Below are 56462 nucleotides of genomic sequence, written 5' to 3'. Positions count from 1 at the left end.
GAGTGCACCGAGCGAGGAAATGGTGATGGTCGAGCCGGTGAGTTCGTCGCGCGTTGCGGTGCCGGTGCGGGCCGCTTCCGCCAACCGGTTGAGCTCGACGGCGCAATCCCAGATGCCGCGCGCTTCGGCATGGCGCACGACGGGGACGGTCAGGCCCGCCGGCGTCTGCGTGGCGATGCCGATATGGACGGCGTGGTGACGGCTGATGATGCCGGCGCCGTCGTCGAATGTGGCGTTGACGCCCGGCAGGTCGGCGATCGCCTTGACCAGCGCGCGCATGAGATAGGGCAGGATCGTCAGCTTCGGCTGATCCGGCTTGCGATCGCGGTTCATCGTCGTGCGCAGGTCTTCAAGTGCTGTCATGTCGACCTCCTCCACATAGGTGATGTGGGGGATGCGCGAGGTCGACAGCGTCATCTTCTCGGCAATACGGCGGCGAAGGCCGGTCACCTTGATCTCGTCAATCGCGGTCTTGCGCACAAGCCCGGCAGGGACTGCGGCCGGTTGCGCGCCGCGGGCAAGAAACTGATCGAGGTCGTCATGGGTGATGCGCCCGGCAGGCCCTGTGCCGGTCACCTGGCGCAGGTCGACGCCGCTTTCCCGGGCGCGCAAGCGCACCGCGGGCGAGGCCAGTGCCTTCTCCAGGCGCTCGGGAGCCACATGCACTCCACTTTTGGCCGGTGCCGCTGCCTTTGCGTCGACCTTTGCCGGTTGGCTCGGCGCTACGGCCGGGGCCCCGGCTTTCGGCGCCGGTTTCTCCTCCGCCTTGGCCGTTGGTTTCTCTTCGGCTGCCGGCGTCTCGGCGCCTTCGCCTGCGATTTCGATGCGCACGAGCGGCGCCTTGACCGCGACCGTGTCGCCGATCTCGGCGCCGAGCCAGAGCACCGTGCCATTGACCGGCGAGGGGATTTCCACCGTCGCCTTATCGGTCATGACGGCTGCCAGGATCATGTCCTCGCGCACGGGGTCGCCGGGTTTGACATGCCATTCGACAAGCTCGGCCTCGGCCACGCCTTCGCCGACATCCGGCATCTTGATTACGAATTCGCCCATGCTCAGGCCTCCATCACTTCGACGAGCGCGCGTCCGACGCGCGCCGGGCCGGGGAAATAGTCCCACTCCTGGGCATGCGGGTAGGGCGTGTCCCAACCGGCGACGCGCACGACGGGGGCTTCGAGGTGATAGAAGCAATGCTCCTGGACGAGGGAGGCGATTTCGCCACCGAAGCCCGACGTCAGCGTCGCCTCATGCACGACGACGCAGCGGCCGGTCTTTTCAATCGACTGAACGATGGCGTCGAGATCGAGCGGCAGCAGGCTGCGCAGGTCGATCACCTCGGCGTCGATGCCGGTTTCTTCGGCCGCGGCGAGTGCCACATGCACCATGGTGCCATAGGCGACGACGGTGACGGCTGAACCCTTGCGGCGCACTTCCGCCTTGCCGATCGGGATCGTGTAGTGGCCCTCCGGCACTTCGCCGAGATCGTGCTTCGACCAGGGAATGACGGGCCGGTCGTGATGGCCGTCGAACGGGCCGTTGTAAAGCCGCTTCGGCTCCAGAAACATCACCGGATCGGGGTCTTCGATCGAGGCGATCAGCAAGCCCTTGGCGTCATAGGGGTTGGAAGGCACGACGACCTTGAGGCCGCAGACGTGGGTGAACAATGCTTCCGGGCTCTGGCTGTGCGTCTGGCCACCGAAGATGCCGCCGCCGGTCGGCATGCGCAACACGATCGGGCAGGTGAAGTCGCCGTTGGAGCGATAGCGGATGCGGGCGGCTTCCTGGGTGATCTGGTCGTAGGCGGGATACATGTAGTCGGCGAACTGGATCTCGACGCAGGGTTTCAGGCCGTAGGCCGCCATGCCGATCGCCGTGCCGACGATGCCGCTTTCGCTGATCGGCGCGTCGAAGCAGCGGGTCTTGCCGTATTTCGCCTGAAGCCCTTGCGTGCAGCGGAAGACGCCGCCGAAATAGCCCACGTCCTCGCCGAAGACGACGACATTGTCGTCGCGCCCCATGGAAACATCCATGGCGCTGCGCACGGCCTCGATCATTGTCATTCTGGCCATATCAGTATCCTGCCTTCTGGCGCTGGCGGCGAATATGCGGCGGCATCTCGGCATAGACGCCTTCGAAGATGTCGCGCACCGACGGCTTGCCGCCGGCATGCAAGGTGCCGTGGCCCTCGGCCTGTTTCTGCGCCTGGATCACAGCGTCAACGATCTCGGCTTCTGCCTGGGTGTGGCGCTCTTCCGACCAGGCGCCACGCAGGATCAGGTGTTTCTTCAGCCTGAGGACCGGGTCGCCGAGCGGCCAGGCTTCCGATTCCGTCTTCGGTCTGTAGGCGCTCGGATCGTCGGAGGTGGAATGGGCGCCGACCCGGTAGGTGACGTATTCGATCAGCGTCGGACCGAGGTTGCGACGGGCGCGCTCGGCCGCCCATTTGGCAACGGCGTAAACGGCGAGATAGTCGTTGCCGTCGACGCGCAGCGCCGGAATGCCGAAGCCGAGGCCGCGGGCGGCAAAGGTACCGGAGCCGCCTCGGGCGATGCCCTGGAAGGTCGAGATCGCCCACTGATTGTTGACGATGTTGAGAATGACCGGCGCCTTGTAGGTGGAGGCGAAGACGAGCGCGGAGTGGAAATCCGATTCCGCGGTCGAGCCGTCGCCGATCCAGGCGGCCGCGATCTTGGTGTCGTTCTTGATCGCCGAGGCCATGGCCCAGCCGACGGCCTGGACATATTGGGTGGCGAGGTTGCCGGAGATGGTGAAGAAGCCATGCTCCTTGGAAGAGTACATGATCGGCAGTTGCCGGCCGCGCAAGGGGTCGCTCTCGTTCGAGAAGATCTGGTTCATCATCTCGACCATCGGGTATTCGTCGGCAATCAGCAGGCCTGCCTGACGGTAGGTCGGGAAGTTCATGTCGCCCTTGTTCAGCGCCTTGCGGAAGGCGCAACTGACCGCCTCTTCACCCAGATGCTGCATGTAGAACGAGGTCTTGCCCTGGCGCTGCGTCATGACCATGCGCGCGTCGAAGGCGCGCAGCATCATCATGTGCCTGAGGCCGGCGAGCAGCTCGTCGTCCGACAACAGGCCGGCCCAGGGGCCGACCGCCTCGCCGTCGCGGTTGAGCACGCGGATGATCGAATAGGCGAGATCGCGGATCGCTTCCGGGGCGACATCGATCTCGGGGCGCGGAACGGAGCCGGCCTTCGGGATCTTGACGTTGGAAAAATCCGGCTCGCCACCCGGCCGAACGGCCGGTTCTGGGACATGCAGGCTAAGTCGATCGGGATCGCTCATGCGGTTTCCGGCCTCCCTCCGGAGTGCGCAGCGCGCACCAGTCAGCATCGGGGAAAACGGAATGTCGCCTCACGGCAAAAAGTGGGCGCTCTAACCCGCAGGCTCCTCCGCCCCGGATCGTCACGCCTTCCTCCTCAGCCCCGTTCTCCCGACGGGAATGTTCACAGACTGCCACGAGTTCAGGGGCTTATGAAGGCCTTTCGGTGGCTCGGCATGCTCGCACTCGAAGAAAGACAGATTCCTGCAACGGGCATGGCAGCGGCTGGCGTCGCTGCGATTTCGGATCATCCGCCGCGTAATTTTCTTGCGCTCGCCCTTCCGGTCCGGATGCTCAAACCGGTGGGGCGATAGTGATCGGCGTGCCATCGGAGAAGCGAGACAGGCGAAAGGGCGTGGGATCGACGATCGGCCTTTGGCCGTTTACGAGGTCGGCGACCAGGTGCCCTGCACCCGGACCGATACCGAAGCCATGGCCGGAAAATCCTGTTGCCACCACCAGCCCGGGCAGGCCTTCGACCGTCGAAATCACCGGGACTGCGTCGGGCGTGACGTCGATCAGGCCCGCCCAGACCTGTTGCACCCGAGCGTCGCGAAGGGATGGCAGCGCCTTCCTGGCGTCATCGAATGCGCGCAGTGCCGAGTGCTGATCGGGTTGCGGATCCAGCACCCGGTGCCGCTCGAAGGCTCCCGGGCGATCGAGCGGGACAGTGCCGATCTCGAAGAGTTCGCGCCAGCTCTGGGCGCTGAGGCCGACCCGGACCGATTCGCCTTCGGCTTTTCTCGCCGGCTGGAAATCGCGGAAGAAGGCGAAACTGTCCGGCACCACCGGGTGCAGGTTGGCGCCGCCATCGGCAATCGTGTAGCCGCCGTCGAGCCGTTTGCGATAGGCGTAGGTGCCGGTTGCGCCCGCGCCTTCGGGGCCACCCGAAACCGCACTGGTCCTGAGCACCGTGTTGCGCACTTTCAGTTGCGGCAGCCGGATGCCGAGCCCCTTGAGGAACAACCGCGACCAGGCGCCACCGGCGACGACCACGGTCGACGTCTCGATCCGGCCCCTCTCTGTTACCACGGCGCTGATGCGCCCGGCTTTCTTCTCGATGCCGCGCACGGCACAGCCGGATAGAATGCGGGCACCTGCGCGCCTGGCACCGGCGACGATGGCCGGTACCGCCTTTTGCGGTTCGGCCCTGCCGTCGCTCGGCGTGTGCAACGCTCCCCTGTAGCGGATGCTGGCGCCTGCCATCAGCGCCCCGGTTTCGTCGGGTCCGATTTGCCGGCTGTCGACACCATAGGGTCTTGCCATTGCCAACCAGGCATCCCGGTTGGCGATATCGTTGTCGTTTTCCGAAATGTAGAGGATGCCGCTGCGGCGAAAGCCGGTCTCGCCCGCGACACGGGCATCGAGCGTGTCCCAGATCTTCAGCGCCTCGATTGCCAGTGGGATCTCGCGCTCGTCACGCCCCATGACGCGTACCCAGCCCCAGTTCCGGCTCGACTGCTCCGCGCCCGGAATGCCCTTCTCGCAGAGCACGACGTCAATGCCGCGCTCTGCGAGAAACAGCGCAGTGCTGACACCGATGATCCCGCCGCCGACGATGACGACATCGGCTTTAACAGGCTGGATCTGATCGGTTTCGACGGCATCGAGAAGGGGACCGGGCATTGAGGATAGGCTCTCAGGCTGATTTTTGCGGACGTGCCATCGGTACATGCCGGCATTGCCAGATCAAGGCCCGGATTCTAGCTTTTCTGCACCCTTGATGGTTGGCTGGCATCCGCCGATGTGAAATCGGCGCGGTTTGACTGCCGGCCGACTTTCGATTTACCGCACAAGCTTCTATGTTTCCCGCATGGATGACCGTTCTGACGACCTTCGCCCTGTTCTGCGCATCGACTTCCCGCCGGAGGACAGGCTTGGGCGCGGCAAGATCATGCTTCTGGAACACATCCGCGAGACCGGGTCGATTTCGGCTGCCGGCCGGGCCATGGACATGTCCTATCGCCGGGCCTGGCTGTTGGTCGACGCGCTGAACCGGATGTTTCGGGAACCGTCGGTCGAAAGCCAGCGTGGCGGCAAGCAGGGCGGCGGTGCGATGCTGACGCCTTTCGGCGAAACGCTGATCCGCCGCTATCGCGAGATGGAGGCGAAGGCGAAGGCGGCCATCGCCGACGATCTTGCCTGGCTGGAAGCGGTCCGCGATCCGTACCAGGCGAATGCGCCAGTTAGTGATCGATCGCCACGGACTTGATGATCGCGTGAACCGGCTTTCCCTGAGATAACTGAAGGGCGTCGCGCGAAAAGGTGGTGATGCGGGCGGCGATCGTCGCGCCGCCGCAATCCACCCGCACCTCGACGCTGCCATCTTCGCCCGCTGTCAGGTTGACGATCGTTCCCTCCAGCACGTTGAGAGCGCTGATACCTTCCGGGCGAACCGTCGCCAGCATGACGTCGCGTGCAGCAATATGCAGGCGCAAGGCGTGCCCCTGCGGCGCCTCGATCTTCGGTACCCGGATGAGCCGTTCGCCGACGCGGACCGTCGTCAGGTCATGGGTGGCGTCGTGTGTCTCTACCACGCCTTCGAGCAACACACCGGCTTCGCGCCGACCGGTTGCCAGTGCCGCCGCCGGCGTGCTCAAGACCTCGGCCGCGGCGCCAGATGCCTTTACCCGGCCGTCCTCAAGCACGACAACCCTTTGCGCCAGACGTGCGACCTCGCTCACGGAATGGCTGACATAGACGATCGGGATACCCGCATCGTCACGCAACCGTTCGAGATAGGGCAGGATCTCGGCCTTGCGCGCGTCGTCGAGTGCGGCGAGCGGCTCGTCCATCAAGAGCAGGCGCGGGGCGGCAAGCAGGGCACGGCCGATGGCGACACGTTGCCGCTCGCCGCCCGATAGCGCCGATGGATTGCGCTCGAGCAGATGGCCGATGCCGAGCATCTCGACGACGCGTTCCATGTCGGCGGCCTTTCCTGACCTGCCGGCAAACCAGCGGCCATAGGCAAGATTGCTGCTGACGCTCAAATGCGGGAAAAGACGAGCTTCCTGGAAGACATAACCGAAGCGGCGGCGATGGACAGGCGTGAAGATCCGGCGTTGGCTGTCGGCGATGATGTCGCCATCGAGCACCACGCGGCCGCCGTCCGGTCTCATCAGACCGGCGATGATGTTGATCAGCGAGGTTTTGCCCGAGCCCGAGCGGCCGAACAGCGCGGTGATGCCGCCGTTCGAAGTGAAGGCGGCGTCGATGGAAAAGCCTCCGAGCCGATGGTGGGCTTCGACGACAAGGCTCATGCTGCAACCGTCCGCTTGGCGGCAAGCGAGGCAAGGAATTCCGACAGCATCAGTGCTGCCATGGAAATGACGATCGAAATGATCGTCAGGCGCATGGCGCCGGCATCGCCGCCTGGCACCTGGGTAAAGGTGTAGATCGCAGACGACAGCGTCTGTGTCTCGCCGGGAATGTTGGAGACGAAGGTGATGGTCGCGCCGAATTCGCCCATCGCCTTGGCAAAGGCGAGGATCATGCCGGCGATGATGCCAGGCAGGATCAGGGGAAGGGTGATGGTGAAGAACACCCAGATCGGCCCGGCGCCGAGCGTGGTTGCGGCATCCTCGAGCTTGCGATCGACAACCTCGATCGACAGCCGGATGCTGCGCACCATCAGGGGGAAGGCCATGACGGCAGAGGCGAGGGCAGCACCTGTCCAGCGGAAGGAAAAGACCAGGCCGAAATTGTCGGCGAGGAAGGCGCCGATCGGCCCTCGACGCCCGAACAACAACAGCAGCAGAAAGCCGGTAACGACGGGCGGCAGGATCAGGGGCATGTGAATGATGCCGTTCAGCACGGTCTTGCCCCAGAAGCGTCCGCGCGCGAGCAGCATGGCGACCCCAAGCGCAAAGGGCAGGCTGCAGACCATCGCCACCGTGGCCACGCGCAGGCTCAGCCGGATCGCCGTCCATTCCGCGTCGCTCAACTCCAGCCAATCCAAAGTCGTCCCACTCCCGGTCGAATTGTCCCGCGCCGCGTGTCGTCCGCATGGCGCGGGAGAACGATAGATGCTTCGCCCGTCTCTGGACAGGCGGCCGCTGTTATTTCAGGATGATGAAACCCTGCTTTTCGAAGAGCGGTGCTGCCTTGTCGGACTTGATGAAGTCGACATAGGCGGCAGCATCGGCGCTCTTGCTGTCCGCGGTGATTGCGATCGGATAGATGATCGGCGGATGGCTGTCCTCGGGGAAGGTTCCGACGACCTTGACGCCCGGATCGGCTGCAGCGTCGGTCTGGTAGACGATGCCGTAGGGCGCTTCGCCGCGCGAAACGAGCAGCAGCGCGGCACGCACGCTTTCGACGCCTGCAATCTTCTGTTCGACGCTCGACCAGACGCCGAGCTTTTCAAGGGCTGCCTTGCCGTATTTGCCGGCCGGCACGGAATCGACGGCGCCCATCGCCAGGCGGCCGTCGCCGACAAGTGCCGCGAGATCGAAGCCCTGCTTGATCTCGACCGGCTGCGCGTCTGCCTTGCCCGAGACGAGAACGATGCGGTTGCCGAGCAGGTCCGAGCGGGTGTCGTCCTTGATCAGTTTCTTCTCCGCCAGGTAGTCCATCCAGGCGAGGTCGGCGGAGATGAAGACGTCGGCCGGAGCGCCCTGTTCCACCTGCTTGGCGAGCGCGGAGCTGGCCGCATAGGAAACGGTGGTTTCCTTGCCGCTTTCCTTCTGCCACTCGGCGTTGATCGCATCGAGCGCGTTCTTCAGGCTCGCGGCGGCAAACACCGTTACCTTGTCCTCGGCCATGGCGGCGCTCGGCGCGAAGGTCGCGCCGGCCCAGGCGACGCCAAGGGCGAGCACCAGCCCCTTCAGCCATTGTCTGCGTTGTTTCATCATTCTTGCCTCCACCAAGTTCGTGATATTTCTTAGGATATAACGATATCTCCTCCTGATTAGCGTTGTATCCATTGAAATACAATGCTGTTGGAAAGCGCTAGTAAAAGCCGTGAAGCAAGCGGCTGGCCGCGCGGTTAGCGCTTGCGGCTGCGGGCTATCGCTCTAAATTCCGGGGCGGCAAGCGGATGAAACGGACCGGAGGCGTGATGGAAACGGCAGTAAAGCTCGAAGAGACGTGGAAGGCGGCATTGGAGCCGGAATTTTCCAGCCCGTATATGGGCGAACTCAAGCAGTTCCTGCTCAGTGCCCGCAACGAAGGACGGCAGATCTTTCCGCGAGGGCCCGAGTATTTTCGGGCGCTCGACCTGACGCCGCTCGACAAGGTGCGCGTCGTCATCCTCGGACAGGATCCCTATCACGGCGACGGCCAGGCGCACGGGCTCTGCTTCAGCGTGCGTCCGGGTGTGCGGACGCCGCCCTCGCTCGTCAATATCTACAAGGAGCTGAACACCGACCTCGGCATTGCGCCGGCCCGTCACGGCTTTCTCGAAAGCTGGGCGAAGCAGGGCGTGCTGCTGCTCAACAGCGTGCTGACGGTCGAGCGCGGGCAGGCGGCGTCACATCAGGGGCGGGGCTGGGAGCGCTTCACCGATGCGATCATCCGCGCCGTCAACGAGGCCGATCATCCGGTGGTGTTTCTGCTGTGGGGCTCCTACGCGCAGAAGAAGGCCGCCTTCGTCGACCGCTCGCGCCATCTCGTGCTGCGGGCGCCGCATCCCTCGCCGCTCTCGGCGCATTCCGGCTTTCTCGGCTGCCGGCATTTTTCCCAGGCGAACGCCTTCCTCGCCTCGAAAGGCTTCGCGCCGATCGACTGGACATTACCCGAAAATCCGGAGGCGTCTTGAGCGTCTCGGCAAGCAATGGCGCTGGCGGCTGCGTCGCTGTCGCCGGCGGGTCTTGCGTCTCAATCGGCGATCCGCCAAAGACACGACAGCGTCGCGCGCCTGTTCAGGCGCACAAAGGTCGCTGTAACACTTTGATCTACCGGCAAGGGCGCGCGCATGCGGAAACTTCTGATCATCGGCATCGGCTCCGGCAATCCCGAGCACATGACCGTACAGGCGATCAACGCGCTCAACCGCGCCGACGTGCTGTTCATCCCGACCAAGGGCGAGAAGAAGACCGAGCTTGCGGAGGTGCGCCGCGAAATCTGCGCACGCTACGTCACGCGCGCCGACAGCCGTACCGTCGAGTTTGCCGTGCCCGTCCGGCGCACCGAGGGCGTCAGCTATGACGGCAGCGTTGACGACTGGCACGGCTGCATCGCCGAAATCTACGAGCGCCTGATCGACGGGGAACTGGGCGAAGACGGAATCGGCGCCTTTCTCGTCTGGGGCGATCCGATGCTCTACGACAGCACCATCCGCATCGTCGAGCGGGTGAAGGCGCGCGGCAAGGTCGCGTTCGACTATGACGTTCTTCCGGGGATCACCAGCCTGCAGGCGCTCTGCGCCAGCCATCGTATTCCGCTGAACCTCGTCGGCAAGCCGGTCGAGATCACCACCGGTCGCCGGCTTGCGGAAAGTTTTCCCGAGCGCAGCCAGACCTCGGTCGTCATGCTCGACGGCGAGCAGGCATTCCAGCGGATCGACGATCCCGATGCCGAGATCTACTGGGGCGCCTATCTCGGAACGGCTGACGAAATCGTCATCTCCGGCCGCCTTGCCGACGTCAAGGACGAGATCCTGGCAACGCGTGCTCGGGAGCGGGAGCGCATGGGGTGGATCATGGATATCTACCTCCTGCGCAAGGGTGCCGATTTCGAGGAATAGGCGCCGTTGCGCTTGCTTTCGCCAGGCTTTTTCCCGTCGTCTTTGATCTCTCTCAACGTCGGTGGCTGTGCTATAGCGTCTGGTGAAAAATGCCCCGCTGAGAGAGCGAGCGCCAGAAGCGACCGAGACAAGCCTATGACCAGTTGCGCCGTGCCGACACCGGAAACAACTGATGCCGCCGCATCGATGCGTCGGGGTGCCTGCCCGTCGCTTGTCGCACCGATGCCGACCGGCGATGGCCTGCTGGTGCGTCTGCGGCCGCTCGACGGCAGCCTGACGCTTGCTCAGTTCTCGGCCGTTGCGGCGGCCGCCCGGCGTTTCGGCAACGGCGTCCTGGAAATTACCGCGCGCGGCAACCTGCAGGTCCGCGGGCTGACGGCACTGAGCGTTCCGGGGCTTGCCGAGGCGATCGGCGAAGCGGCAATCACAGTTCCCGATGGCGTCGCGATCGAGACGCCGCCGCTTGCCGGCATCGACCCAGAAGAAATCACCGACCCTCGGATTGTCGCCGCTGCGCTACGCGCGGAGATCGCCGCACAGGGCGCTGCTTTTCGGCTGGCGCCGAAGCTTGCCATCGTCGTCGATGGCGGCGGTCGGTTCCACCTTGGCGAAATGATTGCCGATCTTCGCCTGCAAGCTTTTGGGCGCGGCGAGGAAATCTGGTGGAATCTCTCCCTTGCCGGAACGGCGGCGACGGCGAAGCCCATTTATGCGCTTCGAACCGCGGCGGTCGTGCCGGTCGTTATCCGGATTCTGGAAGCGTTGACCAACACCGGGCCGGCCGCGCGCGGCCGGGATCTCGACATCGATGCAGTGCAAGCGCTCTGTCCGCCGGCTGCCGTGGGTATCGACATCCCTGCAGCTTTTGCCCCGCCGTCTCCGGTTGTCGGCATCCATGATCTCGGTTCGGCTGGCACCGTCCTTGGCCTCGGGCTCGCCTTTGCCCAGATCGATGCCGTCAGCCTCATCGCCTTTCTCCAGCAGGCAAGCGCGCTTGGGGCGCGCGAAATTCGGCTCACGCCCGGTCACGGTTTTTTCGTGCTGGGCCTTGAGCGGGAAGCGGCCGCAATGGTCCAGCGTCTGGCCGTAGCGCAGGGCCTTCGCATCGCAGCGGATGACCCGCGAAACCACATCGCCACCTGCGCCGGCAGCACCGGCTGCGCTTCCGCATGGATGGACACGAAGGCGATGGCGCGGCTATGGGTGGAGACGGTGCCGGATCTGCTCGACGGCTCGCTGACGGTGCATCTCTCCGGTTGCGTCAAGGGTTGCGCCCGCCCCAGGGCGTCGGCATTGACGCTGGTGGGTGCGCCATCAGGATATGCGCTTGTCGTAAATGGGGCGGCCAAGGATGGCGCGAATGCCTACACCGATGAAAATGGAATGAAATCCGCGCTGGAACGGCTGGCCGGCCTGGTGCGGGAAAACAAAGACGCTGGCGAATCGGCGCGGTCCTGTCTTACACGGCTGGGTGCCGCGCGCGTCTCGGCTGCGTTCGAACAGGGATAGAAATGCCTGAGTATGACTACATCCGGGATGGCAACGCCATCTATGAGCGTTCCTTCGCCATCATTCGGGCAGAAGCCGACCTTTCCGCCTTCTCCGAGGAAGAAGCCGATCTCGCGGTGCGCATGGTGCATGCCTGCGGCCTCGTCGAGGCGTCGAAGCAGTTCGTGTTCTCTCCCGATTTCGTCGCCGCTGCCCGTGGCGCCCTGAAGAACGGCGCACCGATCCTGTGCGACGCCGAGATGGTGGCGCGGGGGGTCACGCGCGCGCGCCTGCCGGCCGGCAATGAGGTGATCTGCACGCTTCGCGATCCGCGCACGGCGGAACTGGCGGCCGAGATCGGCAATACGCGATCGGCCGCGGCGCTGAAGCTCTGGGGCGAGCATATGGCAGGCTCCGTCGTTGCGATCGGCAATGCGCCGACAGCGCTTTTCTATCTGCTCGAAATGCTGCGCGATGGCGCACCGAAGCCGGCAGCGATCATCGGCATGCCGGTCGGCTTCGTCGGCGCGGCGGAATCGAAGGATGCCCTGGCCGAGAACTCCTATGGTGTGCCCTTCGCCATCGTGCGCGGCCGCCTCGGCGGCAGCGCCATGACGGCCGCCGCGCTCAATTCGCTCGCGAGGCCGGGCCTGTGAGCGGGGCGGCCAAGGGCCGGTTGATCGGCGTCGGCACAGGCCCCGGCGATCCGGAGCTGCTGACGGTCAAGGCCGTCAGGGCCTTGGGCGAGGCGGATGTGCTCGCCTATTTTGCCAAGGCGGGCCGCAGCGGCAATGGCCGCGCCGTCGTCGAGGGGCTGTTGAAGCCGGGTCTCGTCGAGCTGCCGCTCTACTATCCCGTCACCACCGAGATCGACAAAGACGATGGCGCCTACAAGAGCCAGATCACCGACTTCTATAACGCGTCCGCCGATGCGGTCGCCAGCCATCTCGAAGCCGGTCGGACCGTCGCGGTGCTGAGCGAGGGCGATCCGCTGTTCTACGGCTCCTACATGCACCTGCATGTGCGGCTTGCCGGCCGCTTCCCGGTCGAGGTCATCCCCGGCATCACCGCCATGTCTGGCTGCTGGTCGCTCGCAGGCCTGCCGCTGGTCCAGGGCGACGATGTCCTGTCGGTGCTGCCGGGCACCATGGCGGAAGGCGAACTTGGACGACGTCTTGCCGATACCGAGGCCGCCGTCATCATGAAGGTCGGGCGCAACCTGCCGAAGATCCGCCGGGCGCTTGCCGCCTCCGGCCGGCTCGACCAGGCCGTCTATGTGGAGCGCGGCACGATGAGGAACGCGGCGATGACAGCACTTGCGGAAAAGCCCGATGACGAGGCGCCTTACTTCTCGCTCGTGCTCGTTCCTGGATGGAGGGACAGGCCATGAGCGGCACGCTCTATGTCGTCGGTACCGGCCCCGGCAATGCCGCGCAGATGACGCCGGAGACCGCTGAGGCGGTCTCGCAGGCGCAGGAATTCTTCGGCTACATTCCTTATCTCGATCGCCTGAACCTCAGGCCTGACCAGATCCGCATCGCTTCGGACAATCGCGAGGAACTTGACCGCGCGCAGGCGGCGCTGACGCGCGCTGCGGCCGGTGCCAAGGTCTGCATGGTCTCGGGCGGCGACCCCGGTGTCTTTGCCATGGCGGCTGCCGTCTGCGAGGCGATCGACAAGGGACCGGCGGAATGGAAAGCGGTCGATCTCGTCGTGACGCCCGGCGTGACCGCGATGTTGGCTGTTGCCGCGCGTATCGGCGCGCCGCTTGGCCACGATTTCTGCGCGATCTCGCTGTCCGACAACCTGAAGCCCTGGGATATCATCACCAAGCGGCTGAAGCTGGTGGCGGAAGCCGGGTTGGTGATCGCGCTCTACAATCCGATCAGCAAGGCGCGGCCCTGGCAGCTTGGCGAGGCATTCGAGATCCTGCGGGGGGTGCTGCCGGCATCGGTGCCCGTGATCTTCGGCCGCGCCGCTGGCCGGCCGGACGAGCGCATCGCCGTCATGCCGCTCGGCGAGGCCGATGCCAACCGCGCCGACATGGCGACCTGCGTCATCATCGGCTCGCCGGAGACGCGCATCGTTGCGCGCGAAGGCCAGCCGGATCTGGTCTATACGCCGCGCTTCTATGCGGGAGACAGCCATTGATCGATGCGTTCGAGCGCGGCATCGCAGTCTCCGACCGATGGCACGTCGGCGGGCTTGCGGCGCTCGACCATGATCACCGCGATCCCCAGCTTGCGGGCCGCCGCAATCTTTCCATAGGTGGCGCTGCCGCCGCTGTTCTTGGCGACGATGACGTCGATGCGATGGGACCTCAGCAGCTCGATCTCGTCCGTTTCGGCAAACGGGCCGGTGGCAAGAATCGCCGTCGCATCCGGCAGCTTGAGGGGCGGCGTCACCGGGTCAACGCTGCGGATGACGTAGCTGTGCTGCTGTGCTGCCTCGAAATGAAAGGCTTCCTGCCGGCCGATGGCGAGAAAGACGCGGCGCGGGACGTCGCCAAGTGCGATGACGGCTTCCGCGACGCTGCCGACGCCAGTCCAGTTGTCGCCGGCTTCCGCCTGCCACTGCGGGCGGCGCAGGGCAAGCAGGCGCACCTGCGCAGCCTTTGCCGCCGTGGCGGCGTTATGGGAAATCCGGGCGGCGAAGGGATGCGTCGCGTCGACGACCAGCGTGACCTGTTCGGCGCTGAGGAAGGCCGCAAGCCCTTCGGCGCCGCCGAAACCGCCGATGCGGGTCTTGACCGGTTGCGGGCGCGGATCGGCCGTGCGGCCGGCAAGCGAGATCGCGGTTTCGTAACGGGTGTCGTCGGCGAGGCGAGACGCCAGCTCCCGCGCCTCGGTCGTCCCGCCGAGAATCAATATGCGAGGTTTTTCCATGGCTGAGGTATCGAACAGCGATCCGGCCATCGTCTCCCCCTGGTTGACCATCATCGGCATAGGCGAGGATGGTGTAGCCGGTCTCGGCGACGAGGCCAAGCGGCTGATTGCTGCCGCGCCCGTCGTCTACGGCGGTGCCCGCCACATGGAGCTGACGCACTCGCTGATAAAGGGCGAGGGCCGCGTCTGGCAAAGCCCGTTCGGCCGCTCTGTCGAGGAGATCGTCGCACGTCGCGGCAGCCCGGTCGTCGTGCTCGCCTCGGGCGATCCCTTCTTCTTCGGCGTCGGCGCCACGCTTGCGCGCCGTGTTGTGGCGACTGAAATCCGCACGCTTCCGGCTCCCTCCTCCTTCAGCCTTGCCGCCTCGCGTCTGGGCTGGGCGCTGCAGGAGGCAACGCTCGTGTCGCTGCACGGCCGGCCGATAGACCTGGTGCGGCCACACCTGCAGCCGGGCAACCGGGTGCTTGCGCTGACCTCGGATGGAGCGGGGCCGAAGGCGCTCGCCGAGCTGCTCGCGGCAAGTGGTTTCGGTCAGTCGCGACTTACGGTTCTGGAGGCGCTGGGCGGTGCCGGCGAACGCGTGACCACGCAGATTGCCTCGCGTTTCATGCTCGGTCTGGTCCATCCGCTGAACGTCTGCGCCATCGAAGTGGCCGCCGATCAGGGCGGGCGGGTGCTACCGCTTTCCGCCGGGCGCGATGATACGCTGTTCGAACATGACGGCCAGATCACCAAGCGGGAGGTGCGGGCACTGACCCTGTCGGCGCTGGCGCCACGCAAGGGTGAGCTGCTCTGGGATATCGGTGCCGGCTCGGGCTCGATCGGCATCGAATGGATGCTGGCCGATCCGGCCATGCGGGCGATCGCCATCGAGGCCTCGCCGGAGCGGGCGGCCCGTGTCGGCCGCAATGCCGAGGCGTTCGGCGTACCCGGTCTTACCGTCGTCGAGGGCAGGGCGCCGGCGGCGCTTTCGGGCTTGGCGCGTCCCGATGCGATCTTCATCGGTGGCGGCGGCAGCGAGCCTGGCGTCATGGACGCGGCCATCGCTGCGCTCGACAGCGGCGGCCGGCTCGTTGCCAACGCCGTGACGACCGAGATGGAAGCGGTGCTGCTCAATCGGCATGCGCGGCTCGGTGGCTCGCTGATCCGCATCGACATCGCCCGGGCGTCGCCGGTCGGCGGCATGACGGGCTGGCGGCCGGCGATGCCGGTCACGCAATGGTCCTGGGCCAAGACCTGATGCATGTCGCCCGAAAGTGCGCAGCGGTTTCGGGACAACGACATTCGTGAGAACAATGGCCTAAAGCACATCGCATGAACCCGTTCATACGCGATGTGCTTTAGGGCAATTCCAGCGAAAGGGCGGAGTGTTTTGCGTTCGGAATTGCTTGAAAATAATGAGATAGAGCGTTCGGGAAACGCTACAAAAAGTTCGGAGAGACATATGACGGTACACTTTATCGGCGCCGGTCCGGGGGCTGTGGACCTGATCACGGTTCGCGGTCGCGACCTGATCGGACGCTGCCCGGTCTGCCTCTATGCCGGCTCGATCGTCTCGCCGGAATTGCTGCAATATTGCCCGCCCGGCGCACGCATTGTCGATACGGCACCGATGTCGCTCGACGAGATCGAGGCAGAGTATGTGCGCGCCGCGGAAGCGGGCGAGGACGTCGCCCGGCTGCATTCCGGCGATCTCTCGGTCTGGAGTGCCGTTGCCGAGCAGATCCGCCGGCTGGAGAAACACGGCATCGGCTACACGATGACGCCCGGGGTGCCGGCCTTTGCTGCGGCGGCTGCAACGCTCGGCCGCGAGCTGACCATTCCGGCCGTCGCCCAGAGCCTGGTGTTGACGCGGGTTTCCGGTAGGGCCTCGCCGATGCCCAACACCGAGACGCTGGCGGGCTTCGGCGCCACCGGTGCGACGCTTGCCATCCATCTCGCCATCCATGCGCTCGACCAGGTCGTCGAGGAGCTGACGCCGCTCTATGGCGCCGAATGCCCGGTGGCGATCGTCGTCAAGGCGTCGTGGCCGGATGAACGGGTGGTGCGTGGCACACTAGGCACGATCGCGACCAAGGTGGCCGAGGAACCGATCGAGCGTACCGCGCTGATCTTCGTCGGTCCGGGCCTGGAGGCCTCCGACTTCCGCGAAAGCTCGCTCTACGATCCCGCCTATCAGCGGCGGTTCAGGGGGCGCGAATAAATCTATTCGTCAGCCGGTTCGGGAAGTGGCTTCTGCTTCAGCGGGACGCCGCGGCGTTCCTCGACGCGGTCGCGATAGAGCGCGGCCTGGCCGAGCAGCATCAGTGTCACCGGCGTTGTCATGATGACGAAGACGATGATCAACACCTCGTGGAACACCCAGCGGCTCTGCAGCACAGCAAAGCAGACGATCGAGGCGGTGCAGATGAGGATGACGCCGCCGCTGGTGGCAAGCGTCGGCGCATGCAGGCGCGTATAGAAATCCGGCAGCCTGAGCAGCCCGAGCGAGCCGATCAGCGCGATCGCCGAGCCGAGAAGGACGAGGCCGCAGACGACAATGGCGGCCCAGGTCGGAAGGTCGGTCAGGTGGCTCATTCGATCACCTCCCCGCGCATCAGGAACTTGCCGAACGCGATCGACGAGACGAAGCCGATCAGCGCCACGATCAGCGCCGATTCGAAATAGATGCTGTTGGCGGTGCGGATGCCGAAGGACAACAGCATCAGCATCGCGTTGATGTAGAGGGTATCGAGGCCGAGAATGCGATCCTGCGCCCGCGGCCCCTTGACCATGCGGTAGAGGGCAAAGGCCATGGCAAGCCCCAGCATGATCTGGGCTGCGAGGATCGACCAGATGATTGCCAGCTCCGTCATCCGAACATCTCCTTCAAACCTGCTTCGTAGCGCTTCACCGTCTGCAGCCAGACGTCCTCGTTTTCCATGTCGAGAACGTGGAACAGCAGCGACTTTCTGCGGCGATCGTATTCAAGCCATGCGGTGCCCGGCGTCGCCGTCATGATGCAGGCCAGCAGGGCGAGCGCGTTCTCGTCCTCGAGATCGAGGTCAACCGTCAGGAAGCCCGAGTTCGGCGCCCGCCTGCCGACGCGCAGGATGACAAGCATGACGGCGATGTTGGAGCGGACGACATCCAGAATAACGCTGGCGCTAAAGCGCAGCGTGCGCAGGATTCGGCGTGGATGCGAGCGGGTCGGATTGAGCTTGAGCGTCACCCAGCCGAGCGCCACGCTCAATATCGTGCCCATGACGATGGTGCCGGTGGCAACCGATTGGTTGAGGAGCAGCCAGATGAGCAGCAGGCCGACGGACAGGAGCGGGTAGGGGAACCAGGTGCGCATCGGCTACTGCCCTCCCACACGCGGCGCCCTGAGGACGCGCTGGGTATAGATCGACGGATCGAGCAGGGAATCCGCCGTCGCCTGCATGTAGCGCATCGTCGGGCCGGCCTGCAGGCTCAGGAAGATGCAGGCGCCGAGCAGCACCACGACAGGGGCAATCTCGATGACGAAGACGCGCGGCTCGGTATTTTCGATCGAGGCCCAGAAGGTGCGGATGCCGACGCGGTTCATGGCGATCATGGCGGAGAGGCCGGACAGGATCAGCAATGTGACATAGGTCCAGTCGGCAGCCGAAATCGCCGACGCGGCCTCGGGGTCGGCGAGGCCGAACAGACCGCTCAGGATCGCGAACTTGGCGACGAAGCCCGAAAGTGGCGGCAGGCCGGCAAGCAACAATGCGCAGAGGCAGAAGCAGAGGCCGAGCACAGCCATTGTGCCGGGAATAGCGGCGCCGGCTTCGTCCACTTCCTCGTCCTCGTCGGCATCGCCATAGGCTTCCATCGTTACCGCCAGAACGTCGGCGCCGGCGTCGCGGCCGCGCTCCACCAATTCGATCAGCAGGAAGAACGCCGAGATCGTCAGCGTCGAGCTGACGAGATAAAACAGCGCGCCGGCAATCATGCTGGAATGCCCGAGGCCGATTGCTGCCATCAGCGTGCCTGAGGATACCAGCACCGAATAGGCGGCAAGCCGGGCCATCGCCTGCGAGGCGAGCACGCCGATCGCGCCGAAGGCGATCGTCAACATGCCGCCGACGACCAGCAGCGTCTGGCCGAAGCCGGCGGAGACCCCGGCATTGGCGCCGAAGACAAGCAGCGACAGGCGCAGGATGACGTAGATGCCGACCTTGGTCAGCACAGCAAAGACGGCCGCAACCGGCGGCGTCGCCGCCGAATAGGCGGTCGGCAGCCAGAAGCTCAAAGGCCACATGCCGGCCTTGACCAGGAAGGCGACGCCGAGGACGCCGGCGCCGACTTCGACCATCTGGCGGTTCTCCGGCGAAATGCTGGCGAGCTCGACGGCAAGGTCGGCCATGTTGAGCGTGCCGGTGGCGCCATAGATCAGGCTGACGCCGATCAGGAACAGCGACGAGGCGGCAAGATTGATTGCGACATAATGTAGGCCGGCCTTGACGCGCAGCGGACCGGAGCCGTGCAGCAGCAGGCCGTAGGATGCCGCCAGCATGATCTCGAAAAAGACGAAGAGATTGAAAAGATCTCCCGTCAGGAAGGCGCCGTTTAGACCGGCGATCAGCAGCTGGAACAGCGAATGGAAGTGATGGCCGGCGGTGTGCCAGCGGGCGATCGAATAGACCTGGGCGGCCAGCGCCAGGCCGCTCGTCAGGCAGAGCATCAGCGCCGAGAGCCGGTCGAGCACGAGAACGATGCCGAAGGGCGCCGGCCAGTTGCCGAGCTGGTAGACGCTTGTGCCGGCAAGGAAGCCTTCCGTCGAGGCGCTAGCGCGCATCAGCACCATGGAGAGCACGAAGAGGGCGAGCGTCGAGACGAAGCCCATCACGCCCTTGGCCATGCGGTTGCGCTCGTCGATCGGGATCATCGCCGCGCCGACCATCAGCGGCAGCAGGATCGGCAGGATCATCAGGTGGTGCAGCCAATCAGTCACTGCGCTGCTCCCTTCCGTCGACATGGTCGGTGCCGGTGAAGCCGCGCGAGGCGAGCAGCACGACAAGGAAGAGCGCCGTCATGGCAAAGCCGATGACGATCGCGGTCAGCACCAGCGCCTGCGGCACCGGATCGGTGTAGCGCGAGAGATCGCCGACGCCGCCGGGATCGAGGATGGGGGGCGCGTTCACGCGCAGCCGCCCCATGCTGAAGATGAAGAGATTGACGGCATAGGAGAGCAGCGACAGGCCGATGATCACCTGATAGGTGCGCGGCCTGAGCAGGAGATAGACGCCCGAGGCGGTGAGAACGCCGATGGCGGCAGACAGGATGATCTCCACTACTTCGCCTCCTTTCCGGCGCGAAGGACACGGGCATGGGCACGCGGTGCGCGGATCGACTGGTGCGCCAGGGCGATCAGGATGAGGACGGTTGCCCCGACTACCAGCGAGAAGACACCAAGATCAAAGAAGATCGCGCTCGCCAGCGGGAATTTCCCGACGATCGGCAGGGTGACGTATTGCGCGTGCGAGGTCAGGAACGGATAGCCGAACAGCCATGAACCGATGCCGGTTGCCGCCGCAACGATGATGCCGATGCCCATCCAGCGCAGCGGATGGATGCGCAGCCGCTCCTCGACCCAGCGGGTGCCGCCCGACATGTATTGCAGGATGAAGCCGATCGACATGGCGATGCCGGCCGCAAAACCACCGCCCGGCAAATCGTGGCCGCGCAGGAAGAGATAGGCGGCCAGCATGCCGCTGACCGGGAACATCCAGCGCATGATCACCGATGGAACGAACAGATACTCGGCGACGCTGTCGCCCTTGGCGCGATCGGGGTGATCGTCGTCGAAGGCATTCTGCACCTGCTGTTGTTCCGGTGCCTCGAGGCTGTCGGCCTGCGGACGGAAGCGGAGCAGGAGCGCGAACACGGTCAGTGCGACGATCGCCAGCACCGCGATTTCGCCGAGGGTATCGAAGCCGCGGAAGTCGACAAGGATGACGTTGACGACATTGGTGCCGCCGCCTTCCTTGTAGGCGCGCTCGAGGAAGTAGCTGGCGATGGTCTCGGGCATCGGACGGGTCATCACCGTATAGGCGATCAGCGCCACGCCGCCGCCCGCCACGATGGCGAGCAGAAAGTCGCGCAAGCGCCGCAGACGAACGCGCAGCGACAGCAATTCTAATTCCTGCGTGTCCTCGATGCGCTTGGGCAGCCAGCGCAGGCCGAGCAGGATCAAGACCGTGGTGACGATTTCGACGAGGAGCTGGGTGACCGCAAGGTCGGGGGCCGACAGCCAGACGAAGGTGATGCAGGTGACGAGGCCGGCGCCGCCGAGCAGTACCAGCGCCACCAGCCGGTGGAACTTCGCCTGGTAGGCCGCCCCCACCGCACAGGCGATGCCGATCGCCCAGAGCAGGGCGAAGGCCGGGTCGATGCCGCGCACGAGAAGCGGCGGCAGTTCGAAGCGATTGAGCAGCAGCGGAAGCGCACCGGCGACGATCGCCACGAAGACCAGGAACCGCATCTGCGGCTGCAGCCGGCGCGTGCCGAGCCTCTGTTCGAGCGAACGCGCCCATTTCCATGACAGGGTCACCAGCACCCGCTCGAAGATGCGCTGACCGTGCAGCAGGCGGAAGACCGGCGGCCCCTCGGTGCTGGTCGCCAGATAGTTCTTCATCAGGAAATAAAGGCCGACGCCGCCGAGGAGCGCCACGCAACTCATGATCAGCGGCAGGTTCCAGCCGTGCCAGACCGAGAGGCTGTACTGTGGGGTGCTCGCCCCAAGGATCGACACGACGGCGGTATGCAGGAACGGGCCGATGGTGATCGCCGGGATGATGCCGACGACGAGGCAGGCCAGCACCAGGAACTCGATCGGCGCACGCATCCAGCGCGGCGGCTCATGCGGGATCTTGGGCAGGTCGCTCGGCGTCTGGCCGAAGAAGACGCTGTGGATGAAGCGCAGCGAATAGGTCACCGCGAACATGCCGGCGAGCGTCGCGACATAGGGCGTGATCGCATCGAGCAGGTTGGCTTGGTGCGTCTCGATGGCTTCGGCGAAGAACATCTCCTTGGAGATGAAGCCGTTCAACAGCGGCACGCCGGCCATCGCAGCACTGGCGACCATGGCGAGCACGGCAGTGCCGGGCATGTAGCGTATGAGCCCGCCGAGCTTGCGCATGTCGCGTGTCCCGGTCTCATGGTCGATGATGCCGGCCGCCATGAACAGCGATGCCTTGAAGGTCGCGTGATTGACGATGTGGAAGACCGCGGCGACGGCGGCAAGCGGACTGCCGAGGCTGAGCAGAACCGTGATCAGTCCCAGGTGGCTGATGGTCGAATAGGCCAGAAGCCCCTTCAGGTCCTGCTGGAAGATCGCGAAATAGGCGCCGAGAAGCAGCGTCGTCAGGCCGGCGAGCCCGACGATCCAGAACCAGGCCTCGGTGCCGGCCATGACCGGCCAGAACCGCACGAGCAGGAACACGCCCGCCTTCACCATGGTCGCCGAATGCAGATAGGCCGAGACCGGGGTCGGCGCCGCCATGGCGTGCGGCAGCCAGAAATGAAACGGGAACTGTGCGCTCTTGGTCAAGGCACCGAGCAGAATCAGGATCAGCATCGTGACGTAGAGCGGGTGATTGCGGATCGTGTCGCCGGAGGCGAGCACGACGTCGAGATCGTAGCTGCCGACGATCCGGCCCATGATCAACAGCCCGACAAGCATGCAAAGCCCGCCCATGCCGGTCATCGTCAGTGCCATGCGGGCACCGTCGCGGGCATGGGCGTTGTGGTGCCAATAGCCGATCAGCAGGAATGAGACGATGCTCGTCAGCTCCCAGAAGACCGCAAGCAGGATCAGATTGCCGGAGAGAACGACGCCGAGCATCGACCCCATGAAGGCGAGGAACAGGGCAAGGAAGCGCGGCACCGGGTCTTCGGCCGCCATGTAATAGCGGGCGTAGAGCACGACGAGCACGCCGATTGCGGTCACCAGCACCGTGAACAGCCAGGCAAAGCCGTCCATTCTCAAGGTGAAGTTGAGGCCGAGCTCCGGCATCCAGGCAAGTTCATAGCGCAGAACGCCGCCGGAGGTGACGAAGGGGTAAAGGCCCGCAGCAACCAGGAAACAGAGAAGCGCGATCGCGCCTGCGAACCAGGCCGTTGCGCCGCGTTGATCGGACGGAAAGAAGATTGCAATGAGGCTTCCCGCGAACGGGGCTAGGATGAAGACAGAAAGCAATTTCCCCGCGTATTCGATTGTACCGTTCCCTTCTCTTGGGCATAATGGAGATTGGGTGCCGAGGCCCCTCAAGAACCATCGCTGACGCAACGGTCACAGACGATGCCGTCATGGTCCGCATAGCGGTAACAGGCATATGTTTTTATGACGATTTTCCCTGGGGCTGCCAAGCCTCGGCACTTGAAAAATGCGCGCGCAGCGCTTTTTTAGCCCGCTCGCTCGCGCGCCGAACTGTCGCAGCCGGCTGGAGGCGCCGTCAGGCGGCCTGCCACCTGCGCTCGAAAACGAAGGCGGCGAGATCGTTGGCGCTCATTGGCCGGGCAAAGACATAGCCCTGAAGGCCATGACAGCCGAGTTCTCTCAGAATATGGGCGTGCTCGAGCGTTTCGACGCCTTCGGCGATCACTTCGATGCCGAGCGAGGTGCCGATATCGATGATCGATTCGACGAGGCGCTTTTCCGCCGGCGAGTTCAGGATCGGCAGAATCAACTGGCGATCGATCTTCAGGCGCCGCGGCGTCAGCTTCAACAGGCTGAGGATGGAGGCATAACCGGTGCCGAAATCGTCGATCTCGATATCGATGCCGAGTTCCTTGATCCGGCGGATGTTCGACAGCACCGTGACGTCGCTCTCGTCGAAGGAGATCGATTCCAGAAGCTCGAAGGACAGGCGGCCGCGCGGGATCTGCAATTGCTCGAGACGGTCGATCAGCCCTTCGTCGTGCAGACGGGCATAGGACAGGTTGACCGAGACCTTCGGAATATGGATGCCGATGGCTTCCCAGCGATAAATCTGGAACAGCGCCTGCTCCAGGATCGCCTGGTCGATGGAGGCGACGACGTTGATGTCTTCGGCAGTCCTAAGAAAGGTGTGCGGACCCAGCAATCCCTTGGCCGGGTGGTCCCAGCGCGCCAGCGCTTCGACGCCGATGACCTCAAGCGTGTTCGGACAGAACTGCGGCTGGAAATGCGCGATGAATTCCTTGTGCTCGAGGCCGCGAAGGATCTCGTCGGCGGTCTGCTTGGTCTTGAACACGGCAGTCTTCAGGTCGCCAGTGAAGGTTTCGTGCCGGTTGCGGCCGCGGCGCTTGGCCTCGTAAAGGGCGATGTCGGCATTGACGAGGATCTGGGACAGATCGTCGGTCGGCTCGGCCTGCGCTGCGATGCCGATGCTGACGCCGATGCGGCATTCCTGATCCTTGTAGCGAACCGGCACGCTCATGGCTTCAATGATGCAGGATGCGAGCCGCGCATCGGGCTCAGCGCTATCCTCCGCGCGGACGATGACGAACTCGTCGCCGCCGATGCGGGCGACGAAGTCCTTCTCCCTGGCGTTGGTACGCAGCAGTTCGGCGGCGTGGCGCAGGATCTCGTCGCCGGCGGCATGGCCGAGCGTGTCGTTGATCTGCTTGAAGCGATCGAGGTCCATATGAAAGATGCTGAGCCTCGCCTCGGCATCGAAGTGATGGCTTCTGTCCGCAAGCACCTGGTCGAGGAAGCGCCGGTTCGGCAGGCCGGTCAAGGGGTCGTGCAGGGCATTGAATTCCATGCGGTGACGTGCCGCTTCCAGTTCGGCGCTGTGCGCTTCAGCCTGGCGCCTGGCTTCCGACAGGGTCGCGCGGGTCTTGATATCGGCGGTCACGTCCCAGTTGACGCCGACGATCTTCTTGCGCCCGTCGGCGCCGTCATAGGTCGAGCCGATAGCGCGGATATGCCGGATGGTGTCGTCCGGTAGCCGGATTCGGAACTCGGAATTGTAGGCGCCGCCCGAGGCAAGGGCTTCGGCGAATTCCTCTTCCGCCCGGGCAAGATCGTCGGGATGCAGGCTGGTCTTCCAGTCGTCATAGGCCTGGTGGACCGATCCGGTCTTGCCGTAGAGCTCTTTCATCCGCTCGTCCCAGAGCAGCTTGCCGCTGGCGATGTCGAGTTCCCAGATGCCGATCTGCGACGTATCGAGGGCGATCTTCAGGCGGTGCGACAGTTCCTGCAACTGCGCCTTGCTCTGTCTGAGCGCGCGAATGTTGTTCTGCCGCTCGCTCATCAACCGGCCGGTCAGCAGCATCGGCAAAATGATCATCAGACCGCCGGCAACGATCAGCGCGCGGATGAACCAGGCATTGCGCGCCGTGTGCGGCCAGCCGCCCTTGGGGACGGCCACAATGCGCCAGGAGCCGCCGGGAAGCAGGACCGTCATGCCCACCGGCGCCTGTTCGAAAACCCTGGGGTCGCCGAAGAAGGCCGTTCCGTCGCTGCCCGTCCCATCTCGGCCGGTAATGGCGATATCGATGCCGAGCTTGGAGGAGAGGAGGCCGCTGTCATTGTAGAGGCGATCGACGTCAATGACGGCGGATACGATTCCCCAGAAGCGATTGCTGCCTCCACCGGTATCGACCGATACCGGAAACCGGCCGATCAGTCCGCGCCCGCCCTGGACGAGGTCCACCGGGCCGGCGAGCACCATCCTCCCCGTGTCCCTGACCTTCATGACGGCGGCGCGCTGCGCATCGTTCTTGCGGTAGTCGAGCCCTATCGCCTTCTCGTTTCCTCGCAAGGGGTACGCCATGCGCACGACCAGGTTCGGCGCGGCAGCAATGCTGCGTAGCTGCGACCGCTCGGTGAAGATGCTGCGCGACAGGGCGGCGAACCGATCCTGGCCCATGCCCGGCTCGGTCACGATCGTGCCGATCAGGCCGCGCACGAGCTGGATATTGCCGTTGATGCTCGCTTCCAGCCTGGAGCGGATCGGGTTCAGTTCGTCGGCGACCTGCGACCGCACGCGCGCTTCGGAGACCACCTGGTTCTGATTGTCCGCGAGGATGCCGGCGACCAGGACGACGAAAGAGGCAATGATCGCGGGAAGGTAGTTGGGTGTCAGAACCCTGGAAAGTTTCTTCTTCCCGAGGTGGAAGGCATGTCTGGCAGGCACAAGATCACCCCGGCGGCGTGCGAATGATACGAAACGACCGGGATGATCCCAAATTGGTATTAACAATTGTTGTTTTAGTTCCGGCTTTTATTCTTGCCCGGGGTCATTTTGCCGTCTTTCGCTCGGGCAGATTCTTGCGTTTGGTTTCGGCAAGCTCTTCGAGTTCGCCTTCGGTCATGGATTTTTCCATGTCGCGTGAGGCACCCTTGAGTTCGGATTTCTTCATGTCCCCGCGTTTGGCGGCGAGTGCTGCGCCGGCTGCTTTCTGCTGGGCTTTGGATTTTGCAGGCATGTCGCATCTCCTTCCTTGCGGTCGCCAAGCTCAACGCAGATCGATCACGCCGGTTCCGTTTTTCCGATCACGATCTGCTTTCGATCATCGCCTGCAAGGTATCCAGCCGGTCGGCCTCACGGGGGAGCTTGTCCTGCCGTAGCCGCGCGATACGCGGAAAGCGCATGGCAACACCCGACTTGTGTCGGGTCGAGCGGTTGAGGCCCTCGAAGGCGACCTCGACGACGAAGCCGAAATCGGGTGCAGCCCGCACCGCCCGTACCGGACCGAAGCGCTCGGTGGTATTGTCCCTGACGAAGCGGTCGAGAATCTCCAGCTCGGCATCGGTAAAGCCGAAATAGGCCTTGCCCACCGGCACCAGCGTTTCCGCGCCGTCGATCTCAGTCCAGACGCCGAAGGTGAAATCGGAATAGTAGCTGGAGCGCTTGCCATGGCCGCGCTGCGCATACATCAGCACGGCATCGACGTTGAAGGGTGCGCGCTTCCACTTGAACCAGGGGCCTTTGGCGCGGCCGGCGGTATAGGGCGAATCCAGCCGCTTGAGCATGATGCCCTCGATGACGGGATCGGGCGGATCGGACCGGAGCCGGTCGAGTTCCTCCCAGGAGGAAAACGGCACGAGCGGCGACAGGTCGAAATGCTGCGGCGAAGCCCGTTCGACGAGGTCGCTCAGCAGTGCCCGTCGCGCCAGGAAACCCTCCGCTCGAACGTCGGTTTCGCCCGAAAAGAGCACGTCGTAGGCGCGGATGAAGGCCGGATATTCGTCAAGCATCTTGCGACTGACGGTCTTGCGGTTCAGCCGTTGCTGCAGGTCGGAGAAGGTCCGGGTGGCGCGGTTGGTGCGGGCGGTGCCGCCGACCAGCAGTTCGCCGTCGATGATGCCCGAGAAATCGGCCGCTTCCAGCACGTCGGGGAAGGCGCCGGAGATTTCGTCGCCGCTGCGCGAATAGAGCCGCCTGGTCCCGCCGATATTGGCAAGCTGCACGCGAATGCCGTCCCACTTCCACTCGGCGGCAAAATCCCTGGGATCGAGCTCGTCGAGGTCGCCTTCGCCGACCGGGGTGGCGAGCATCACCGAATGGAAGACGGCGGGCGTCGAAAGGACCGGCTTTCCCGCCTCTCCCGCCAGCCATTGGAAGAGCGGCGAATAGGGCGGGGCGAGCCCGTGCCAGAGTGTCTCGATTTCGCTGACGTCCTTGCCGCCCATCTCGGCCAGCGCCTGCTTGGCAAGCTTGGCGGACACCCCGATGCGCAGGCCGCCGGTCACCAGTTTCAGGAAGGCGAAGCGCGCCGAGGTGTCGAGCCGGTCGAGCATGTCGCGAACGACGCTGCGCACATTGGCACGGCCGGTCGCCTGCAGCGTCTCGATTGCGTCGCTAAGCCGGATGTCGCTCGGTGCCACGCCCGCGGGCGGCTCCCAGACCAGCGAGACCGTTTCCGCGAGGTCACCGACATAATCGTAGGAATAGCGGAACAGCACTTCGTCCATGCGCTCGAGCAGCAGGTCGCGGATCATCGCCGGCTTGACGGTGGCAAGCGAGAGCGTGCCGGCGATCGCCGCAAGCGCATAACCGCGGTCCGGATCCGGTGCAGCGCGGAAATAATCCGCCAGCAGTCGGATCTTGGCGTTGCGCTGCGGGGTGAGCACGAGCCGGTCGAGCAGTTCGGCGAAGGCCTTCATCGCTCATTCCCCCTCGTCGTCGTAGCCGACGAGATGTAAGGGTCGCGCCGCGATGCCCTCAAGCTCGCACCAGCGCACCAGCGCCTCCTCGCGGCCATGGGTGACCCAGACCTCGGACGGGCCGACCTCACGGATCGTTTGGGTCAGTTCGGGCCAGTCGCAATGGTCGGAGATCACCAGCGGCAGTTCGACGCCGCGCTGCTTGGCCCGTTGCCGGATCATCATCCAGCCCGAGGCGAAGATCGCCAGCGGATCGACGAAGCGCCGGGCCCAGCGATCGGCGAAGGCGGCGGGCGGGCCGATGACAACGGTGCCGGCAAAATCCTGTTTCTCGTCGGCTGCAAGCGTCGCCGGCCGGATCTCACCGAGGTCGATGCCTTCGCCGCGATAGTAATCGCAGAGCTTCTGCAGAGCGCCGTGGATGTAGATCGGCCGGTCGTAGCCCTGCTCGCGGAGAAGGGCGATTACCCTTTGTGCCTTGCCGAGCGCATAGGCGCCGACCACATGCGTGCGCTCGGGAAACTGCTTCAGCGACGTCAGCAGTTTATGCATCTCGGCGCGGTCGTCGGGGTGGTGGAAGACCGGCAGGCCGAAGGTAGCCTCGGTGATGAAGACGTCACAAGGGACCGGTTCGAACGGTAAGCAGGTCGGGTCGCGCCGCCGCTTGTAGTCGCCCGACACGACGATGTGCGTACCCTTCGCTGCCACCGAGATCTGCGCCGAGCCGAGCACATGGCCTGCGGGGTGAAAACGCACCTCCACACCGTTGACAACGATTGTCTGACCCAGCGCAACGGCCTGGCTCGTGCCGCAGAAGCCGTCGCCGTAGCGGATGCGCATGATATCGAGTGTTTCGCGGGTGGCCAGCACCTGGCCGTGCCCGGCACGGGCGTGGTCGGAATGGCCATGGGTGATCAGTGCGCGGTCGACCGGCTGCACCGGATCGATGTAGAAATCCCCGATCTCGCAATAGAGACCTTTCGGGGCGGGATAGAGCAGGGCGTCCGGTTTCATGCCTTTAGAGATAGCTGGCGAAAACATATCCGCCAGCCATCGGTGCAAAGTTTTTCGAGCGGTCGGCGATGCCGATCCGTTCGAGGACGCATCAGTCGTGCAGTGCCAGCGTGTCGCCGATCAGCTTCAGGGTCTTCGCCGCATCGATGTCGATGCAGGCCTTCTGGCTCGGCAGGTTGTCCCACGGGCTTGGCGGGAACAGCCGGCTGTCGGGCTTCTGGATCGTCTGGCCGTCGGCAATGCCGCCGCAGACGACGCGGATGACGCCGCTGCGCACCTTGAACAGGTCCGGCGCCACGACATAGGCGCAGGCGCAGCTGTCATGCACCACCATGCCATCAGGCACATGCTGCTCGTAGAAGGTGATGTAGAACTGCGAGATGTCCGAGAGCAGCTTTGCCGGCGGTCCACCGCGCGTAGCGATGTCGGCGAGCATCGCGTTGGTCATCACGGTCTTGGTGGTGACGTCGAGACCGACGACGGTGACCGGCCAGGGGGCGGTCATCACCACGTCGGCTGCTTCGGGATCGCCATGGATGTTGGCTTCGGCGGCAGGCGTGATGTTGCCGTTGACGTCGAAGGCACCGCCCATGATCACGACTTCGCGCACCAGCGGCGCAAAGTCCGGATCTTCGCCCAGCGCCAGCGCCAGGTTGGTCATGCGACCGACGGCAATGAGCGTCACTTCGCCGGGATGGGCGCGAACGGTGTCGATGATGAAACGGTGCGCCGGGCGGGGATCGACGGGCAGGTCGATCGTCTCGGGCACGTCGATGTTGCCGAGGCCATCATCGCCATGGATGAAGGTCGGCCAGCCGACATGCGGCCGATCCGGATTGAATGTCTTGTCGAGACCCTTTGCGATCGGTGCCTTTATGCCCCATTCACGCTTCAGGAACAGCGCGTTGCGCGTCGTCGTTTCGACCGAGGCGTTGCCGAAGACCGTGGTGATGCCGATCAGGTCGATATCCGGGTGGCGGTGAAGGAAAAGGAGGGCCATCGCATCGTCGATGCCCGGATCCGTATCAAAGATAACCTTGTGCATGTGTTCTTCTTTTCTTTTTCTTGCGTTTGACGGGTCGCAATGGAGGCAAGATGCCCGCGAAAGTCAATCGGTCATCGATCCCCATCGGATATGCCCGACGGCAAAGCTGGTGAACTGTTGGGCATAACCTGTGTTCTTTTCGATCACCACTCCCCGGGGCCTGCTTAAACTTTCTGAAAGGTGAAGCGCCTATCCTTGCAAGGCGCCTTCGGGCTTTTGTTTCAGTTCCTGATATGACAGCGGAGCCATTCTCGTGAAGGCTATTCTCGGCAAGTTGCGCCCGTCAAAGAGGCTCCTCGTCATCCTTGCCGCGGCGTTCGGCGTGTCGGCGGCCTCAGGTGCTGCCGCCGTCTATGTCGGCCGCGACGCGTTGATGGAGCGGATCTCCAAGCCAGCCATCTCCGGCCTCGAATGCACTTTGGTCCGAACTCTGAAGCTCGGCCATCATGGTCAGCGCTGGGTCCGCATGCACATCAAGACGGATCGCGCCGACGGCGAGGCGCGCATGCGCACTGCTCTGCGCGTGGTCGGTGCCCTGTCCAAGGCAGAGAAGGCTGATCTCTACCAGGTCGTCGTTCTCGATGCGGCCGGGCCGGAAGAGCGCGCCCAGGTTCGAGGTGCTGCGATCGGGGCGCAAGTTCTCTTCGCACCGGGTCCGCAAAGCGTGCCTGGCATGGACGAGCCTTTCCGCGCGTCCTACAACGACGGCAAGGCAAACTCGGCCGGTTTCTTTCATGGCAGCACGGTCGATCTTTCCGTGGGCGAGATCCGCGGCATGATGGCTGGTATGGACGATCGTTCGCCCTGCATCGATCCGAACGCCGTCACCGTCGAGGGCGAGGCGGTGCCTGAGGCCGCAGCGCAAGAGCACAAGGTCGAGAGCGCCGAGGCGCCGGCCGGCCACTGACGCGGTTCGCGCCAAAAGGCGCCAGGTAATCCATCCTTGAAAAACGAAAAAAGCCCGCCGCAAACGCGCCGGGCTTTGTGTCTTGTGCCGTTATGGCCCCGATCAGTCGGCCTTGTTGCGACGCGCCGGGAACAGGATGATGTCGCGGATCGACGGCGCGTTGGTCAGAAGCATGATCAGGCGGTCGACGCCGATGCCGAGGCCGCCTGCCGGCGGCATGCCCTGGTCGATGGCGTCAAGGAACTCGTCGTCGAGCTGCTTGGCCTTTTCGCCGCGCGCATGCGCCTGCTCGAGCTGCTCGACCATGCGGGCGCGCTGCTCTTCCGGATCGTTGAGTTCAGAGAAGGCGTTGCCGAGTTCCCAGGTGTTGCAATAGGTCTCGAAACGCTCGACGAGGCGCGGCTCGCCCGGCACTTCCTTGGCGAAGGGCGAGATGTCCTTCGGGAAATGCGTGACGTGGGCCGGCTGGATCAGTGTCGGCTCGACCTTCTCTTCGAAGACGAAGGCGAGGCACTCGCCCCAGGTCCAGTCCTTCTCGACCTCGAAACCGGCAGCCTTGGCCGCAGCGCGGGCTTCTTCGTCGGTCTTCATCGCCAGGAAATCGATGCCGGTCGCTTCCTTGACGGCATCCGGCATCGGCACGCGGCGGAAAGGACCCTTGAAGGAGATTTCCTTGTCGCCGAACATGAACTCGGTCGAGCCGTGGATCGACAGAGCGAGCTTGGTAAACAGCCGCTCGACGAGGTCCATGATGTCCTCGTAGTCGGCATAGGCCCAGTAGCACTCCATCATGGTGAACTCGGGATTGTGCCTTGTCGACACACCTTCGTTGCGGAAGTTGCGGTTGATCTCGAACACCTTGTCGGTCAGGCCCGATACCAGCGTGCGCTTCAGGTACAGCTCCGGCGCGATGCGCAGGTACATGTCGAGTTTCAGCGTGTTGTGGTGGGTCTTGAACGGCTCTGCCGTCGCGCCGCCATAGACCGAATGCAGCATCGGCGTTTCGACTTCCATGAAGCCGTCGTCTTCCATGAAGCGGCGGATGCCCGAGACGATCTTGCTGCGCTGCTGGAAACGCAGCTTGGATTCCTCGTTGGTCATGATGTCGAGGTGGCGCTTGCGGTAGCGCAGCTCGATATCCGACAGGCCATGCCACTTCTCCGGCATCGGCAGCAGCGACTTCGTCAGCATGGTGATCGCTTGCGCGTTGATCGTCAGTTCGCCGCGCTTGGTGCGACGGACAACGCCGGTCACGCCGATGATGTCGCCGATGTCGATCATCGGCAAGAGCGCGCGTGCATCTTCCGGGGTGGTGTCCTTGTGGCTGAAGATCTGGATCTTGCCGGATGCGTCATGGATATCCATGAACATGCCGGAGTTGCGCGACGAGTAGACGCGGCCGGCAACGGTGACGACATCCTGCGTCTCGGTGTCCAACTCCAGGTTCTCGTACTTTGCCGCCAGTTCGGCATTGGTCATCGTCCGGTGGAAATGGGCCGGATAGACGTCGCCGATCTGCTCGCGCAGCAGCTTCAGCTTCTGCGCGCGCACTTCCGTCACGTCGGAGGAGAGGCCTGTTGCTTCGGTCTTGTCGTTCATCGTCCTGTCCTTACTTTCCGCTGCCGGCCATCGAGGCGGCGATCTGGCCTGCGACCTTCAACCGCTGGCGCACGACCGAGCGGCCGAGCAGTTCCATGCTGTCGAACAGCGGCAGCGAGCGCGACGAGCCGGAAACCGCCACGAACAGCGGTGCCAGCACGACCTTGAGCTTCTTGCCCATGCGGTCGGCGATCGCGCGCAATTCCGCCTCGATCGTTTCCTTGTTCCATTCGAGGATCTTTTCCAGATCCGGCTGGACCGTGTTGAAGATCTCGACCAGTTCTTCCGGGCTCGACTTGATCTTGGCGAAGGCCGCGGGCTCGAGCCCGAGGTCGGACTTCAACAGGAAGTCGGCAAGTGCCGGCAGTTCGCCGAGCTTGGAGATGCGCGACTGCGACAGCTTCAGGCCCTGCTTCAGGCGATCGTTCTCGGACGCCCAGGCAAGCACCCGGCCGAGGAATTCGTCGTCGCTCAGCTTTTCACGGATCCAGCGGCCGTTCAGCCAGTCGAGCTTCTGGATGTCGAAGATCGCGCCCGATTTCGACAGGTTGTCGGGGTCGAACTTTTCGGCAAGCTCGGCCATCGTCATCAGTTCCTCGCCTTCGGCGATCTGGATGAAGAACAGGCCGAGGAAGTTCATCAGCGCTTCCGGCAGGTAGCCGAGCGCGGAGTAGTAGGAGATCGACGTCGGGTTCTTGCGCTTCGACAGCTTCGATTTGTCGGCATTGCGCATCAGCGACAGGTGCATGAACACCGGCGGCGTCAGGCCGAGATATTGATAGATCAGGATGTGCTTCGGCACGGACGCCAGCCACTCTTCGCCGCGTGCGACGTGGGTGATCTTCATCAGATGGTCGTCGACGACGTTCGCCATGTGATAGGTCGGCATGCCGTCGGCCTTGAGCAGAACCTGCATGTCGACCGAATCCCACGGGATCTCGACGTCGCCATAGACGCCGTCGGTGAACTTGCAGGAACCCTCAGTCGGGATCTTCATGCGCACGACGTGCGGCTCGCCGGCGTCGACGCGGCGCGTCACTTCTTCGGCGGTCAGGCTCAGGCAGTGGCCGTCATATTTCGGCTGCTTGCCGGCGGCGCGCTGAGCCTCGCGCATCTGCTCCAGCCGTTCGGGCGTGCAGAAACAACGGAAGCCGTGGCCGTTGTTCTCGATCTGGCGAACGTAGTCGAGATAGATGTCCTTGCGATCGCTCTGGCGGTAGGGGCCATAGGGGCCGCCGACGTCGGGGCCTTCCGACCATTCGAGCCCGCACCATTTCAGCGCGTCCAGCACCTTCTGCTCGAATTCCGGCGTCGAGCGCGTGGCATCGGTATCCTCGATCCGCAGGATGAAGGTGCCGCCGTGCTTCTTTGCGAAGAGGTAGTTGAACAGAGCGATATAGGCGGTGCCGACATGCGGCTCGCCGGTGGGGGAGGGTGCGATGCGTACCCGGACTGCTGAATCTGCCATGGTCTTTGCCCGTTTGACGTGCTTCTCGCCCCTTGCCGGAAGACAAGTCCGGCCGCCGGGCGCGCATTTTATGGGAAGGAAAGGCCCGTAGGGGTGCCGCACCAGCGGTATCGGCGGGCTATTCCAGTCGGCTGGCGTGAGACCATAGAACGTCGAGCATGTCAACGGAAAGTGGATCACGCCGGTTTTTGTTGACACCGCCGATGGGTGGTTATATTGAACCGTGAGGTTATTTAACTGAAAGGTTTTTTAGAAAATGCCGGAAGATCGCCTGTCGACCACGCTCTCAGCCCTTGCCGACCCTACCCGCAGGGCCATCCTCGCCCGGCTCTCTCTCGGCGAGGCTTCGGTCGGCGAACTGGCGGAGCCGTTCGAGATGAGTCTGCCGGCAGTTTCCAAGCATTTGAAAGTGCTCGAGCGCGCCGGGCTGATCAGCCGCGGCCGCGAGGCGCAATGGCGGCCCTGCCGGCTCGAGGCAGCACCCTTGCGGGACGTCAACAGCTGGCTCGACAGCTACCGCCGCTTCTGGGAAGAGAAGTTCGATCGTCTCGACGCCTATCTGCAGGAACTGCAACAGGCAGATCCGGACGCAGGGAAGAACTGATCTCCGTGATCTTGCTGGCGCAGTTCGGCTGCGCTACACATCCCGTGTCGAAAAAGGCAGGACCGGATATGGTAAGCCCGGTCCCTTCGTGAGGCTGTCCAAGTCTTTGCGAAGCTCTGCTCGAACCTCATCGTTCGAACCCGCGGCGTGGTTCCGATGCATCCGCATCGGTCCGCGGCGGGGTGTATCCGGATCAGACGCAGTCCGCCGCGTTTCTCAAACACGGAGACTGCACATGCGACTGAACCATCTCGATCTTCATAGCCCCATCGTTGCCGAAACGGCGACGTTCTTCATCGAACATCTTGGCTTCACGCTTGTCGAAGCGCGCGGCAAGGATGCCTTTTATCGCCTCGCCGATGATGCCGGCATGGTGCTCGTGATCAGCCCGCCGATTGCCAGGCTCGGCGGCGGCGACCAGGTCAGCCTCGGCGCCCAGACCTACCATATCGGCTTCCTGCTGCCCGAGAGGTCGCAGGTCGAAAACGCCTATCGGCGCATCCTGCCGAGCGGCATCCGCACGAGCGAACCGGAAGAACGGCACGGCGCCTACGTCTTCTACATGGTCATACCCGGCAACATCCTGGTCGAGATCGGGCACCGTCCAGATGCCTGACATATGGCGCCAGCCGGAACGATTTACCGGATGAGGCGTTATCGGATCGAGAGGTGCTGGCTGTGCCAATCGGACATGACGGAGGTGGAGAACACGGGAATTTTTCCGATTTCTTCCCATGGCCAACGAAACGGCAGTCGAGCTCCCTGACCCGTCCGGCTTGCGTCCTCACAAACTCCCGCAGCAAGGTGGCCTGCATCCCCTGTGATGCAGGCCTTTTTTTGGCGCAACGAGAAAGGCGGGACATTGCGCCCCGCCTTTTCCATTTTCGTTCGTGGCAGCGCCTCAGTGCAGCTTGCCGGCTTCCTTTTTTCGCAGGCGCGCATTGCGGGCCACCATGTTGAGAACCTCGACCAGCGCCGAGAAGGCCATGGCGGCATAGATGTAGCCCTTCGGCACGTGCAGGCCCATGCCTTCGGCGATCAGCGTCGTGCCGATCATCAAGAGGAAGGCGAGCGCCAGCATGACGATCGTCGGGTTCTTCTCGATGAAGTTGGCAAGCGGCGTTGCGGCAACGAGCATCACGGTGACGGCAGCGAGAACGGCGATGACCATGATCGGCAGATGCGGCGTCATGCCGACTGCGGTGATGATGCTGTCGACCGAGAAGACCAGGTCGAGCAGCAGGATCTGGCCGATCGCGGCGCCGAAGCTGTTGATGGCCGAAGAGGCGATGAAGTCTTCGTCGTGGTCGCTGGGGTCGACGCTGTGGTGGATTTCCTTGGTCGCCTTCCAGACGAGGAAGAGACCGCCGGCGATCAGGATCATGTCCTTCCAGGAGAAGCCGTGTCCGAAGACCTCGAAGACCGGCGTGGTCAGCTTGACGATCCAGGCGACGGTGCCGAGCAAGGCAAGACGCATGACGAGCGCCAGGGTAATGCCGAGCCGGCGGGCCTTTTCGCGGTGTTCGACGGGCAACTTGTTGGTCAGGATCGAAATGAAGATCAGGTTGTCGATGCCGAGAACCACCTCCATGACAACCAGTGTTATGAGGGCGACCCAGGCCGCTGGGTTCTGGGCAAGCGACATTATCTCCTGCATCGGCGATCTTTCCTTTCTCGGTGGCGCGTCGTCGCGCAAGAATCGCGGCAGTATTTAAGCAACATCGCGAAAGTGACAAGCGCCACCAGCCATTTGCGGCGGCGCTTTACCGTTTACGATTTGATCGGGACCCAGATTTCGACCACACCCATGCCCGAACGCGGATCGAAACGCTCGTCGTAGCGCTCGATCAGGTCGGGCGTTTCACCATGCTGAAGGCCGGCCTCCGGCAGCCATGTGCCGAAGATATGGTGCGCGGTCGTCGCGATCGCCGAGATATGGCCGCGGTGCAGGAACACGGCATAGCGCTGCTTCGGCAGCTTGATGGTCGAAAAGCCGGCTGGCAGCGCGCCGGCGTCGTCGACTTCCACGGCCGCCATATAGCGAAAGGTGCCCGCTTCGCCGTCGCTTTGGCTGCAGACGCCGTAGGCGACATTGCTCTTCTGTCCGGGGACGTTGCCGAAGTGGGTGTTGAAACGCTGCCACAGCGAGGGAATACCTTCGGTGTGGCCATAGGCGTAGGTTTCCGCGAGCCCAGCCAGCAGAAGCGGCGGGCTGTCTTCGAAGCGGGGCGGGTCCAGTTTGAGGAGGCGGGTGTCGTCCATTCTGATAGGCTCCGTCAGTTCGATATTGCTGAGGTGCCCTTGCTTGCGCACGGTTTCCGGCGTCACGCCGAACTGCTCGCGAAAGGCACGGGTGAAGGCCTCATGCGAGCCGTAGCCCGCGTCGAGGGCCACCGCGAGAATGCTGGAGGAGCCACTGGCAAGGTTTTGCGCGGCGCCGCTCAGGCGCCGCCCGCGGATATAGGCGCTGATGGAGCGGCCCGTCACCAGTCCGAAGACGCGCGACAGGTGAAAGCGCGAGAGGCCGGCGGCCTCGGCGATCTCCTCCAGCGATATATCGTTCGCGAAATGGCTCTCGATGAACCAGATCGCCCTTCCGATAGCACTCATGTTCACTCCCTTGGCAGACAGCCCATGCTCATAGGGTCTTGCCGCAAGGCGTGCTTGATCGCAATTGCTGGATTGAAGGATTGCCGGACGAACGGGCGGCTCGGCCTGGCTCAGCCGGTCTTCTTCTTGGGTCCGTAGGCGGCCATGAAGACCCGGACGGCAGCGGCAACCGTGCCCTCGATCTGCTCTCGCGGCGGCGCCGAACACATGCCGCCGAACAGGCGGTGCTTGAACAGCCCGGCCTGGGCCATCTCGATGAACTGTCGTGCGGCCATTTCGGTGTTGTCGATGTCGAGCGTGCCGGCCGGGACCTGCCGGTCGAGGTAGGTCTTGAGGACGGTATAGCCGTTTTCGGGCGCCTCGCTGAAGAAGCGTTCGGCCAGATGCGGCATGCGGTCGATCACGCCGATCACCATGCGCATGGAGCGGATCGTATCCTCGGAGGTGATGCTGCTCGTCAAGGTGACGCCGAAATCGTAAAGCGACTCCTCGACGTCCTCGTGATCGTTAAGCGCGTGCTTGGCGGTCTCAACCACCCGGGTCTTGCCCCTGACGATCAGTGCCTTGAACAGATCTTCCTTGTTTTCGAAATAGACGTAGAGCGTGCCCTTCGAGACGCCGGCCTCGCGGGTGATGTCGTTCATGCTCGCGGCGTCGAAGCCCTGGCTCATGAAGACCCGCCGCGCGCCCTCGAGAATCTGTTCGCGCTTGGCAGGGTCTTCACCCGCCGCATGGCGTCCGCTGCCGGGACAAAGCTGCTCGTCCGCGCCGCTATCAGGCTGGATGGTCTCGTTCTGTCCGGTCTTTGCTGGTTCCATGATCGCCGTCTGTGCCGTCCCGTTCGCATTAATTTTCGCCCATCGAACCGTGTGGTTCGATTTCCTCTTGATATGCGACGTCAAAGCGACTAAGTCAAGCTTCCGATCGAACCGAACGGTTCAGTTCAGTCGTCACTCATTAACCAGGCCGGTACCCATGTCCGCATCCAAAACGTCCAGCGTCGCTCGCGTTCGCCCTGTCGGCGAGGATTTTGAAGTTCCGCAGACCCATGAGGCCGCGCCCGAGGCCAAGGGGGCGACAGCCGAGGCGCCTGCAGCGACGCAAGCGCCCGCTGTCGAAGCCGCTTCGAAAAAGAAGAAGCGCAGTCCCTTGCTGCCCGTTCTCGGCCTCGCTGCTCTCGCTGCCGCTGGCTGGTACGGCTATGACTGGTGGACCAATGGCCGCTTCATGGTTTCGACCGATGACGCCTATATCGAAGGCGACATCGCCACTATCTCCCCGAAGGTTTCGGGCTATGTCGCCAAGGTCGACGTCGTCGCCAACCAGCAGGTGAAGGCCGGCGATCCCTTGGTCACGCTCGACGATGGCGACTACCGCATTGCCGCCGAGCAGGCCGAGGCGCAGATCGCCACGCAGCAGCTGGCGCTCAGCCGCTTCGACGCGCAGATCGCCGGTGCGAAGGCGAGCCTCGCTCAGGCCGAGGCCCAGAAGAAAGCTCTCGAAGCAACGGTGCGCGGCGCCGAACTCGCGCAGAAGCGCGCGAGCGACCTCCAGTCCAAGGACGTCGGCACCGTTGCGTCGCGCGACAATGCCGACGTGGCGCTGGATCAGGCCCGCGCGAACCTCGCCGGCGCCGATGCCAACATCGCGGCGGCGAACGCCAACATCACTGTTCTGGCGGCACAGCGCACCGAGGCGGAAAGCACGATCCGCTCGCTGGAACTTGCCCGCGACAAGGCGAACCGCGACCTCGGTTTCACCGTGCTGAAGGCGCCCTATGACGGCGTTATCGGCAACGTCGCCGTCCAGGTCGGAGACCTCGTCTCCGCCGGCCAGCGACTGGCCGCCCTCGTCCCGGTCGACCAGCTCTATATCGACGCCAACTTCAAGGAGACGCAGATCGCGCATCTGGTTCCGGGCTCGAAGGTCAAGGTCCACATCGACGCCTATGACGAGAACGCGATCGAAGGCACGGTCGCCTCGATCTCGCCGGCGTCCGGTTCGGTGTTCTCGCTGCTGCCGGCCGAAAACGCCACCGGCAACTTCACCAAGGTGATCCAGCGCGTGCCGGTGCGCATCACGCTGCCGGCCGATGTGCTGGCGGAAGGCCATCTGCGGGCGGGCTTGAGCGTTGTCGTCGATGTCGACACGCGCACGGCGCCCGAAGAGACCAAGGTCGCCGCCACGAAGTAATCGGGCCTGACGCGCCGGCGTGTTCGATCGAACGCGCCGATGCGCCTTTACACGCAGGGAGTGGCTCAGATGGCCGCAACGGCAACAGCAGGCTCGGTGGCGGCAGCCGCACCGAAGGTCGAGGAACACATGGATCCGAAAAGGCTGATCGCCTTCTTCGCCATGGTCGTCGGCATGTTCATGGCGATCCTCGACATCCAGATCGTTTCGGCGTCGCTTGCTGAAATCCAGGCGGGCTTGTCAGCGGGCTCCGACGAAATCGGCTGGGTGCAGACCTCCTACCTCATTGCCGAAGTCATCATGATCCCGCTGTCGGGCACGCTGGCGCGCATCGTCTCGACGCGCGTGCTGTTTTCGGTTTCGGCGGCGGGTTTCACCGCGGCAAGCGCGCTTGCCGCGACCGCCACCAATATCGACCAGATGATCGTCTACCGGGCGATCCAGGGTTTTATCGGCGGCGGCATGATCCCGTCGGTCTTTGCGGCCGCCTTCACCATCTTCCCGCCGTCGAAGCGCAACATCGTTTCGCCGATCATCGGCCTGATCGCCACGCTCGCGCCGACCATCGGCCCGACCGTCGGCGGCTACCTCAGCCACGCCTTCTCCTGGCACTGGCTGTTCCTCGTCAACGTCATCCCCGGCATCATCGTCGCGACGCTGACCTGGACCTTCATCGATTTCGACAAGCCGGAACTTGGCCTCTTCAAGAAGTTCGACTGGTGGGGGCTCGCCTCGATGGCGATCTTTCTCGGCTCGCTCGAATACGTTCTGGAAGAAGGCAACGCCAACGACTGGTTCAACGACGAGCACATCGTCATGGGCGCCGTCGCCACGGTGATCGCCGCGGTGATCTTCTTCTACCGGGCCTTCAAGGTGGAATTCCCCGTCGTCGACCTCAGGGCGTTTGCCAACCGCAACTTCGCCTTCGGCTCGATGTTCTCCTTCGTCATGGGCATCGGGCTTTACGGGCTGACCTATCTTTACCCGCTCTATCTCGGGCGTATCCGCGGCTACGACTCGCTGATGATCGGCGAGACGATGTTCGTCTCTGGCCTGGCGATGTTCCTGACGGCGCCGGTCGCCGGCATCCTGTCGGGCAAGCTCGATCCGCGGGTGCTGATGACCATCGGCTTTGCCAGCTTTGCCAGCGGCACCTGGATCATGGGGCACCTGACGGCCGACTGGGATTTCTACGAGCTGTTCATTCCGCAGATCCTGCGCGGTGTCGGGCTGATGCTCTGCATGGTGCCGATCAACAACATCGCGCTCGGTACCATGCCGCCGGCGCGCATGCGCGGCGCATCCGGCCTCTTCAACCTGACGCGCAACCTTGGCGGCGCGGTCGGCCTTGCGGTGATCAACACCATCCTGACCCAGCGCCAGGACCTGCACTATGCCCGGCTCTCCGAGCACATCCAGTGGGGCAATCCGGAGGCGATGGAGCGGTTCAACAACATGGCGGCCAACTTCAACGCCCATGGTCTCGATGGCGCGACGATCGCCATCAAGCAGCTTGCGGCGATGGCGCAGAAGCAGGCCGTCATCCTGTCCTTCAGCGACGTCTTCGTCATCCTGACGGTGCTCTTCCTGTCGCTGATCCTGGGTGTGATGATGATCAAGAAGCCGCAAGGCGTCGGACCAAGCGGCAGCGGTCACTAGGCCCATCTGCGCGGTTTACGCCCTCTTCATGTTGCGGCACAATCCGGCCGGAAAGCAACTTCCGGCCGAACCCTGATCGTCGATCCGGCGCCCGACCGGGTGCTTGCCGAAGCCGTTAAAAGCCACGGCGAGATCGTTTTCACGCAAGCCTTCAGCAAGCGTTTCTAGCCCGTGAAAACGGTGGTCGCTCTTCCCTCGCGCATTTTTGATTTACGTACATCAAAAATTCCTCTAAGGCAGTTTGCGGGAGGAAATGATGCGCCCTACAGTTCACGATATCGCTGCAGAAGCCGAGGTCAGTCTTGCGACCGTCGATCGGGTTTTGAACAATCGCCCGGGTGTGCGGAAGGTTACGCGCGACAAGGTCGAGCGCGCGATTGCGACGCTCGGTTACATCAGGGACGTGGCGGCGGCCAATCTTGCCAAGAGCCGCAGCTATCCGCTGATCTTCATCCTGCCCGAAGGCGAAAACGCCTTCATGCGCGGGCTTGAGGCCGAGGTCCAGTCAGCCAGGGCCCGCTCGGCCGTCGAGCGGACCGACATCACCATCCTTTCCGTTCCCGCCTTCGATGGGTCGGCGCTGGCCGATGCGCTCGACGACGCGCGCCGGCGAGGGCCGGCCGGCGTTGCCGTCGTTGCCGTCGAGGCGCCGCAGGTGGTGGCGGCCGTCGGGCGGCTGCGCGCGGACGGCATTGCCGTCGTCACGCTCGTCTCGGACCTGACCGGCTCCGAGCGCGACCATTTTGCCGGTGTCGACAATATCGCGGCCGGACGCACCGCCGGCAGCCTAATGCGGCGTTTCCTTGGCGGCCGCGACGGGCCGGTCGCAATCGTCGCCGGTTCGATGCTGGTGCGAGACCACAGGGATCGGCTTGAAGGCTTCAGCGCCGCCGTGAACGAGGGTGTCGCGAAGCGACATCTGCTGTCCGTGGTTGAAGGTCACGACGACCCGTCTGAGGTCGAGAAACTGGTGCAGGACCTGCTGGCGTCGCATGCGGACCTCGCCGGCATCTACAGCCTCGGCGCCGGCAACCGTGGCATGATCGCGGCGCTTGAAAGGGCCGGGCGTCAGTCCGAGATCTGCGCGATCGCCCACGAGCTGACACCGTACAGCCGTGCCGCACTCGTCTCTGGCACCATCGATGCGCTGCTCAATCAGGATGCGGGGCACGAGGTGCGCAGCGCCATTCGCGTGCTGAAGGCCCGGGCCGACGGGCTCTCGATGATCGAGGCACAGGAGCGCATCCGCATCGATATTTTTCTGAAAGACAACCTGCCGGTCGAACCGGCGTAATACTTTGAATTTACGCAATTCCTGACGGAAAATCGTTCCGCACTTTTCCTGGAGTTGCTCAATGGAGGCATGCATGTATCTCGGACTGGATCTCGGCACGTCGGGCGTCAAGGCGATGCTGATGGACGACAATCAGCGCATCGTCGGTTCGGCCTCCGGTGCGCTCGACGTTTCCCGTCCGCACCCCGGCTGGTCGGAGCAGGATCCGGCCGATTGGGTGCGCGCCACGGAGCAGGCGATCGCCGGGCTGAAGGCGACGCACCCGGCAGCGCTTGCGGCCGTGCGCGGCATCGGCCTCTCCGGCCAGATGCATGGCGCGACGCTGCTCGATGCCGACGACAAGGTGCTGCGGCCGTGCATCCTCTGGAACGACACCCGCAGTTTTCGCGAGGCGGCGGCACTCGACGCCGATCCGCAATTCCGCGCGATCACCGGCAATATTGTCTTCCCCGGCTTCACCGCGCCGAAACTTGCCTGGGTGCGTGAAAACGAGCCGGATCTTTTTGCCAAGGTGCGCTGGGTGCTGCTGCCCAAGGACTATCTGCGCCTGTGGCTGACCGGCGAGCATATCTCGGAGATGTCGGATTCAGCCGGCACCGCCTGGCTCGATACCGGCAAGCGGCGTTGGTCGGAAAGCCTGCTTGCCGCCACCGACATGCAGGAACGGCAGATGCCTGATCTGGTCGAGGGAACCGACCGGGCCGGGACGCTCCGCTCGGAGCTGGCGTCGCGCTGGGGCCTGGGCAATGGCGTCGTGGTTGCCGGTGGCGCCGGTGACAATGCGGCTTCCGCCTGCGGCATGGGTACCGTCGGCGAAGGCCATGCCTTCGTCTCGCTCGGCACATCGGGCGTGCTGTTTGCCGCCAATGCCAGCTATCTGCCCAATCCGGAGAGCGCCGTTCACGCGTTCTGCCACGCCTTGCCGAGCACCTGGCATCAGATGGGCGTCATCCTGTCGGCGACCGATGCACTCAACTGGTATTCCGGCATTGCCGGCCGCAGCGTCGCCGACCTCAGCGCCGAGCTCGGCGATACGCTGAAAGCGCCAGCCGGCGTGACCTTCCTTCCCTATCTCTCCGGCGAGCGCACCCCCCACAACGATGCTGGGATCCGCGGCGCCTTTGCCGGCCTCGGCCACGAGAGCAGCCGCGTGGTGCTGACGCAGTCGGTGATGGAAGGGGTTTCCTTCGCCATCCGCGACAGCCTCGAGGCATTGCGCGCGGCCGGCACGACGCTGTCGCGTGTGACGGCGATCGGCGGCGGCTCGCGTTCGCGCTACTGGTTGAAGTCGATTGCGACCGCGTTCGATCTGCCGGTCGATCTGCCTGATGACGGCGATTTCGGCGCCGCCTTCGGTGCAGCGCGTCTTGGACTGATTGCGGCGACCGGCGCCGATCCCGTTGCGACCTGCTACGCGCCGCAGACGGCGGAAACGATCGCGCCTGAGACGGCGCTGGTGTCTGCCTATGAGGACGCCTACCAGCGCTACCGCCGTCTTTATCCGGCGATCAAGGGGGTGGCGACGTGACCACATCGCGCCCTTCCATGGCCGGTTCCGATCGACTGCGCCTATTGCGCCGGCACCTTGTCGAGAAAACCGGTGACCTGCTTCAGCCGACCGTTTTCGATCAGGCCGACATCGGTGCCTTCGATGACGGATTCGACGCCTTCGGGACCGAGTGCCCAGGAGAAGCGGATCGTGTCGGCAAAGCCATCCGGCGTGCCCTTGAGTGCGAAGCGGAAGCCGCGGAACTGGCCCTGGACTCCGGCGATCAGGCCGCCGATGCCCTCATGCCCATCGCCCTGCATGACCGGATCGCGGTAGGCGACATCGGCAGTGAAGGCCTTTTCGATCAGCGCCTTGCGGCTGTGAGCCTCGGCGTTCTAGGCGGCGATATAGGCTTCGGCGATCCGGTTGAGGTCGTTCATCTGACTGTTCCTTTGGTTTGGCGTTTCGATGCCTCAGCTATCGCCGCCCGAGGGAATGAAACCAATTACCTTCCACGTAATGACCGGACGTTTTGCAATGGCGGCGCCGGCACACCACCCTTGAGAGGAGCCAGACCGTGAGCACGGGATTTTTCGGCGATATCGCCAAAATTAGATACGAGGGACCGGAGAGCAGCAATCCGCTCGCCTTCCGCCACTACAACAAGGACGAGGTCGTCTTCGGCAAGCGCATGGAAGATCACCTGCGCTTTGCGGTCGCCTATTGGCACACCTTCGTCTGGCCGGGCGGAGACCCCTTTGGCGGCCAGACATTCGAGCGTCCGTGGTTCAAGGGCACGATGGATGCGGCCAAGCTGAAGGCGGACGTCGCGTTCGAATTCTTCCAGCTGCTCGGCGTTCCCTACTATTGCTTCCACGATGCGGACGTGCGCCCCGAGGGCCGGAACTTCGTCGAGAACACCAAAAACCTCAACGAGATCGTCGACTATTTCGCGAAGAAGCAGGCGGACACCGGCGTCAAACTGCTCTGGGGCACCGCCAATCTCTTCTCCAACCGGCGCTACATGTCGGGTGCCGCCACCAATCCGGACCCGGATGTCTTTGCCTTTGCGGCTGCAACGGTGAAGACCTGCCTCGATGCTACAAAGCGCCTCGGTGGTGAGAACTATGTGCTGTGGGGCGGGCGCGAAGGTTACGAGACGCTGCTCAACACCGACCTGTCGCGTGAACTCGATCAGCTCGGTCGCTTCGTCAATCTGGTGGTCGAATACAAGCACAAGATCGGTTTCACGGGCGCGATCCTGATCGAGCCGAAGCCGCAGGAGCCGACCAAACACCAGTACGACTACGACGTCGCCACCGTTTACGGCTTCCTCAAGAGGTACGGCCTGGAAAAGGAAGTGCAGGTCAATATCGAGCAGGGCCACGCGATCCTTGCCGGCCATTCCTTCGAGCATGAACTGGCGCTGGCCAATGCGCTCGGCATCTTCGGTTCGATCGACATGAACCGCAACGACTACCAGTCGGGCTGGGATACCGACCAGTTCCCCAACAACGTCCCGGAAATGGCGCTCGCCTACTACCAGGTTCTGGCAGGTGGCGGCTTCAAGAGCGGCGGCACCAACTTCGATGCCAAGCTGCGGCGCCAGTCGCTCGACCCCGAAGACCTGCTGATCGGTCATATCGGCGGCATGGATTGCTGCGCCCGCGGCCTGAAGGCTGCCGCCCAGATGATCGAAGACAAGGCACTATCCGCACCGCTCGACCAGCGTTATGCCGGTTGGCAGGTGCCGGAAGCCAAGAAGATGCTCGAGGGCGGCTTCTCGCTGGAAGAGATCGAAGCCTGGGTGCTGAAGTCCGACCTGAACCCGCAGCCGAAGTCCGGCAAGCAGGAACTGCTGGAGAATGTCGTCAACCGCTACGTCTAAGCGCGCGAAAGACGGTCACCCAGATCGAGGAGCCGGCCGCCGTCGCGGCCGGTTCTTTCGTTGGTGCTGTCGATCGGACCGGTAAAGCGCTGCCTCCGACAGCCTCCTGTTCGTCATTCCGACGCTGGTGCGCGCGGCGCGGATCCCTCTCGAAAATCTCGTCCACGACCGGTTGCTCCATGCAAAAAATCTGCTAGTTTCGGCGCCTGCAACGTTTCAGGTGCTTCAACTTCAGCGAAAATGAAGCCTTTTTACGCTTCTCCTGTCGTTGGCCTAACAGGCCGGCTCTGCCGGCAGCCATATCATCAGGAGGATGTTTGGGATGAAAACGATCAAGGGCCCCGGTCTGTTTCTTGCGCAGTTTGCCGGGGATGCGGCACCGTTCAACTCGTTTGCGGCGATCACCAGATGGGCGGCCGATTGCGGCTACAAGGGCGTGCAGGTGCCGACCTGGGATGCGCGGCTGATCGATCTGAAGAAAGCGGCGACATCGAAGGCCTATTGTGACGAGCTTGCCGGTATCGCCCGCGACAACGGCGTCGAGATCACCGAGCTGTCGACCCATCTGCAGGGCCAGCTGGTCGCCACTCATCCGGCCTATGACGAGGTTTTTGACGGCTTTGCCGTGCCGGAAGTGCGCGGCAACCGACAAGCGCGGCAAGAATGGGCGGTCGAGCAGGTGAAGCTGGCGCTGACGGCGTCGAAGAACCTCGGGCTCGATGCGATGGCGAGCTTCTCCGGCGCGCTTGCCTGGCCGTTCGTCTATCCCTGGCCGCAGCGCCCGGCCGGCCTGGTCGAGACCGCGTTCGACGAACTGGCGCGGCGCTGGCGGCCGATCCTCGACCATGCCGAGGACTGCGGCGTCGACGTCTGCTACGAGATCCATCCGGGTGAGGACCTGCATGACGGCATCACCTTCGAGATGTTTTTGGAGCGCACCGGCAACCATGCCCGCGCCAACATGCTCTATGACCCGTCGCACTATGTGCTGCAGTGCCTCGACTATCTCGACAACATCGACATCTACAGGGATCGCATCCGGATGTTCCACGTCAAGGATGCCGAGTTCAACCCGACCGGACGCCAGGGCGTCTATGGCGGCTACCAGGGCTGGGTCAACCGGGCAGGGCGCTTCCGCTCGCTGGGCGATGGCCAGGTCGATTTCGGCGCGGTCTTTTCCAAGATGGCGGCCAATGATTTTGCCGGCTGGGCGGTGGTGGAATGGGAGTGCTGCCTGAAGCATCCCGAAGACGGCGCGCGCGAAGGGGCGGAGTTCGTCAAGCACCACATCATCCGCGTCACTGAGAAGGCGTTCGACGATTTTGCCGACAGCGGTACCGACGAGGCCGCCAACCGGCGCCTGCTGGGGATTTGAGGTTTTTATCCGTTGCGCCCCTCATCCGGCTACCGCCACCTTCTCCCCGCCTGCGGGGAGAAGGCCGATTGCGGCAGCCTCTGCTCACATGGCGGAACCGTGAGCCATGTGCCCTCTCCCCGCAGGCGGGGAGAGGGGCGACCCCACGACATGACGATCGCGATAGAACGATACAACAGGACCAGAACAGGGAGAACCAAATGGCAATCGAGGGAACGAGCGAGAAGCGCGAGCGGCGCATCCGGCTGGGCATGGTCGGCGGCGGCTCGGGCGCCTTCATCGGCGCGGTGCACCGCATCGCCGCGAGGCTCGACGATCACTATGAGCTGGTGGCCGGCGCCCTGTCGTCGACGCCCGACAGAGCCGAAAGCTCCGGCCGCGAACTCGGGCTCGATCCATCGCGGGTCTATTCCGACTTCAAGCAGATGGCGATCCGCGAGGCCAAGCTGAAGGACGGCATCGAGGCGGTGGCGATCGTCACCCCCAACCATGTGCACTATGCCGCGGCCAAGGAGTTTTTGAAGCGCGGCATCCATGTGATCTGCGACAAGCCGCTGACCTCGACGCTGGCGGATGCGAAGAAGCTGAAGAAGGCGGCCGACGACAGCAATGCGCTGTTCGTGCTCACCCACAACTACACCGGCTACCCGATGGTGCGCCAGGCGCGCGAGATGATCGCCAATGGCGATATCGGCGCGGTGCGGCTGGTGCAGATGGAATATCCGCAGGACTGGCTGACGGAGAACATCGAACAATCAGGCCAGAAGCAGGCGGCCTGGCGCACCGATCCGGCCCGCTCGGGTGCCGGCGGCTCGACCGGCGACATCGGCACCCACGCCTATAATCTCGGCGCCTTCGTTTCGGGTCTCGAACTGGAGGAGCTTGCGGCCGATCTCGACAGCTTCGTGCCCGGCCGCCAACTCGACGACAATGCCCATGTGATGATGCGCTTCAAGACGAAGGACGGCGAACGCGCCAAGGGCTTGCTCTGGTGCAGCCAAGTGGCGCCCGGCCACGAGAACGGCCTTATGGTGCGGGTCTATGGCACCACGGGCGGACTCGAATGGACGCAGAAGGACCCGAACTATCTCTGGCACACGCCATTCGGCGAGCCCAAGCGGTTGCTCACCCGCGCCGGTGCCGGGGCAGGGCCTGCTGCCAACCGCGTCAGCCGCGTCCCGTCGGGTCATCCGGAGGGTTATCTCGAGGGCTTTGCCAATATCTACACCGAAGCGGCCCGCGCCATCTTCGCCAAGCGCAAAGGCGAGAAGATCGATCCTGCCGTCACCTACCCGACCATCGACGACGGCATGAAGGGCATGGTCTTCGTCGACGCCTGCGTCCAGTCATCCAAACGAAATGGAGCCTGGGTAAAGGTGTAGCGAACCGCCTGAGCCGGGCGGAAGGGCGGGGCATTCCCGCCCTTTTTGGCGAGTTGACATTTGCCGGCATGGCTTTAGGCCGGCCGCGATCCACTGAAAACAACGAGGCCCCGCTTTCGGCGGGGTCGGAACGAGACGAGACAGAGAGATGACCGATCCCAAGATCCTGGCCCAGCGCTTCCCGGCCGACTTCGTATTCGGGGTGGCGACCGCCTCCTTCCAGATCGAGGGCGCCACCAAGGCCGACGGCCGCAAGCCGTCGATCTGGGACGCCTTCTCCAACATGCCGGGCCGCGTCTTCGGGCGACACAATGGCGATGTCGCCTGTGACCACTACAACCGGCTCGATGAGGATCTGGACCTGATCAAGAGCCTCGGCGTTGAGGCCTACCGCTTCTCGATCGCCTGGCCGCGCATCATTCCCGAAGGTACCGGCCCGATCAACGAGAAGGGGCTCGACTTCTACGACCGCCTCGTCGACGGCCTGAAGGCGCGCAACATCGAGGCTTTCGCCACCCTCTATCATTGGGACCTGCCGCTGGCCCTGATGGGCGATGGCGGCTGGACGGCGCGCACCACGGCTTACGCCTTCCAGCGTTATGCCAAGACGGTGATCGCCCGCCTCGGCGACCGGCTCGACGCGGTCGCGACCTTCAACGAGCCCTGGTGCTCAGTCTGGCTCAGCCATCTCTACGGCATTCATGCGCCGGGCGAGCGCAACATGGATGCGGCCCTGCATGCGCTGCACTTCACCAATCTGGCCCATGGTCTGGGCGTTGACGCGATCCGCTCGGAGCGGCCGAACCTGCCGGCCGGCATCGTCATCAATGCGCATTCGGTCTATCCCGGCAGCGACGCTGATGCCGACAAGGCTGCCGCCGAGCGCGCCTTCGATTTCCACAACGGCGTTTTCTTCGGTCCGATCTTCAGGGGTGAGTATCCCGACAGCTTCATGAGCGCGCTTGGACATCGCATGCCTGATATCGAAGACGGCGACATGGAAACGATCTCGCGCCCGCTCGATTGGTGGGGCCTCAACTACTACACGCCGATGCGCGTCAGCGACGATCCAACGGCCGGTGCCGAATATCCGGCGACGATCAATGCCAAGCCGGTCAGCGATCTGAAGACGGATATCGGCTGGGAGGTCTATGCGCCGGCGCTCGGTCAGCTGGTGGAAACGCTGAACGCCCGCTACGACCTGCCCGATTGCTACATCACCGAGAACGGCGCCTGCTACAATATGGGCGTCGAAAACGGTGCGGTCGACGACCAGCCCAGGCTCGACTACCTCGCCGAGCACCTGTCGGTAACGGCGAATCTGATCGCCAAGGGTTATCCGATGCGCGGCTATTTCGCCTGGAGCCTGATGGACAATTTCGAGTGGGCCGAAGGCTACAAGATGCGCTTTGGCATCGTGCATGTGGATTACGAAACGCAAGTGCGCACGATCAAGAAGAGCGGCCACTGGTACAAGGCATTGGCCGAGGAATTTCCCGGAGGCAATCACATCTGACGGCTGAAGCCTTGCGCGTCAAATATGGCGCGCAAAGGACGCTGTAACGCTTTAGACCTGCTGCATAATTTCTCCTTAAATCGAATCCGATTTAAGGAATCATGCAGTAGTCAATCGAAGCGTCCCGCGGCCGCTTTGCGCACCGGCAGCACCTCGAGGCTGCCGCGATCGAGCTGGGCGAGGACCTCCTTGAAGCCGAAGCGCGGCTTCCATCCGAGTGCGCCGATGGCGGCACTCGGATCGTAGATGCGGTCGATCGAGGCGGGCAGCGACCAGCCGCGTTCGGCAAAGGCCTGGGAAAACCTGGTCGCCCGCTCCCGCAGGATCGAGGCGGCATCGCTTGCCAGATGCCGGCAATCCGTAGGCAGGAAGGCGGGCTCACCTGAGACGATGAACCTCTGAAAGGCGGGGCCGTCATTGTCGAGCGCCGCCACATGCGCGTCCGCCACGTCGCGGACGTCGATACCGCGGTGCAGCCGATAGGCCGCCATGCGGTCGGCCTGCTCCGGAAAGCACCGCGACATGCGCAGGACACGGACGTGCAGCGCCCGGTCGGCGGCATTTTCCAAGAGCGCCTCGGCGGCAAGCTTGGTGTGGTGGTAGATCGTGTGCGGCTGCGGCGGCGTTTCCTCGGTAATCCAGGCGCAGGCACCCTCTTTCACCGCGTGGCCGTAAAGTGCCGTCGTGCTGGTGAAGACGATGCGGCTGACGCCGGCGGCCTGCGCGGCGGCAATGACGAGATGGGTCCCCATCACATTGACGCGCTCGAACTCCGCGTCCGGGATCGTATCGACGTGAGGCGCGTGTAGCGCGGCCGTATGGATGACTGCATCGGCGCCTTGCATGGCGCGCTCCAGCAGCACGCCATCGACAAAATCGCCTGAGACTTCCGTCGTCGCGAAAGGCGCGCGATCGATGCCGACCACGTCATGATGGGGCGCCAGCGCATTGTAGATCGCCCGGCCGATGCGCCCTGAACTTCCGGTCAAAACGATGCGCATCCGCTCTCCTGCCTTTCGACTCAGTCTTCGCGTGTTTCGTATCAGAGAACTGTGGTCAGTAAACCGCGAAGTAGGCCGTATTCCCGCGACCGCGGTCGAAGGCTCAACTCACCCTGTGACGATCATCATTCCGGTGCGTATTGCGAAGCTGTCCGCTCCGGGCCCTTGATCCGCCAACTCCCCTTGTTCTATGCGTTGGCGATAGCGAATAGGCGTGCGGGGCGCCGGGGGACTATCGAATATGGAAATCTTCACCTCTGCCGGGCTGCTGGCGCTTCTGCAGGTCATCGTCATCGACCTGGTTCTGGCCGGCGACAATGCGGTCGTTATCGGTCTTGCAGCCGCCGGTCTGCCGACCGAGCAGCGCCGCAAGGCGATCCTGGTCGGCATCCTTGCCGCAACCCTGTTTCGCATCGCGCTTGCCAGTGTCACCGTGCAGCTTCTCGATATCATCGGGCTGCTTTTGGCCGGTGGCCTTCTGCTTCTTTGGGTCTGCTGGAAGATGTGGCGCGAGATCCGTGCCGGCGGCGCGGAAGATTTCGAGGGTGAGGGTGCCAATTCGGCGCCGCGAAAGACCTTTCTTCAGGCGGCGATCCAGATCGTCATTGCCGACGTCTCGATGTCGCTTGACAACGTTCTGGCGGTCGCCGGCGCTGCACGCGAGCATCCGACCATCCTCGTCTTCGGCCTTATCCTTTCGATCGCGCTGATGGGCATTGCTGCCAGCTTCATCGCGCGGCTGCTCAACCGCTATCACTGGATCGCCTATGTCGGTCTCGCCATCATCCTCTACGTGGCGCTCAACATGATCTATCGCGGCTCGATCGAGGTCTGGCCGCACCTGGCGCCGGTTGCCCACGCCATCGGCATCTGACCGTCGCAGGCAGATCGTCGGCATCGGCCCGCTTGTCGGGTCGGTGCGCGGCCGGCTTCTTGCCGCGCCGCCAGCGAAAGAGCGGTTTTTTCCGCAAACGTGGAGCAACCCGGAAAAACATACCTGTAAAAGCCGGGATCTATTGTCGATAAGGGCCGTAGATTATGTCGCATGTTCTTCCCGCGGCAACGACGTTGAACTCACCGGTTGGCTAATGCTAGAGATGTGCTCCCTGTTCCGAATGCGTTGTCGAATGTCGGCCTGACAAGACGCGCCTTCCATCCCGCGCCCGAGCCCGGGATTCTGAGTTTCGAGCATCCGAGAGCACCTATGTACCCGTCCATAACGATAACGCCTCTTTCGGGGGTATCCGAACGATGAGCGTTTCCGCCTATACAGCGCCGGCGCCCGGTGATGCCGCCGTCATCTTCGATGGCGTTTCCAAGCATTTCGCCGCCTCCGGCAAGAGCGGCGCCTTCACCGCGCTCGACACGGTCTCGCTTTCGGTCGGGCGCGGCTCGATCACCGGCATCATCGGCCGCTCCGGCGCCGGCAAGTCGACGCTGATCCGCCTGGTCAACGGGCTGGAAAAGCCGACGGGCGGCACGGTGCTCGTCGATGGCGTCGATGTCGGCGCGCTCGACGAGGCGGGCCTTCGCGAGCTCAGGCGCTCGGTCGGCATGATCTTCCAGCATTTCAATCTGCTGTCGTCGCGCACCGTGTTCGGCAATGTGGCGCTGCCGCTCGAAATCGCCGGCATGGACAAGCAAGCCATCGAAAAGCGCGTGCGGCCGCTGCTCGATCTCGTCGGGCTTGCCGACAAGCATGGTCGTTACCCGGCCGAGCTTTCCGGCGGGCAGAAACAACGGATCGGCATTGCCCGGGCGCTGGCGACCGAGCCGAAGCTGCTGCTCTCGGACGAGGCGACCTCGGCGCTCGATCCCGAGACGACGCAATCGATCCTGGAACTGCTGAAGCGTATCAATGCCGACCTTGGCCTGACCGTGCTGCTCATCACCCATGAGATGGAAGTGGTGAAGGCTGTCACCTCCGACGTTGCCGTGATCGATCACGGCCGCATCGTCGAGCGCGGCCATACCTTCGACGTCTTCACCCATCCCAGGCACGAGACGACGCGGGCGATGCTCTCCGGCCTGCCCGGCTCGAAACTGCCCGACGCCGTGTCGCGCGGGCTGAAGCCGCAGGCGGATGACGGCGACCGCGCCGTCGTGCGCCTGACCTTCTTCGGGGCGGCGGCAGAACGGCCGTTGATTTCGCAGCTGATCAAGTCGGTCGGCGCCGAGGTCAATATCATTGCCGGCACGATCGATGAGATCGGCGGCCGGCCCTATGGCTCGCTGGTCGTCGCCTATGGCGCGGATGCGGAGACTGCCGGCCGTGCCGAACGCTTCTTCACCGAAAATGGACTGGTCACGGAGGTGCTCGGTTATGTCGCCTGATCTTCTCTTGCGCATCGGCAGCGCCACGCTCGATACGCTTTACATGGTGGCGATCGCCGGCCTGATCGGCTCGCTGATCGGCCTGCCGATCGGTATTTTCCTGGCGACCAGCGGCAAGGGCGAACTGTTCCCGGCGCCGACGACCAACCGCATCGTCGGGCTGATCGTCAATGCCGCACGCTCGACGCCGTTCATCATCCTGGTCGTCGCCATCATTCCTTTCACCCGGCTGATCACCGGGACGTCGATCGGCACCAAGGCGGCGATCGTGCCGCTGACGATCGCAACCATTCCCTTCGTCGCGCGTCTGGTGGAGGCGGCGATCCGCGAGATCGACAAGGGACTGATCGAGGCCGCCCGCGCCATGGGCGCGACGCCGATGCAGATCGTCTTCAAGGTGCTGCTGGCGGAAGCGCGCCCGGCGCTGACATTGGCGCTGACCATGACCATCGTCAGCCTCATCGGTTACTCCGCCATGGTCGGCGCCGTCGGTGGTGGCGGGCTCGGCGATCTCGGCATCCGCTACGGCTACCAGCGCTTCATGCCCGACGTGATGCTGGTCGTCGTCATCGTGCTCATCGTGCTGGTGCAGCTCGTCCAGAGCGCCGGCGACGGACTGGCGCGCCACTTTGACAGGCGCAGCCGCAAGAACTGATTTCCCAGGACACTCAGGTCACCAACAAGGAGATACCCATGAAGAAGCTCATCATTGCTGCGGCAATCGCAACCCTTGCTGCCGGTACGGCACTGGCCGAGACCATCAAGGTCGGCGTAACGCCGGGCGAACACGCCCAGATCATGGAGAAGGTGAAGGAAGTCGCGGCTCCCAAGGGCCTCGACATCGAGATCCTCGAATTCTCGGATTACGTCGTTCCGAACCAGGCGCTCGCCGACGGCGACCTCAATGCCAACTCGTTCCAGCACCAGCCCTATCTCGACAACCAGATCGCCGATCGCGGCTTCGATATCGTCAGTGTCGGCACCACCATCACCACGCCGATGGGTGTCTATTCGAGCAAGGTGAAGAGCCTCGACGAACTTCAGGACGGCGCGACCATCGCCATCCCGAACGACCCGACCAACGGCGGCCGCGCGCTGCTCGTTCTCGCCTCGAAAGGCCTGATCAAGGTCAAGGAAGAGGCCGGGCTGAAGGTCACTCCGGCCGACATCACCGAGAACCCGAAGAACATCACGTTCGCCGAGCTTGATGCAGCCCAGCTGCCGCGCTCGCTCGCCGACGTCGATGCGGCTGTCATTAACACCAACTATGCGCTCGAGGCCGACCTGCACCCGAAGAAGGACGCGATCGCCATCGAAGGCGAGAAGTCGCCCTACGCCAACGTCATTGCCGTGCGCACCGCCGACAAGGATGCGCCCTGGGTGAAGACGCTGGTCGAAGCCTACCATGACGAAAAGGTGAAGGCCTTCATCAACGACACCTTCAAGGGTGCGCTGATCCCGAGCTGGTAATTTCCAGAGCTTCGGCAGTCGAATACCGAACCGCGCGCCGCACCCCGGCGCGCGGTTTTCTTTTGACCGCTGGCGGCTGCGCCCTATGTTCTCCGCAATCTTGGGAGGAACAGGCATGAAGGGTGGATGTCACTGCGGCGCTATACGCTACGAGACACGGCGCGCGCCGTCCTATTCCGGCTTTTGCCATTGTCGCGACTGCCAGCGGATCACCGGTACCGGTCATTGCTGCTACATGATCTTCGATCGTTCGGATGTGATTGCGACCGGGTCCTATCGCAGCTACCAGACCGTCGCCGCAAACGGCAACATCTCCGTCCGCCATTTCTGCGACACCTGCGGCAGCCAGATTTTTGGAAGCGGCCTGCCGGATGACGGCCGCCTGACGATCTATGCCGGCACGCTGGACGATCTCTCCGCGTTTCAGCCGACGGATGCGATCTTCACACGCAGTCGGCCCGAATGGGATCGGGCGGTGATGGCGCTGCAGGAATGCGAGGCATTGCCGGGCTGAGTCTTTTGTCCCGCGCAGAGAATGCCTACCGGTCGTCGCCGATCAGCTTCCGAGATGTTTCTCGCCGCGCTTCTTGGCGAGCGTGATCTGGCGCTGACGCTGGCGGTAACGCTCGCGATCCTCGTCGGTGCGCACTTCGTAGCAATGGATGCAGGCGACGCCGTCCTCGTGGCGTGGCGAGGCGAGCTCGGCCGGTGTCAGCGGCTGGCGGCAGGCATGGCACAGCGTGTGCTCGCCCTCTTCAAGCCCATGCGTGACCGACACGCGGTCATCGAAGACGAAGCAGGCGCCTTCCCACAGGCTTTCTTCCTGCGGCACCTCTTCGAGATATTTCAGGATGCCGCCCTTGAGATGGAAGACCTCGTCGAAGCCCTGCTCCTTCATGAAGGCGGTCGCCTTTTCGCAGCGGATGCCGCCGGTGCAATACATGGCGATCCTCGGCTTGTTGTGCAGGCCGGCTTTGTTGCGCACCCAGTCGGGAAACTCGCGGAAGGTCTTGGTCTGCGGGTCGACCGCGCCCTTGAAGATGCCGATCGCCGTTTCGTAGTCGTTGCGCGTGTCGATGACGATCGTCTCGGGATCGGAGATCAGCGCATTCCAGTCCTTCGCATCGACATAGGTGCCGACGATCTTGTTGGGGTCGATGTTGTCGACGCCCATGGTGACGATTTCCTTTTTCAGCCGCACCTTCATACGCAGGAACGGCATCGAGGAGGCACGGCTTTCCTTGTGTTCCAGGCCCGCGAATTCCGGCTGGGAGCGCAGATAGGAAAGCACGGCCGTGATGCCGGCGTCGGTGCCGGCGATCGTGCCGTTGATGCCCTCATGGGCGAGAAGCAGGGTTCCCTTGACACCGTTCTCGTCGCAAACGGCCTGCAGCGGTTCGCGGAATTCGGCGAAACGCGAGAAGGCGACGAAATGGTAGAGCGCTGCGACCATGAACTGGCCATGCGTCTCAGGGCGCGGGGTCGTTGAAATGTCGGTCATGGGCCGTGCAAATACAGCTTTCGCGCCGCAAGTGCAATCCGGCCTCCCTTACAGGGGCCATCTGTCGCGGCCGGCGGCTAGCGGCCGGCGTCGAGCCAGAGCAGCCGGATGGTCCGGCTCTCGTCATCCGGCGTATCGAGAAACACGTCGGCTGCGCGTTCCAGCGCCTCCGAGCGCAGGCTGACCTGCCGGGCGATGACGGCGGAGATCAGATAGGCCTGATCCTGGCTGTTGCCGGCGAGGCCGGGATCCTCGTTGACGAGCGAGGTCATGACGTCGAGATCATTGAGATGCCCGAGAATATCGACCAGCGCCTTGGCATCCAGGCGCTTCACCTGCATCGCCGACGGCCATGCCTCCCGCACCAAGGCCAGGTGCATGCGATAATCCTGGGCGCGCTTGCGCAGTTCGTGGAAAGAGGCGGCCTCGGTGCTCGCCTTGCAAGCCTCGCGGGCGCCGGCAGCGCGCTTCAACGTGCGCCGCCAACCCTTCGCCAACCGGTCGGCCGTCTTGCGGCGGCGGTCATCGAAGGAGACGTGGACGAGCGCTGCCGTGGCCTGTTCGCAATTGACGATGGTCGCCGCGACCCTGTCCTCGATATCCGTTTCGC

General features: G+C 63.9%; 54 protein-coding genes (2 of these 54 running past the window's edge). 26 read left to right on the top strand and 28 right to left on the bottom strand.

Annotated elements, in window-relative coordinates; genetic code table 11:
• From BC360_RS29265 to BC360_RS29250, 4 genes are all read right to left on the bottom strand, one after another.
• On the bottom strand, positions 1 to 1053 hold the 5' portion of the coding sequence (locus BC360_RS29265) for a dihydrolipoamide acetyltransferase family protein (protein ID WP_065797827.1). 231 nt of this gene lie to the left of the window's left edge; only the first 1053 of its 1284 coding nucleotides appear in the window; it begins with the start codon at positions 1051 to 1053; its stop codon lies beyond the left edge, outside the window.
• Positions 1054 to 1055: 2 nt separating this feature from the next.
• Complete coding sequence (locus BC360_RS29260; RefSeq protein ID WP_053252133.1) at positions 1056 to 2069, bottom strand: alpha-ketoacid dehydrogenase subunit beta; 1014 nt, start codon at positions 2067 to 2069, stop codon at positions 1056 to 1058.
• 1 nt (position 2070) lies between these two features.
• Positions 2071 to 3303, bottom strand: a complete 1233-nt coding sequence (locus BC360_RS29255; RefSeq protein WP_065797826.1) for a 3-methyl-2-oxobutanoate dehydrogenase (2-methylpropanoyl-transferring) subunit alpha — start codon at positions 3301 to 3303, stop codon at positions 2071 to 2073.
• A 331-nt stretch (positions 3304 to 3634) separates the two neighbouring features.
• A complete protein-coding gene (locus tag BC360_RS29250) occupies positions 3635 to 4966 on the bottom strand; it encodes an NAD(P)/FAD-dependent oxidoreductase (RefSeq protein WP_065797825.1) in 1332 nt (443 codons plus the stop codon).
• A 187-nt stretch (positions 4967 to 5153) separates the two neighbouring features.
• Between BC360_RS29250 and BC360_RS29245 the strand changes: the two genes are divergently transcribed.
• Positions 5154 to 5552: a winged helix-turn-helix domain-containing protein gene (locus tag BC360_RS29245; protein ID WP_065797861.1), complete on the top strand. Its 399-nt coding sequence runs from the start codon at positions 5154 to 5156 to the stop codon at positions 5550 to 5552.
• Here the strand turns inward: BC360_RS29245 and modC are convergent.
• The 3 genes from modC to modA form a co-directional block, all read right to left on the bottom strand.
• Positions 5527 to 6600, bottom strand: coding sequence for a molybdenum ABC transporter ATP-binding protein (gene modC / locus BC360_RS29240; protein ID WP_065781076.1), 1074 nt, complete (start codon positions 6598 to 6600; stop codon positions 5527 to 5529). The two genes, BC360_RS29245 and modC, sit on opposite strands and share 26 nt — an antisense overlap.
• Positions 6597 to 7298 carry a molybdate ABC transporter permease subunit gene (modB, locus tag BC360_RS29235; protein WP_065797824.1) on the bottom strand — a complete coding sequence of 234 codons (702 nt, stop codon included), beginning with the start codon at positions 7296 to 7298 and terminating at the stop codon, positions 6597 to 6599. The genes modC and modB overlap by 4 nt, the downstream gene beginning before the upstream one ends.
• Before the next feature lie 100 nt (positions 7299 to 7398).
• Entirely contained in the window at positions 7399 to 8190 is a 792-nt protein-coding gene (gene modA, locus BC360_RS29230) for a molybdate ABC transporter substrate-binding protein (RefSeq protein WP_161952477.1), read from the bottom strand.
• Between the two features lie 209 nt (positions 8191 to 8399).
• On the opposite strand from modA, the gene ung reads away from it, so the two are divergent.
• From ung to BC360_RS29200, 6 genes are all read left to right on the top strand, one after another.
• Positions 8400 to 9098, top strand: coding sequence for a uracil-DNA glycosylase (gene ung / locus BC360_RS29225; RefSeq protein ID WP_065797823.1), 699 nt, complete (start codon positions 8400 to 8402; stop codon positions 9096 to 9098).
• A 156-nt stretch (positions 9099 to 9254) separates the two neighbouring features.
• Entirely contained in the window at positions 9255 to 10025 is a 771-nt protein-coding gene (gene cobF, locus BC360_RS29220) for a precorrin-6A synthase (deacetylating) (RefSeq protein WP_065797822.1), read from the top strand.
• Positions 10026 to 10160: 135 nt separating this feature from the next.
• A complete protein-coding gene (gene cobG, locus BC360_RS29215; RefSeq protein WP_065797821.1) occupies positions 10161 to 11534 on the top strand; it encodes a precorrin-3B synthase in 1374 nt (457 codons plus the stop codon).
• Between the two features lie 2 nt (positions 11535 to 11536).
• Complete coding sequence (locus BC360_RS29210) at positions 11537 to 12169, top strand: precorrin-8X methylmutase (protein ID WP_065797820.1); 633 nt, start codon at positions 11537 to 11539, stop codon at positions 12167 to 12169.
• Positions 12166 to 12903 (top strand): precorrin-2 C(20)-methyltransferase, encoded by a 738-nt coding sequence (locus BC360_RS29205; RefSeq protein WP_065797819.1) that lies wholly within the window; start codon positions 12166 to 12168, stop codon positions 12901 to 12903. The genes BC360_RS29210 and BC360_RS29205 overlap by 4 nt, the downstream gene beginning before the upstream one ends.
• The gene (locus BC360_RS29200; RefSeq protein WP_065797818.1) at positions 12900 to 13664 is read left to right on the top strand and encodes a precorrin-3B C(17)-methyltransferase; all 765 of its coding nucleotides are present in this window, start codon (positions 12900 to 12902) and stop codon (positions 13662 to 13664) included. Before BC360_RS29205 ends, BC360_RS29200 begins: the two co-directional genes overlap by 4 nt.
• Here the strand turns inward: BC360_RS29200 and BC360_RS29195 are convergent.
• Positions 13643 to 14428, bottom strand: coding sequence for a cobalt-precorrin-6A reductase (locus BC360_RS29195; protein ID WP_065797860.1), 786 nt, complete (start codon positions 14426 to 14428; stop codon positions 13643 to 13645). The two genes, BC360_RS29200 and BC360_RS29195, sit on opposite strands and share 22 nt — an antisense overlap.
• Here BC360_RS29195 and cbiE point away from each other — a divergent pair.
• Positions 14397 to 15638, top strand: a complete 1242-nt coding sequence (gene cbiE / locus BC360_RS29190) for a precorrin-6y C5,15-methyltransferase (decarboxylating) subunit CbiE (protein WP_139110254.1) — start codon at positions 14397 to 14399, stop codon at positions 15636 to 15638. The genes BC360_RS29195 and cbiE overlap by 32 nt on opposite strands.
• A gap of 204 nt (positions 15639 to 15842) precedes the next feature.
• Positions 15843 to 16601, top strand: a complete 759-nt coding sequence (gene cobM / locus BC360_RS29185; RefSeq protein WP_065797816.1) for a precorrin-4 C(11)-methyltransferase — start codon at positions 15843 to 15845, stop codon at positions 16599 to 16601.
• A gap of 2 nt (positions 16602 to 16603) precedes the next feature.
• On the opposite strand, the gene mnhG is transcribed toward cobM, so the two are convergent.
• The 11 genes from mnhG to BC360_RS29130 all read right to left on the bottom strand — a co-directional run bounded on the left by mnhG (position 16604) and on the right by BC360_RS29130 (position 29562).
• Positions 16604 to 16975, bottom strand: a complete 372-nt coding sequence (mnhG, locus tag BC360_RS29180; RefSeq protein ID WP_065781065.1) for a monovalent cation/H(+) antiporter subunit G — start codon at positions 16973 to 16975, stop codon at positions 16604 to 16606.
• Positions 16972 to 17253, bottom strand: a complete 282-nt coding sequence (locus BC360_RS29175) for a K+/H+ antiporter subunit F (RefSeq protein WP_053252119.1) — start codon at positions 17251 to 17253, stop codon at positions 16972 to 16974. The genes mnhG and BC360_RS29175 overlap by 4 nt, the downstream gene beginning before the upstream one ends.
• Positions 17250 to 17735, bottom strand: a complete 486-nt coding sequence (locus BC360_RS29170) for a Na+/H+ antiporter subunit E (protein WP_065781064.1) — start codon at positions 17733 to 17735, stop codon at positions 17250 to 17252. The genes BC360_RS29175 and BC360_RS29170 overlap by 4 nt, the downstream gene beginning before the upstream one ends.
• A gap of 3 nt (positions 17736 to 17738) precedes the next feature.
• Complete coding sequence (locus BC360_RS29165; protein ID WP_065797815.1) at positions 17739 to 19382, bottom strand: monovalent cation/H+ antiporter subunit D; 1644 nt, start codon at positions 19380 to 19382, stop codon at positions 17739 to 17741.
• Entirely contained in the window at positions 19351 to 19698 is a 348-nt protein-coding gene (locus BC360_RS29160; protein ID WP_065781158.1) for a Na+/H+ antiporter subunit C, read from the bottom strand. The genes BC360_RS29165 and BC360_RS29160 overlap by 32 nt, the downstream gene beginning before the upstream one ends.
• Positions 19698 to 22604 (bottom strand): monovalent cation/H+ antiporter subunit A, encoded by a 2907-nt coding sequence (locus BC360_RS29155; protein WP_065797814.1) that lies wholly within the window; start codon positions 22602 to 22604, stop codon positions 19698 to 19700. The genes BC360_RS29160 and BC360_RS29155 overlap by 1 nt, the downstream gene beginning before the upstream one ends.
• 256 nt (positions 22605 to 22860) lie before the next feature.
• The gene (locus BC360_RS29150) at positions 22861 to 25530 is read right to left on the bottom strand and encodes an EAL domain-containing protein (RefSeq protein WP_065797813.1); all 2670 of its coding nucleotides are present in this window, start codon (positions 25528 to 25530) and stop codon (positions 22861 to 22863) included.
• A 103-nt stretch (positions 25531 to 25633) separates the two neighbouring features.
• Complete coding sequence (locus BC360_RS29145) at positions 25634 to 25822, bottom strand: DUF3008 family protein (protein WP_065781060.1); 189 nt, start codon at positions 25820 to 25822, stop codon at positions 25634 to 25636.
• Between the two features lie 67 nt (positions 25823 to 25889).
• Positions 25890 to 27503, bottom strand: coding sequence for a cisplatin damage response ATP-dependent DNA ligase (locus tag BC360_RS29140; RefSeq protein WP_065797812.1), 1614 nt, complete (start codon positions 27501 to 27503; stop codon positions 25890 to 25892).
• Between the two features lie 3 nt (positions 27504 to 27506).
• A complete protein-coding gene (locus tag BC360_RS29135) occupies positions 27507 to 28517 on the bottom strand; it encodes a ligase-associated DNA damage response exonuclease (RefSeq protein ID WP_065797811.1) in 1011 nt (336 codons plus the stop codon).
• Positions 28518 to 28608: 91 nt separating this feature from the next.
• Positions 28609 to 29562: a nucleoside hydrolase gene (locus tag BC360_RS29130; RefSeq protein ID WP_065781057.1), complete on the bottom strand. Its 954-nt coding sequence runs from the start codon at positions 29560 to 29562 to the stop codon at positions 28609 to 28611.
• 253 nt (positions 29563 to 29815) lie between these two features.
• Between BC360_RS29130 and BC360_RS29125 the strand changes: the two genes are divergently transcribed.
• Positions 29816 to 30469 carry a hypothetical protein gene (locus BC360_RS29125; protein ID WP_065797810.1) on the top strand — a complete coding sequence of 218 codons (654 nt, stop codon included), beginning with the start codon at positions 29816 to 29818 and terminating at the stop codon, positions 30467 to 30469.
• Positions 30470 to 30571: 102 nt separating this feature from the next.
• Here BC360_RS29125 and lysS read toward each other — a convergent pair whose 3' ends face one another.
• Together lysS and gltX are read right to left on the bottom strand one after the other, a co-directional pair.
• Positions 30572 to 32068 carry a lysine--tRNA ligase gene (gene lysS, locus BC360_RS29120; protein ID WP_065781055.1) on the bottom strand — a complete coding sequence of 499 codons (1497 nt, stop codon included), beginning with the start codon at positions 32066 to 32068 and terminating at the stop codon, positions 30572 to 30574.
• A gap of 10 nt (positions 32069 to 32078) precedes the next feature.
• On the bottom strand, positions 32079 to 33536 hold the full coding sequence (gene gltX / locus BC360_RS29115; RefSeq protein ID WP_065797809.1) for a glutamate--tRNA ligase: 1458 nt from the start codon (positions 33534 to 33536) through the stop codon (positions 32079 to 32081).
• Between the two features lie 256 nt (positions 33537 to 33792).
• Between gltX and BC360_RS29110 the strand changes: the two genes are divergently transcribed.
• Positions 33793 to 34140 (top strand): ArsR/SmtB family transcription factor, encoded by a 348-nt coding sequence (locus BC360_RS29110; protein WP_065781053.1) that lies wholly within the window; start codon positions 33793 to 33795, stop codon positions 34138 to 34140.
• Positions 34141 to 34375: 235 nt separating this feature from the next.
• Entirely contained in the window at positions 34376 to 34756 is a 381-nt protein-coding gene (locus tag BC360_RS29105; RefSeq protein WP_065781052.1) for a VOC family protein, read from the top strand.
• Between the two features lie 285 nt (positions 34757 to 35041).
• Here the strand turns inward: BC360_RS29105 and BC360_RS29100 are convergent, their stop codons facing one another.
• From BC360_RS29100 to BC360_RS29090, 3 genes are all read right to left on the bottom strand, one after another.
• Complete coding sequence (locus BC360_RS29100) at positions 35042 to 35797, bottom strand: TerC family protein (protein ID WP_065797808.1); 756 nt, start codon at positions 35795 to 35797, stop codon at positions 35042 to 35044.
• Positions 35798 to 35910: 113 nt separating this feature from the next.
• Positions 35911 to 36750, bottom strand: a complete 840-nt coding sequence (locus tag BC360_RS29095; RefSeq protein ID WP_065797807.1) for an AraC family transcriptional regulator — start codon at positions 36748 to 36750, stop codon at positions 35911 to 35913.
• Between the two features lie 110 nt (positions 36751 to 36860).
• A complete protein-coding gene (locus tag BC360_RS29090) occupies positions 36861 to 37568 on the bottom strand; it encodes a TetR/AcrR family transcriptional regulator (protein ID WP_065797806.1) in 708 nt (235 codons plus the stop codon).
• A gap of 157 nt (positions 37569 to 37725) precedes the next feature.
• On the opposite strand from BC360_RS29090, the gene BC360_RS29085 reads away from it, so the two are divergent.
• From BC360_RS29085 to xylB, 4 genes are all read left to right on the top strand, one after another.
• On the top strand, positions 37726 to 38943 hold the full coding sequence (locus BC360_RS29085; protein ID WP_065781048.1) for an HlyD family secretion protein: 1218 nt from the start codon (positions 37726 to 37728) through the stop codon (positions 38941 to 38943).
• A 69-nt stretch (positions 38944 to 39012) separates the two neighbouring features.
• Entirely contained in the window at positions 39013 to 40602 is a 1590-nt protein-coding gene (locus BC360_RS29080; protein ID WP_065797805.1) for a DHA2 family efflux MFS transporter permease subunit, read from the top strand.
• Positions 40603 to 40858: 256 nt separating this feature from the next.
• On the top strand, positions 40859 to 41896 hold the full coding sequence (locus BC360_RS29075) for a LacI family DNA-binding transcriptional regulator (RefSeq protein ID WP_065797804.1): 1038 nt from the start codon (positions 40859 to 40861) through the stop codon (positions 41894 to 41896).
• Between the two features lie 73 nt (positions 41897 to 41969).
• A complete protein-coding gene (gene xylB, locus BC360_RS29070) occupies positions 41970 to 43424 on the top strand; it encodes a xylulokinase (RefSeq protein WP_065797859.1) in 1455 nt (484 codons plus the stop codon).
• 41 nt (positions 43425 to 43465) lie between these two features.
• On the opposite strand, the gene BC360_RS29065 is transcribed toward xylB, so the two are convergent.
• The gene (locus tag BC360_RS29065) at positions 43466 to 43705 is read right to left on the bottom strand and encodes a hypothetical protein (protein WP_244512968.1); all 240 of its coding nucleotides are present in this window, start codon (positions 43703 to 43705) and stop codon (positions 43466 to 43468) included.
• On the opposite strand from BC360_RS29065, the gene BC360_RS32910 reads away from it, so the two are divergent.
• The 5 genes from BC360_RS32910 to BC360_RS29045 all read left to right on the top strand — a co-directional run bounded on the left by BC360_RS32910 (position 43688) and on the right by BC360_RS29045 (position 49546).
• Positions 43688 to 43966: a hypothetical protein gene (locus BC360_RS32910; protein WP_244512967.1), complete on the top strand. Its 279-nt coding sequence runs from the start codon at positions 43688 to 43690 to the stop codon at positions 43964 to 43966. The genes BC360_RS29065 and BC360_RS32910 overlap by 18 nt on opposite strands.
• On the top strand, positions 43963 to 45273 hold the full coding sequence (gene xylA / locus BC360_RS29060; protein WP_065797803.1) for a xylose isomerase: 1311 nt from the start codon (positions 43963 to 43965) through the stop codon (positions 45271 to 45273). The genes BC360_RS32910 and xylA overlap by 4 nt, the downstream gene beginning before the upstream one ends.
• A 322-nt stretch (positions 45274 to 45595) precedes the next feature.
• Positions 45596 to 46648 carry a sugar phosphate isomerase/epimerase family protein gene (locus tag BC360_RS29055; RefSeq protein WP_065797802.1) on the top strand — a complete coding sequence of 351 codons (1053 nt, stop codon included), beginning with the start codon at positions 45596 to 45598 and terminating at the stop codon, positions 46646 to 46648.
• Positions 46649 to 46848: 200 nt separating this feature from the next.
• The gene (locus BC360_RS29050) at positions 46849 to 48030 is read left to right on the top strand and encodes a Gfo/Idh/MocA family protein (RefSeq protein WP_065797801.1); all 1182 of its coding nucleotides are present in this window, start codon (positions 46849 to 46851) and stop codon (positions 48028 to 48030) included.
• Positions 48031 to 48178: 148 nt separating this feature from the next.
• Complete coding sequence (locus BC360_RS29045) at positions 48179 to 49546, top strand: GH1 family beta-glucosidase (protein WP_065797800.1); 1368 nt, start codon at positions 48179 to 48181, stop codon at positions 49544 to 49546.
• A 110-nt stretch (positions 49547 to 49656) separates the two neighbouring features.
• Here the strand turns inward: BC360_RS29045 and BC360_RS29040 are convergent, their stop codons facing one another.
• Positions 49657 to 50547, bottom strand: a complete 891-nt coding sequence (locus tag BC360_RS29040) for an NAD-dependent epimerase/dehydratase family protein (protein ID WP_065781040.1) — start codon at positions 50545 to 50547, stop codon at positions 49657 to 49659.
• 241 nt (positions 50548 to 50788) lie between these two features.
• Here BC360_RS29040 and BC360_RS29035 point away from each other — a divergent pair, with 241 nt between their 5' ends.
• From BC360_RS29035 to BC360_RS29015, 5 genes are all read left to right on the top strand, one after another.
• On the top strand, positions 50789 to 51421 hold the full coding sequence (locus BC360_RS29035; protein WP_065797799.1) for a TerC family protein: 633 nt from the start codon (positions 50789 to 50791) through the stop codon (positions 51419 to 51421).
• Positions 51422 to 51798: 377 nt separating this feature from the next.
• The gene (locus tag BC360_RS29030) at positions 51799 to 52881 is read left to right on the top strand and encodes a methionine ABC transporter ATP-binding protein (protein WP_065797798.1); all 1083 of its coding nucleotides are present in this window, start codon (positions 51799 to 51801) and stop codon (positions 52879 to 52881) included.
• The gene (locus tag BC360_RS29025; RefSeq protein ID WP_065781037.1) at positions 52871 to 53536 is read left to right on the top strand and encodes a methionine ABC transporter permease; all 666 of its coding nucleotides are present in this window, start codon (positions 52871 to 52873) and stop codon (positions 53534 to 53536) included. The genes BC360_RS29030 and BC360_RS29025 overlap by 11 nt, the downstream gene beginning before the upstream one ends.
• Positions 53537 to 53574: 38 nt before the next feature.
• Positions 53575 to 54351: a MetQ/NlpA family ABC transporter substrate-binding protein gene (locus BC360_RS29020; RefSeq protein WP_065797797.1), complete on the top strand. Its 777-nt coding sequence runs from the start codon at positions 53575 to 53577 to the stop codon at positions 54349 to 54351.
• A 115-nt stretch (positions 54352 to 54466) separates the two neighbouring features.
• Positions 54467 to 54865, top strand: a complete 399-nt coding sequence (locus BC360_RS29015) for a GFA family protein (RefSeq protein ID WP_065797796.1) — start codon at positions 54467 to 54469, stop codon at positions 54863 to 54865.
• A 42-nt stretch (positions 54866 to 54907) separates the two neighbouring features.
• Here BC360_RS29015 and BC360_RS29010 read toward each other — a convergent pair whose 3' ends face one another.
• Both BC360_RS29010 and BC360_RS29005 read right to left on the bottom strand, forming a co-directional pair.
• Entirely contained in the window at positions 54908 to 55852 is a 945-nt protein-coding gene (locus BC360_RS29010) for a rhodanese-related sulfurtransferase (protein WP_065797795.1), read from the bottom strand.
• Positions 55853 to 55929: 77 nt separating this feature from the next.
• On the bottom strand, positions 55930 to 56462 hold the 3' portion of the coding sequence (locus BC360_RS29005; RefSeq protein ID WP_065797794.1) for a CHAD domain-containing protein. Its footprint extends 376 nt past the window's final position; only the last 533 of its 909 coding nucleotides appear in the window; its start codon lies off the right edge, out of view; it ends in the stop codon at positions 55930 to 55932.

It is taken from the genome of Ensifer sp. LC163, from assembly GCF_001695855.1.
Taxonomy (GTDB): domain Bacteria; phylum Pseudomonadota; class Alphaproteobacteria; order Rhizobiales; family Rhizobiaceae; genus Ensifer.
This window is presented reverse-complemented; position numbering and strand designations above follow the sequence as displayed.

Bases quoted from the DNA above. Each gene is read 5' to 3' on its own strand.
- BC360_RS29050 (WP_065797801.1), top strand. From the start codon at position 46,849: ATGGCAATCGAGGGAACGAGCGAGAAGCGCGAGCGGCGCATCCGGCTG.
- BC360_RS29055 (WP_065797802.1), top strand. From the start codon at position 45,596: ATGAAAACGATCAAGGGCCCCGGTCTGTTTCTTGCGCAGTTTGCCGGG.
- BC360_RS29255 (WP_065797826.1), bottom strand. From the start codon at position 3,303: ATGAGCGATCCCGATCGACTTAGCCTGCATGTCCCAGAACCGGCCGTT.
- xylB (WP_065797859.1), top strand. From the start codon at position 41,970: ATGTATCTCGGACTGGATCTCGGCACGTCGGGCGTCAAGGCGATGCTG.
- BC360_RS29010 (WP_065797795.1), bottom strand. From the start codon at position 55,852: ATGACCGACATTTCAACGACCCCGCGCCCTGAGACGCATGGCCAGTTC.
- gltX (WP_065797809.1), bottom strand. From the start codon at position 33,536: ATGGCAGATTCAGCAGTCCGGGTACGCATCGCACCCTCCCCCACCGGC.
- BC360_RS29135 (WP_065797811.1), bottom strand. From the start codon at position 28,517: ATGAAACCGGACGCCCTGCTCTATCCCGCCCCGAAAGGTCTCTATTGC.
- modC (WP_065781076.1), bottom strand. From the start codon at position 6,600: ATGAGCCTTGTCGTCGAAGCCCACCATCGGCTCGGAGGCTTTTCCATC.
- BC360_RS29035 (WP_065797799.1), top strand. From the start codon at position 50,789: ATGGAAATCTTCACCTCTGCCGGGCTGCTGGCGCTTCTGCAGGTCATC.
- BC360_RS29025 (WP_065781037.1), top strand. From the start codon at position 52,871: ATGTCGCCTGATCTTCTCTTGCGCATCGGCAGCGCCACGCTCGATACG.
- BC360_RS32910 (WP_244512967.1), top strand. From the start codon at position 43,688: ATGCCCATCGCCCTGCATGACCGGATCGCGGTAGGCGACATCGGCAGT.
- BC360_RS29260 (WP_053252133.1), bottom strand. From the start codon at position 2,069: ATGGCCAGAATGACAATGATCGAGGCCGTGCGCAGCGCCATGGATGTT.
- BC360_RS29110 (WP_065781053.1), top strand. From the start codon at position 33,793: ATGCCGGAAGATCGCCTGTCGACCACGCTCTCAGCCCTTGCCGACCCT.
- BC360_RS29045 (WP_065797800.1), top strand. From the start codon at position 48,179: ATGACCGATCCCAAGATCCTGGCCCAGCGCTTCCCGGCCGACTTCGTA.
- mnhG (WP_065781065.1), bottom strand. From the start codon at position 16,975: ATGAGCCACCTGACCGACCTTCCGACCTGGGCCGCCATTGTCGTCTGC.
- BC360_RS29195 (WP_065797860.1), bottom strand. From the start codon at position 14,428: ATGGCCGGATCGCTGTTCGATACCTCAGCCATGGAAAAACCTCGCATA.
- BC360_RS29165 (WP_065797815.1), bottom strand. From the start codon at position 19,382: ATGTCGACGGAAGGGAGCAGCGCAGTGACTGATTGGCTGCACCACCTG.
- BC360_RS29020 (WP_065797797.1), top strand. From the start codon at position 53,575: ATGAAGAAGCTCATCATTGCTGCGGCAATCGCAACCCTTGCTGCCGGT.
- BC360_RS29040 (WP_065781040.1), bottom strand. From the start codon at position 50,547: ATGCGCATCGTTTTGACCGGAAGTTCAGGGCGCATCGGCCGGGCGATC.
- BC360_RS29085 (WP_065781048.1), top strand. From the start codon at position 37,726: ATGTCCGCATCCAAAACGTCCAGCGTCGCTCGCGTTCGCCCTGTCGGC.
- BC360_RS29095 (WP_065797807.1), bottom strand. From the start codon at position 36,750: ATGAGTGCTATCGGAAGGGCGATCTGGTTCATCGAGAGCCATTTCGCG.
- BC360_RS29065 (WP_244512968.1), bottom strand. From the start codon at position 43,705: ATGCAGGGCGATGGGCATGAGGGCATCGGCGGCCTGATCGCCGGAGTC.
- BC360_RS29100 (WP_065797808.1), bottom strand. From the start codon at position 35,797: ATGCAGGAGATAATGTCGCTTGCCCAGAACCCAGCGGCCTGGGTCGCC.
- BC360_RS29105 (WP_065781052.1), top strand. From the start codon at position 34,376: ATGCGACTGAACCATCTCGATCTTCATAGCCCCATCGTTGCCGAAACG.
- BC360_RS29245 (WP_065797861.1), top strand. From the start codon at position 5,154: ATGGATGACCGTTCTGACGACCTTCGCCCTGTTCTGCGCATCGACTTC.
- BC360_RS29210 (WP_065797820.1), top strand. From the start codon at position 11,537: ATGCCTGAGTATGACTACATCCGGGATGGCAACGCCATCTATGAGCGT.
- cobG (WP_065797821.1), top strand. From the start codon at position 10,161: ATGACCAGTTGCGCCGTGCCGACACCGGAAACAACTGATGCCGCCGCA.
- cobM (WP_065797816.1), top strand. From the start codon at position 15,843: ATGACGGTACACTTTATCGGCGCCGGTCCGGGGGCTGTGGACCTGATC.
- lysS (WP_065781055.1), bottom strand. From the start codon at position 32,068: ATGAACGACAAGACCGAAGCAACAGGCCTCTCCTCCGACGTGACGGAA.
- cobF (WP_065797822.1), top strand. From the start codon at position 9,255: ATGCGGAAACTTCTGATCATCGGCATCGGCTCCGGCAATCCCGAGCAC.
- BC360_RS29090 (WP_065797806.1), bottom strand. From the start codon at position 37,568: ATGGAACCAGCAAAGACCGGACAGAACGAGACCATCCAGCCTGATAGC.
- BC360_RS29030 (WP_065797798.1), top strand. From the start codon at position 51,799: ATGAGCGTTTCCGCCTATACAGCGCCGGCGCCCGGTGATGCCGCCGTC.
- BC360_RS29200 (WP_065797818.1), top strand. From the start codon at position 12,900: ATGAGCGGCACGCTCTATGTCGTCGGTACCGGCCCCGGCAATGCCGCG.
- BC360_RS29140 (WP_065797812.1), bottom strand. From the start codon at position 27,503: ATGAAGGCCTTCGCCGAACTGCTCGACCGGCTCGTGCTCACCCCGCAG.
- BC360_RS29130 (WP_065781057.1), bottom strand. From the start codon at position 29,562: ATGCACAAGGTTATCTTTGATACGGATCCGGGCATCGACGATGCGATG.
- ung (WP_065797823.1), top strand. From the start codon at position 8,400: ATGGAAACGGCAGTAAAGCTCGAAGAGACGTGGAAGGCGGCATTGGAG.
- BC360_RS29170 (WP_065781064.1), bottom strand. From the start codon at position 17,735: ATGCGCACCTGGTTCCCCTACCCGCTCCTGTCCGTCGGCCTGCTGCTC.
- BC360_RS29075 (WP_065797804.1), top strand. From the start codon at position 40,859: ATGCGCCCTACAGTTCACGATATCGCTGCAGAAGCCGAGGTCAGTCTT.
- BC360_RS29175 (WP_053252119.1), bottom strand. From the start codon at position 17,253: ATGACGGAGCTGGCAATCATCTGGTCGATCCTCGCAGCCCAGATCATG.
- cbiE (WP_139110254.1), top strand. From the start codon at position 14,397: ATGGCTGAGGTATCGAACAGCGATCCGGCCATCGTCTCCCCCTGGTTG.
- BC360_RS29145 (WP_065781060.1), bottom strand. From the start codon at position 25,822: ATGCCTGCAAAATCCAAAGCCCAGCAGAAAGCAGCCGGCGCAGCACTC.
- modA (WP_161952477.1), bottom strand. From the start codon at position 8,190: ATGAAACAACGCAGACAATGGCTGAAGGGGCTGGTGCTCGCCCTTGGC.
- BC360_RS29015 (WP_065797796.1), top strand. From the start codon at position 54,467: ATGAAGGGTGGATGTCACTGCGGCGCTATACGCTACGAGACACGGCGC.
- BC360_RS29080 (WP_065797805.1), top strand. From the start codon at position 39,013: ATGGCCGCAACGGCAACAGCAGGCTCGGTGGCGGCAGCCGCACCGAAG.
- BC360_RS29250 (WP_065797825.1), bottom strand. From the start codon at position 4,966: ATGCCCGGTCCCCTTCTCGATGCCGTCGAAACCGATCAGATCCAGCCT.